Consider the following 56484-nt stretch of genomic DNA (forward strand, 5'->3'; position numbering starts at 1 on the left):
TCGCCGCCCGGTATTCGTCCCAGTCGGGGTGTTCACCGGCGATGTTGCGGTAGTACTCCACCAGCGCCTCGACGGAGTCGGGCGAGTCGATGACCTCGGCGGTGCCGTCGACCTGGACCCAGGGCCCGTTCCAGTCGTCGCTCAGCACGAGCACGCTGACCCGCTCGTCCCGCTTGGCGTTGCGCGTCTTGGCCCGCTCCGGGTAGGTGGACACGACGATCCGGCCCGAGTCGTCGACCCCGCAGGTCAGCGGGGAGGTCTGGGGGCTGCCGTCGGCGCGCCGGGTGATGAGGATCGCGCGGTGCCGGGGACGTACGAAGTCCAGCAGCTCGTCGAGGGAGACGGAGGTGTTGGTCGCGATGTTCGGTGCCATGGGGCCAGCGTAGGCGCGGGGGCGGGCGCCGGAGCCGGCCCTGCCCGTCCCCGCGCGCATGTCCCTGCCCGCGCCCGCGCTCACGCCTGCGGCAGCGACTCCCCCTGCACGGCCTGGATGTCCAGTTCGACCTTGAGCGTCGTGCCGATGGCGGCGATGCCCGCCTGGACGACCTGGTTGTAGGTGATGGCGAAGTCCTCGCGGTGCAGGTCGGCCGTCGCGCGGAAGGCCGCCCGGGTGCCGCCCCAGGGGTCGGCGCCGGTGCCGAGGTAGGCGAGGTCCAGGTCGACGGGACGGACGACGCCGCGCAGGGACAGGTCGCCGTGGACGGTCCAGCGGTCGGGTCCCGCGGTCGTCAGCCCGGTCGAGCGGTAGGTGATCTCCGGGTGGGCGTCGGCGTCCAGGAAGTCCGCCGAGCGCAGGTGGGTGTCGCGCACGCCGTTGCCGGTGTCGATGGAGGCGGCGCGGATCACCGCCGTCACCCGCGACGTGCCGACGTCGTCGGGGGCGATCTCGACGGACGCGGTGAAGTCGGTGAACCGGCCGCGCACGCTGGAGATGCCGAGGTGCTGGGCGACCGCGCCGACCGTGGAGTGCGCCGGGTCGACGGTCCACGGGCCGGGCGGCGGCAGTTCGGTGCCGCCCTGCCGGGCCAGCGTGACCGTGCCGACCTCGGCCCGGCCGCTCGCGGTGACCAGCGCGCTCGCGGCGGCCGGCGCGTATCCGACGGCGGTGACGATCACGGTGTACGCCCCCGGCGCCAGCGCGGTCGTGTCGCGTACGGCACCCTCCGCGTCGGCCTCGGCGCGCAGCACCTGGCTCCCCGTCATGTCGGTCACCGTGACGACCGCGTGCGACACGGCCCATCCGTCCCGGGTGCGGATCCTCGCGGTCAGTCCCATCTCACGCAACTCCTCGAAGAGACCGGCCCGTGGCGGGGCGCTCCCCGCCACGGGCCGGTGCCGTGTCGTGCTACTCGCCGGGGTGGGCGAGCTCGATGTCGTGGCCGTCCACGCCGGTGCCGGCGACGGTCAGTGAGGTGGCCACCGGCGGGTAGCCGGTCGCGATGACCGTGTAGTCCCCGCCGTCCAGGTCGGTGAAGGCGTACGCCCCGTCCACGCCGGTGGTGGCGGTGCCGACCACGTTGCCCGCCGCGTCGACGAGCGTCACGCGCGCGTCGGCCAGCGGACCGTGCGGTGCCCGGACGACGCCCTGGACCTGCGCCCCCGCGTCGAGGACCAGCTCCACGCGGGTCACCCCGGTCGCGCCGACCTCGACGGGCAGGGCGCGCGGCCGGAACCCGGCGGCGTTGACCGCGACGGTCACGGCGCCCGGCACCAGCTCGGCGAAGGAGAACTCGCCCTGCTCACCGGTGGTCCCGGTGGCCAGCAGATCACCCCGCACGTCGGTGACGACGACCATGGCGTGCCCGACGGGCCCGCCCGTCTCGGCGGCCCGCACGACGCCGCCGAGCCCGCTGGTCCCGCTGAGCAGGATGTCGTACGCGACCGGCTCGCCGTCGACGACGATCGTGGACGCCTGCGGCTGGAACCCGTCGGCGGAGGCGATCAGGACGTACGAGCCCGCGCCCGGCGCGTCCAGCCCGTAGGAACCGTCGGCCTGTGCGACCGAACGGCCCAGCTGACGGCCCGCGAGGGAGATCAGCGTGACGGCGGCCTGCGGCACGGGCGCGCTCTCGGCACCGCGGACCAGACCGCGGACCGGGATGCCGCCGGAGGAGACCGCGGGGGCCTCGGCGGTGGCGGCGAGCCGCCGCGTGTCCTCGTGACCGGCCTCGGCGGCGGCACCGGCGAGGGCCTGCCCACCGGCGGGAGTCGGAGCCTGGGCCGCGACGGCGGCCGGGGCCCGGGTCGCCGCGGTGGCGTCCTCGGAGTCCGTCTGCGCCGACGCGCCCATGGTCTTCAGCGGGACCTCCTTGATGAACAGGGTGATGAGGAAGGCCACCAGGGCCAGTGCGGCGGCGATCAGGAAGACGTCCGCGATGCCGTGGCCGTACGCGCTCTCCATGACCGTGCGCAGCGGCAGCGGCAGCTTGTCCATGTCGGGGATGGAGCCCCCGGAGTCCGAAGCGGCGGAGGCGTAGTCGGGGCCGAGGTCCGCGATGCCGTCCCGGGCGTAGTCGCCGATGCGGTGGGCCATGACGGCGCCCAGTGCCGAGACGCCGATCGCACCGCCGAGGGAGCGGAAGAAGGTGACCGTGGAGCTGGCCGCGCCGAGGTCGCCCGGGGCCACCTGGTTCTGCGTGGACAGCACCAGGTTCTGCATCATCATGCCGATGCCGAGGCCGAGCAGGGCCATGAAGACGGCGGTCTTCCAGTACGGGGTGTCGTAGCGGATGGTGCCCAGCAGGCCGAGGCCCGCCGTGACGAGCACACCGCCGCCGACCAGCCAGGCCTTCCACTTGCCGGTGCGGGTGATGAGCTGTCCCGACACGGTGGAGGAGACGAAGAGCCCGCCGATCATCGGGATCGTCAGGACACCGGACATGGTCGGCGACTCGTCGCGGGCCAGCTGGAAGTACTGGGCGAAGAAGACCGTGCCGGAGAACATCGCGACGCCGACGAACAACGAGGCGGCTGAGGACAGCGTGATGGTGCGGTTGCGGAAGAGGCGCAGCGGGATGATCGGTTCGGCGGCCCGTGACTCGACGAGCACGAAGAGCAGCCCGAGCGCGATCGAGCCCGCGACCATCGTGTACGTCTGCCAGGACAGCCAGTCGTACTTGTCACCGGCGAAGGTGACCCAGACCAGCAGCAGCGAGACCGCGGCCGAGATGAAGAACGCGCCGGCCCAGTCGACCTTGACGTCCCGCTTCACGACGGGCAGGTGCAGGGTCTTCTGCAGCACGATCAGCGCGATCACGGCGAAGGGCACGCCGACGTAGAAGCACCAGCGCCAGCCCAGCCAGCTCGTGTCGGTGATGACACCGCCGAGCAGCGGACCGCCGACGGTGGCGACGGCGAAGGTCGCGCCGAGGTAGCCGGAGTAACGTCCGCGCTCCCGCGGGGAGATCATCGCCGCCATGACGATCTGCGCGAGGGCGGAGAGGCCGCCCACGCCGACGCCCTGGACCACACGGCAGGCGATCAGCATGCCGGGGTTCTGCGACAGACCGGCGGCGGCCGATCCGAGGACGTAGACGACGAGCGCTATCTGGACGAGCGCCTTCTTGTCGTACAGGTCGGCGAGCTTGCCCCACAGGGGGGTGGTCGCGGTCATCGCCAGCAGGGTGGCGGTGACGACCCAGGTGTAGGCGGACTGGCCGCCGCCGAGGTCGCCGATGATCTCCGGGAGGGCGTTCGAGACGATCGTGGACGACAGGATCGCCACGAACATGCCGAGGAGCAGTCCGGAGAGGGCCTCCATGATCTGCCGGTGCGTCATCGGAGCGTCGCTGGCGGACCCTCCGCCGTGCTTCGCGTGAGCCCGCACACCGGCTGGTGTGGTCGTTGCCATGGACTTCCTTCTCTTACGTCGCTTGTGCGGGTGTACGGGTGGTCCGGTCACGTGACGGTCCACGTGGGTGTTCGCTCTCGGGAACGGGAGGGGGCCGGTGGGGCCGGTGCGGGGTGGACCGGCAGTCGCCGAAGCTGGCGCGCAGCCGGGTCATCAGCCCGATGAGCTGACCGACCTCGTCGTCGGTCCAGTCGCTCAGCCGCTCCGCCAGCAGATCGGTGCTGCGGCGGGTCAGCTCGGCGAGCATCGCGTGGCCCTCGGGGGTGAGGCGCAGGATCCGCGAGCGCTTGTCCGTCGGGTCAGGGGACCGCTCGATCCAGCCCCGTTCGGCGAGGTGCGCGGCGTGTCGACTGGTCACCGACATGTCGACGGCGAGCAGCTCGGACAGGGCGCTCATGCGCAGGTCACCGTGCCGGTCGAGCAGCGTCAGCACCCCCGCCGAGCCGGGCGAGCAGTCGGCCGGCAGGATCCGTCCGATGTCCCGCTTCACGGCTCCGACGGCGCTGAGCTGACGCGCCAGCTCCTCGAACTGCGCCTGCCCTGCCATCACACCTCCCGTTTTTGTTGCTTAGGGCAACCATAGAAGCGTTTGGTTGCTACAGGCAAACAAATGAGGGGCGGGTGCCGCAAAAAGTTGGCAAAGGCAAGTGTTACGGAAGTAAACGCCCAGGTGGGAGAACCGGCCGCGCCGGCGGGGTGGGCCGAGTCGGCGGGGCGGGCCGAACGGGCCGGGTCGCGGTGCGCCCCCGCTTGGGACACCCCGGCCGCTTTCGCTAGTGTCTCGGAGCATGGCTAACACGCAGGGCCCCCAGGGCAATCACGACCCCGCCGGCAGCACCCAGATGTTCCGGGCGTTCGTCGACGAGGGCACTCCCCAGGCATCCCGCCAGGCCCCGGCCCCGGCCCCGGCCGGCCCCCGCCTCGGCCTGATCCTGGGCGTCGTCGCGGCGGTGGCGATCGTGGCGGCGGTGGCCTGGCTGGCGCTGAAGTAGCGGTGGCCCGGCTGGCGCTGAAGTAACGGACGGGACGGCGCGCCCCGGCGGTGCGGCCCCCTCGGCGGCGCCCGCCCGGGGCGGGCCCGACCACACCGGACGGCTCGCTCGGACCGGACGGCCTGCTCGGACCGGGCGCGCCACGCGTCCGCGGCGGCCCCCGGACCTGGACCTCAGGGGCCTGTCCAGCGAACGCCCGCCCGTTGCCCTCGTGTCCGGCGCCCGACCGACCCCCGTCCTGACCGGCCCGCAAGCGTGCGTCCCGGCTCCACGCCCCGGCGGGCGGCCGCCCTGGGCTTCATACCCGGCCGGCACCCGCGCCCCCCGACCGGCCGGCGCAGTCGCTCTCCCCCCGTACCGACGCGCCCGTGTCTCCACGTGCATGCCCAGGAGGCCCGCCAGGCGTCCGCGCGGACCGTCCAGGTGCCGCGCTCGCGGGTTTTCGGGGTGACCGGCGTCGAGGACTCCTCCGTCGACTCGATCGCCGCCCGGTCGCCGCCCGGGGCGCCGACGAGGTGCGTCTCCGGTGTGACCGAGTCCGAACAGGTCGGCGCACCACCTGAGTTGTGGCAGGCGAGCGTCATCTGCTCGCGCCACCGGGGGTCCGTGGCGGCGCGTTCAGGATCGCCCACGGCCAGGACGGCCGGGCCGCCGTCCGTCCGCCGACAGGACTCCGCACCTGTGACGACGGCCGCCGACGCGCCCGGTACGGCGCCCCGGCGGCCCTGGGTCCACGTCGGCCTGCGTATCGCGCCGGTGCCGTTGGCTGTCCGTCAGAAGTCAAGCCCGCGAACGGAGGTGCGGACCCGGCGACGGGCCCGCACCACGGCTCAGTCGGAGATCAGGCCCTCACGGAGCTGGGACAGGGTGCGCGTGAGGAGACGCGAGACGTGCATCTGGGAGATGCCGACCTCCTCGCCGATCTGCGACTGGGTCATGTTGGCGAAGAAGCGCAGCATGATGATCTGCCGCTCACGCGGCGGCAGCTTGGCCAGCAGGGGCTTCAGCGACTCGCGGTACTCCACGCCCTCCAGCGCCGTGTCCTCGTAGCCGAGGCGGTCGGCGAGGGAGCCCTCGCCGCCGTCGTCCTCGGGAGCCGGCGAGTCGAGTGAGGAGGCGGTGTACGCGTTGCCGACGGCCAGTCCGTCGACCACGTCCTCCTCGGAGACGCCCAGGACCAGGGCCAGTTCGGCCACCGTCGGCGAGCGGTCCAGCTTCTGGGAGAGTTCGTCGCTGGCCTTGGTGAGGGCCAGCCGCAGCTCCTGGAGGCGGCGCGGGACGCGCACCGACCACGAGGTGTCGCGGAAGAAGCGCTTGATCTCGCCCACGACCGTCGGCATCGCGAAGGTCGGGAACTCGACGCCCCGTTCGCAGTCGAAGCGGTCGATCGCCTTGATCAGGCCGATGGTGCCGACCTGGACGATGTCCTCCATCGGCTCGTTGCGCGAGCGGAAGCGTGCTGCCGCGTACCGCACGAGCGGCAGGTTCAGCTCGATGAGCGTGTCCCGGACGTACGCGCGCTCGGGGCTCTCCTCGTCGAGCGCGGCCAGCCGCAGGAACAGGGAGCGGGACAGGGTGCGGGTGTCGATGGCTCCCGTGGCCGGGAGCGCCGGGACGGGAGCGGCCTCGAGGGCCGTGACGTCGTCGAGCACGTCGGGCTCGACGGGCGTGACGGGCTCGGTGGGCGCGGACTCGCTCTTCGTGAGCATGAGCACCTTCGAGCTGCCCTGGTCTGCGGACATGCCACCCCCTTTGGGTCGCGGGACGGTCGTGGCGAACGCTCCGGATCGAGGAACGCCAGCCTTCACCTGAATACCGGAGCCGAAGCCCCGGCAAACGCGCTTCCGGCAGAATGTCACATGTCGGCAACACGCTGTAGTGACATGTCGACATGTGAATCGCGAATAGGCCCTGGAAAGAGGGGGTGTGACGGTTTTTCAGCACGGTTCGGCCGGGAAGCGCCCCACTGTGTGATTCGCCCTTGTCGGTGATGGATCGCTCCCGCGTTCGGTTGCGGATCTTCACCCTGAAGGACCACGCGCCCCCGCCTGCAGGGGCGTTGCCCTCACCCGCCGGGGAACTGCCCCCGCCCGCCGGGGTGCCGTCGCGGTCTGCCGGGGGTGCTGTCGCCGCCTGCGGGGAGCTGTGCCCGCCGGGGAGTCGCTGCCGCCCGTCGAAGGGCTGTCGCCGCCCGTGGAGGGCCCGGCGAGGGCCGTCAGGCGTCGATGCGGTTCGCCGACCGCAACCGCTGGAAGCTGCGCGCCAGGAGGCGCGAGACGTGCATCTGGGAGACCCCGAGTTCCGCGCTGATCTGTGACTGGGTCAGATTGCTGTAGTAGCGCAGCAGCAGGATCCGCTGCTCGCGTTCGGGGAGCTGGACCAGGAGGTGGCGGACCAGGTCGCGGTGCTCCACCCCGTCCAGTGCCGGATCCTCGTAACCGAGCCGGTCCAGCAGGCCGGGCAGCCCGTCGCCCTCCTGTGCGGCCTCCAGGGAGGTCGCGTGGTACGAGCGGCCGGCCTCGATGCAGGACAGCACCTCGTGCTCGGCGATGCGCAGCCGCTCGGCGATCTCGGCGGTGGTCGGCGTCCGGCCGAAGGCGGTGGTCAGGTCCTCGGTGGCGCTGTTGACCTGCACCCACAACTCGTGCAGCCGGCGCGGAACATGGACGGTGCGCACGTTGTCGCGGAAGTACCGTTTGATCTCGCCCACGACCGTCGGCATCGCGAAGGTCGGGAACTGCACGCCCCGGTCGGGGTCGAAGCGGTCGATGGCGTTGATCAGGCCGATGGTGCCGACCTGGACGACGTCCTCCATCGGCTCGTTGCGGGAGCGGAAGCGGCCGGCGGCGTAGCGTACGAGCGGGAGGTTGGCCTCGATGAGCGCCCCGCGCACGCGGTCGTGCTCCGGGGTGCCCGGTCGCAGGTTCTTCAGCTGGGCGAAGAGCACCTGGGTCAGTGCCCGGGTGTCCGCGCCGCGGCGCCGTTCGGGCGTCGGGGCGGGTGCCTCCTCCTGAGGCGGCGCAGTACTGGCCGACACGGTCAACGCCACCTCTTCGTCAGATCAACATCGGTCAACTCATCCATCAAAAGCGGTCATAGCATCACAAGACATGTGCAGTGTGTGCAAGTACCCCATAAGACCGTGTTGAGGGAGAAGTTGGGCGCAGGACGCGCGAAAGCCCCCCGCCGTTCCGGCGGAGGGCTCAGTGCGGCACGGTCCGGTCCGCGCGCCGGAGGCCGAGGGCGGGGGCCGACGGTGGGGGTGCGGAGACGGGCGCGAAGTCGAGACGGACGCGAAGTCAGGTGTCCGGTCGGGCCGCGGCGTCAGAACGCGTAGTCGGCGACCACCCAGGTGGCGAACTCGCGCCAGAGGGCCACGCCCGCCTGGTGCGTCGGGTGCTCGAGGTACCGCTTCAGGGCTTCCGCGTCCTCGACCGCCGAGTTGATCGCGAAGTCGTAGGCGATGGGCCGGTCGCTGGTGTTCCAGCCCAGTTCCCAGAAGCGCAGCTCCTCGATCTGTCCGCCCAGGGCGCGGAAGGCGGCTTCGCCCTCCACCACCCGGGGGTCGTCGCGGGTGACGCCTTCGTTGAGCTTGAAGAGGACCAGATGGCGGATCAAGGGGCACTCCCGGTGAGTACGGCTGCCGGCTGCTACTTCGCTCCGTCGGCGAGCCAGGTGAAGAAGTCGCCGATGGCGCTGGCCGCGTCCGATATGCCCTCGAAGGCTATCTGGACGTAGTCCGCCGCCTTCTCCGGGTCCGTGATGATCACGTAGAGCACGAAGACCACGATCACGTAGACGGCGATCTTCTTGGCGTTCACCGCCACCGCGGCCTCCCTCTGAATGCTGCCCCTGGGGCCCCCTGCTGCCGGCCGCGAGTGTAACCCTCACGTCGTTTCTTCCGACCAACGCCACGACGGGCGGGGCGTTTCGCGGGGACACCGCACCCACCGCACAGCAGAACACCCCCTGACCCGTGTCGCCGCGGTTCAGGGGGTGTCATCAGCGGTAGCGGAGGGATTTGAACCCTCGGTGACTTGCGCCACACTCGCTTTCGAGGCGAGCTCCTTCGGCCGCTCGGACACGCTACCGAGAGAGACCTTACAACAAGGTGAGCCCCGCTTTGAAATCGGATTCACCGGGAGCGGAAGAACTCGGTGAGCAACCGGGCGCAGTCCGCGGCGAGGACGCCCTCGACGACCTCGGGGCGGTGGTTGAGCCGACGGTCACGGACGACGTCCCAGAGGGAGCCGGCCGCGCCCGCCTTGTCGTCGCGGGCGCCGTAGACGACCCGGTCCACGCGGGACTGGACGAGGGCGCCCGCGCACATCGTGCACGGTTCCAGGGTGACGACGAGCGTGCAGCCCGTCAGCCGCCACCGGCCGGTCCGCGCGGCGGCCCGCCGCAGGGCCAGCACCTCCGCGTGGGCCGTGGGGTCGCCGCCCGCCTCGCGTTCGTTGTGGCCGGCCCCGAGGACGGTGGTGCCGTCGGCGGCCAGGACGACGGCACCGACGGGGACGTCGCCGCCGCGGGCGGCCAGCGCGGCCTCGTCCAGGGCGAGCCGCATCGCGGCCCGCCACCGGTCACGTACGGGGTCGGCGGGCCGGCCCTCTTCGGTCGGTGCGGTCAGCGGACGGTCTCCAGGACCTCCGAGGCCCCGAGGGACTCGGCGATCTCGGTGAGCGCGTCCGAGGACAGCGACCTCAGTTCCTTCTCGCCGACGCCGAGGTCGTCGAGGATGCCGGCGTCGCCGACCGGGCCGTGCGGCACCGCCTCGGCCGAACCGGTGCTTCCCGCGCCGTCCGTGTCGTCGTCCTCGGCGTCGCCGTCCTCGGTACCGTCGAGGTCGAGGGCGTCCAGGTCGTCGGCGTCACCCGGATCCCGGCCGAGCAGTTCGTCGGTGAGCAGGATCTCGCCGTACGAACTGCGGGCGGCGGCGCTTGCGTCGGAGACGAAGATGCGCGGGTCCTCCTCGCCGTCGATGCGGACGACCCCGAACCAGGAGTCCTCCTGCTCGATCAGCACGAGGACGGTGTCCTCGTCCGGAGAGGCTTCCCGGGCCAGGTCGGCGAGATCCGACAGGGTTTCCACATCGTCGAGCTCTGTGTCGCTCGCTTCCCACCCGTCTTCGGTGCGCGCGAGCAGTGCGGCGAAGTACACCGTGACTCCCACTGGTCTTAGGCGTGCCGGTTGGGGGTCCCCCCGGCGGAGGTTACGGGCGGAGAGAGCTCAGGCTCCGAGCCCCACCCACTCGGAATCGTGGCAGAAACAAGGCGTCCAGGGGACGTCTTCGGCTCCCTGTGTCCGGACGTTTTGACCGCGGGTCCACGGGGACGCCCGCGAGCAACTCACCAGCGCACTCGTTGCCACCACCGCGGATCGTACGCGGCTTTGCCGTGCGGCCACGCACGCCCACCCCCGTAACGCGCGTGACGTCGGCGGTCTTCCCCACGGGGACCGAGGGGACCGCTACCAGCGGAAGGTGCGCATGCGCATCGCGTGTCGGAGCCGGGCCGTCTTCGCGCGGCGCGGCTGGACGCGGTCGCGCAGCTCGCGGGCCTCGGCCAGCTCACGCAGGAACTGCGCGCGTCGTCTGCGGCGCTGCGCCTCGGTCTCCGACGGCTCCTCCGACGGGTTCTCCTGCGGCTCCTCCGCTTGCGGCGCCGCACGCTCTGGCAGGTCAGGCATTGGTCCACCACCCTGGTCCGTTCCCCCCACCTTCCCTCCGAAGGGCGGTTTGATGCCGACGAACAGTTCAGGCGAGGGGAGAGGCTCACTGTGTGTGGGGACGCCGGGCCGCTCGGGCCCGGTTACTGTTGTGGACATGCGTCTCCACGTCGTCGACCACCCCCTGGTCGCCCACAAGCTCACCACGCTGCGCGACCGCCGCACGGACTCCGCGACCTTCCGTCGCCTCGCCGACGAGCTGGTCACCCTGCTCGCCTACGAGGCCACCCGGGACGTGCGCACCGAGCAGGTCGACATCATGACGCCGGTCGCCGGCACCACCGGCGTCAAGCTCGCCCGCCCGCGTCCGCTGGTGGTGCCGATCCTGCGGGCCGGCCTCGGCATGCTGGACGGCATGGTCCGGCTGCTGCCGACCGCCGAGGTGGGCTTCATGGGAATGATCCGCGACGAGCAGACCCTCCAGGCCTCCACGTACGCCACGCGCATGCCGGAGGACCTGTCCGGCCGTCAGGTGTACGTCCTGGACCCGATGCTGGCCACCGGCGGCACGCTGGTCGCCGCGATCCGCGAGCTGATCAGGCGGGGCGCCGACGACGTGACCGCGGTGGTGCTGCTGGCCGCGCCCGAGGGCGTGGAGATCGTGGAACGCGAGCTGGCGGGCACGCCGGTCACCGTCGTCACGGCGGCCGTCGACGACCACCTCAACGAGCACGGCTACATCGTCCCGGGCCTGGGCGACGCGGGCGACCGCCTGTACGGCGCGGCCGAGTAACCACCGCCGTACCGGTGGGGTACGGCGCTCAGCAGCCCTTCTTCGCGGTCGCCGTCGGCTTCGGTGCGGCCAGGGCCGTCAGTTCCCTGGTCGCTTCCGGTCGGCTGGTCAGCGCCTTGAAGCCGTTGCCGATGATCAGGTCGATCGTGGTGCCCTTGCGGGCGGCGTCGGTGCGGCGCTCGGCGGCGGTGAGCTGGGTGGCCAGCACCGGCAGCGAGGTGTTCAGTGAGGCCGCCGGGCCGAGCAGTACGCCGGTGCCGGTGACCTTCTTGTCGTACTGCGGACCGGCGTTGCCCACCTCGCCGATCCGGAAGCCGCGCTTCTCGAGTTCGTCGGCGGTGGTCTTGGCGAGGCCGCTGCGCGTGGTGGCGTTGAAGACGTTCACGGTGATCTGCGCGGGCCTGGGCAGAACGGCCGGGGCCGCGGTGGCCGCGGGGCTCGCCTTGGTCGAGCAGCCGGCCTTCGCGGCGGCCGCCGAGGCGGTGCCCCCGCCGCCGGTGAAGACGTCGATCAGCTGGAGGGTGCCCCAGCCGGCCACGCCGAGCACGGCTCCGCAGGCGACGGCGACGCCGACCAGCCTGCCGCGTCGCCGGGACGGGCGCATCCGGGGGTATTTGTCCCCCGTGATCCGGTATTGGCCGCCCATGCCGGGAGGAGTCAGCATGCTCATGAGCGCAGCGTAGTGCGCCGGGGCGGCCGTGCCTACTAGATGATCATTCAATAGGGTGCAGAGCACCCGAAAGGGCCAACCGGCCCCGGGCGGGGACGCGTCGGGTCGGGTTGTCCGGGGGTCGGCTCAGTCCAGTTCGAGCACCCGCGCGTGGAGCACCTGGCGTTGCTGGAGGGCGGCTCGGACCGCGCGGTGGAGTCCGTCCTCGAGGTACAGGTCGCCCTGCCACTTCACGACATGCGCGAAGAGGTCGCCGTAGAACGTGGAGTCCTCGGCGAGCAGGGTTTCCAGGTCGAGCTGCTGCTTGGTGGTCACCAGCTGATCGAGGCGGACCGGGCGCGGCGCGACGTCCGCCCACTGCCGGGTGCTTTCCCGGCCGTGGTCGGGGTACGGCCGGCCGTTTCCGATGCGCTTGAAGATCACACGGAAAGCCTACCGGTCCTGACGTTCCGGGCGCAGCCATGGCGGCGGAGTGTGAGGCCGGAAAAGAGGTGGCGAACCGGGGCACAAGGGAAGGGATGGCTGTCGGCGAGGCCGCCGGAACCGCTGTGGCCACGCCTTCACCGGCCCCGTCCTCGGCCCGGCTGCCGGCCGGGCCGAGGACGGGGGCGGCAGCCGGTGCGAGGGGCGGCGAGGTCGTCGGCACCGTCCTCAGGGGGAGCGGTGCTCCCCGAGCCGGTCGCCGCGACCCGGCCGCGCCCCCCCGGTGCCCGCCCGTCCGGTCGGCGGTGGCGTGGCGGCCGGGCCCCGGGCGGTGACGGCGTCCGCGTCCCGCGACGGCTGTGCACAGGCTGTGGGCGGCGCGTGCGAGGGGCGCGCGGGGGGCGTGCCGGGTGTGCTGCCCGTACGGTGCGCGGAGCCCGCTGAACGCATGGCGCCGCGGCGCCGGTGCCGAGGGCCGGGAGGCCGTTCTGCCGTCGAACCGGTCGCGGACGGCGGCGTGTTCACGATGCCGCCGTGGCCCGTGGCCCGTGGTCGGTAGCTCGTGGTCCGTGGTCCGAGCGGAAGGGGATCGGGTGGACGGGGATCGGGCTGGGGGCAGGTTCTCCTCCTTCCGCACCGCACCGCACGGCGGAGGCGGCCCGCCTCCGCCCCGCGCGTCAGTGACCCCGGTCGTCCTCCGGGATCGGCCGCCCCTTCTGCCGGTCGGTGATCTTGATCTGCGGCTTCGGCGTGCTGCGTGCGGCCTCCGCGCGCAGCAGGGCGCGCAGGACCGCGTACGGGTCTGTCGGCATGGTGTGAGTCCTGTGTTTCTCGAAGCGTCGAACTGACGGGTCCTCCTCGGTGCGGAGCGGGGGGTCAGCAGCGCAGGACCACCGTGCGCGGGGTGCCCGGGGCGGCCGGTGGGCACGGCGGCCGGGGCGGCGCGGGCGTGACGCGGCCGCGGGGGAGGGCGGGGGCCGGGGCCGGGCGGGGTGCCGCGGCACGGCGGGCGGCGGCCCCGGTGGCACGCAGGGCGTCCAGGGCGTCGTACTCGACGATCTCCGCGGCGGCCACCGGTGCGGGCGCGCAGACCGCGGTGGGCGCGCCCGGTACCAGGACGGCGAGCAGCAGCACGAGGACCCGCAGCCAGGAACGGTGGTGCGGGAGGTTTCTCGCGGTGCTGCTCATGGCTGGTCATCTGCCCGCGACACGCCCGGCGTTCAGCACACCGCGCGGGAGAACCGCCCGTTCGGAGCAGAGCCCGGCACGGACTCACACGGCGCGGGCTCACACGGCGCGGGGGACCCGTTCGGCCCGGCCCCGGGTGCGCAGTCCGGTGACGATCTCGACGACGCCGACCACCACCAGCCGGATGCCGCCCACGAGGGCGAGGACGGCGACCGATGCGAAGGGGGAGTCGATCAGGACGACACCGGGGACGAAGGTGACGATCCCGAGGAGGACCGTCATGTGCCCGGCTCGGGCCGTGCGGAGGCGGCCCGCCACCCGGGGCGGCCCGCCCGGCTCACCCCTCGGTGGCCTCCACGGCCTGGGCCGGTCCGCCGCGTCCGTCACCCGCCCCAGCGGTCCGCCGCGCCCCTCACCAGCGCCGCCGGTCCGCCGCGTCCGTCACCCGCCCCAGCGGTCCGCCGCGCCCCTCACCAGCGCCGCCGGTCCGCCGCGTCCGTCACCCGCCCCGCGCGTCACCCGGCCTGCCAGTACCCCACCGCGTTCGTCCTTTCCTTCGGGACCGCCAGGTCCTTGCGGACGTACGCCGACAGGGTCCGGGTCGTCCGGGTGTCGCAGGCGATCCAGACGTACGGGTCCGGGGTGGCTGCCAGCAGGGCGGGCAGCTCGGTCTTCACGCGGTCCACCAGTTCCGTACGGGGGGTGCGGCGGAGGTCGTGCCGGGCCAGGTCGGTGCGGAAGGGGAGGCCGTCCCCGTCGCCCTCGAACCAGATCGTGGCCGGTGCCGGGCCGAGGGCGTCGAGGAGGGAGTTGATCGCGGGGAGGGAGGCCGGGTCGCCGATCACGAGGACGCGGGAGGGGGCCGGGGTGGGCCGGGTGAAGTCCGTGCCCTGGACGGTGGCCTCGATGGTGTCGCCGGGCCCGGCGGCCCGCGCCCAGTCGCAGGCGGCGCCCTCGTGCAGGGCGAACTCCAGGGAGAAGGTGCCGGCCGCCGGGTCGGGGTCGACCAGGGTGTAGGCCCGCTGGTGCGGCCTGCCCGCGTTGGTGAACCACAGCCGTACCCACATCGTCGGGTGGACGCCGGTCGTGGCGAGCAGTCCGCCGTCGGTGAGGTGGAGCCTCCGGTAGTGCGGGGTGACGTCCTCGGCCCCCGTGACGGTGAGGGTGAAGTCCTTCGCCCGCATCAACTTCAGGACCGCGCCCTCCCAGCCCCTCCCCTGCGCCATGCCCCTTCACCTCTCGCGTACGATTCCTGCACCGATTGATTAGGTGAGCCTAACCTAAATGTCAGAAGGGTCCCAGGGTGACGAGCGAGACGGACGGAGCCGCCCGGCAGACGGACGGGGAAACCGGGACCGAGACCGGCATCGAGCCCGGGGTCGGCCCCGGAACCGGAACCGGCGTCGAGCCCGGAACCGGAACCGGCGTCGAGCCCGGAACCGGAACCGGGGCGGACCCCGGTACCGCGTCCGGTGAGGTCTACCGGGACACCTGGGGCATTCCGCATCTGCGGGCCGGCGGCGCCCACGCCCTCGCCCGCCTCCAGGGGAGGGTCACCGCCCGCGACCGCGCCTGGCAACTGGAGGTCGAGCGGCACCGCGCGCGGGGCACCTCGGCGTCCTTCCTCGGCCCGGAGGCCCTCCCCTGGGACCGCTTCGTCCGCCGCGCCCGCCTCGACGACACCGCCCGCCGCTGCTTCACGACCCTTCGGGCGAGCGACCCGGAGACCGCCGCCTGGGTGCGGGCGTACGTCGACGGAGTCAACGAAGGCCTGCGCCCGACCCCCGAGTTCACCCGCGTCGGCCTCACCCCCGGCCGCTGGGAGCCCTGGACGCCGCTGGCCGTCTGGCTCTCCACCCACATCCTGTTCGCCGGCTTCCCCGCCAAACTGTGGCGCGAGGAGGCCGCCCGCCACCTCGGCGAGGACGCCGTCGGCCTGTTCGCCACCGACGGGCCCGGCACCGCCGGCAGCAACGGCTGGCTGGTCAGCGGCGACCGCACGGTCACCGGGCAGGCCGTCATCGCCGGCGACCCGCACCGTTTCATCGAGGACCCCGGCGTCTACCAGCAGATCCGGCTGGCCTGCGACGAGTTCGACGTCGTCGGACTCGCCGTCCCCGGCGTCCCCGGCATCGCCCACTTCGGACACACCGGAACGGTCGCCTGGGCCATCACCAACGCCATGGCCGACTACCAGGACCTCTACCGCGAACGCCTGCGCCGCACCGGTGCCGGCGTCGAGGCCCTCGGCCCGGACGGCACCTGGCGCCGGGTCGAGCGGCACACCGAACTCGTCCGGGTGGCGGGGGAGGAGACCGTCGAGGTCGAGGTGCTGGAGACCGAGCGCGGCCCGGTGATCGCGGGCGGCCCCGAGGGCCTCGACGACGGAAGCCCCGGCGGCACCGACGACGGCGCCCCCCTCGCGCTCGCCCTGCGCCACCCGCCCCGCGTCACCGGCGACCTCGGCTTCTCCGCCCTGCTCCCCCTGCTGCGGGCCCGCCGGGTCGCCGACGTCGACCACGCCCTCGACCTCTGGGCCGAGCCGGTCAACGTCGTCCAGGCCGCCGACACCGAGGGCGGCCTGCTGCACCGGGTCGCGGGCCGCGTGCCCGTGCGCGCGCGGGCCAACCGCATCCGCCCGGTGCCGGCCTGGGAGCCCGGCCACGAGTGGACCGGCTGGCACGAGATGCCCCGCGCCGGACTCACCGACGGTGTCGCCGTCATGGCCAACCAGCGCGGACCGGCCGCCGGCCTGGGCGTCGAGTTCGCCCCGCCGCACCGCGCCGACCGCATCCACGCGCTGCTCGGCCGGCGCCGGCAGTGGTCGTCGTCCGACATGCCGGCCATCCACACCGACACCCACCTCGCCTCCGCCGCAGCCCTGCTGGACCACCTGGCTGCCCTCGACGGCCTGAGTCCCGCGGCGGCCGACCTGCGGGCGCGGCTCCTGCGCTGGGACCGCCGGATGGACGCGGACAGCCGGGAAGCGGGGCGGTTCGCGGCCGTGCGCGGCGCGCTCGTGCGCCGCCTCGCCGCCGAGCCCGCCTTCGCCGCGCTCACCGCCCCGCCCGCCTACCCCGAGGTCCTCCTGCCCTGGCTGGCCCTCGTCCCCCGCATCGGCTACGCCCTCGAACACCTCCTGCGCGCCGAGGAGCTGTACGGCATCGACCGGCCGAAGCTGGTGCGGGAAGCCCTTGAAGAGGTCGCCCTCGAAGAGGTCGCCGGGCAGCCGGACGCGCGCTGGGGCGACACCCACCGCCTCGCCCCGTGGCGGGCCCTGCCCGACCCCTCCGGGGAAGCCCCCGCCCTCTCCGGCGACCACGACTGCGTGCTGTGCACCTCCGCCGTGCCCGGCTGGACCGACCTCGCCGCCCGCGGGCCGGCCGCCCGCTACGTCTGGGACCTGGCCCGCCGCGAGGACAGCCGCTGGATCGTGCCCCACGGCGCCTCCGGCCACCCCGACAGCCCCCACCACCACGATCAGCTCCCCCTGTGGCTCACGGGCGAGCTGGCCCCGGTCGTCACCGACTGGGCGCACCTGACGAAGGAGAACGATGACTGACGTGAACGTCCACTACCTCCACGTGGAGGAGGCCGGGGGCTTCGGCACCGTCCGCATCCGGCCCCTCGACGCCGAGGCCGACGCGGCGGTCGTGCACGGCTGGGTCAGTGAGGAACGGGCCGTGTTCTGGGGCATGAACGGCCTGACCGAGGACCAGGTCGCCGACGTCTACGCCCACATGGCCGGCCTCGACACCCACCACGCCTTCCTCGCCGAGCTGGACGGCGAGCCCGTCGCCGTGCTCCAGACGTACGAGCCGTCGCAGGACCGGGTCGGCGAGTGCTACGAGGTCGAGCCCGGGGACATCGGCGTCCACGTGCTGCTCGCGCCCGCCGGGGAGCGGGGCGCGCGGCCGGGCTGGTCGTCGGCGCTGATGGGCGTGTTCGCGGCGTACGTGCTGGTGGGGCTGGACCGGCGGCGGGTGGTGGTCGACCCGGACGTGCGCAACGAGAAGGCCCTCGCCCGTTTCCTCCGCCAGGGCTTCGAGCCCGGACCGGTCGTCACCCTCCCGGAGATCGACCTGCCGGACGTGTACCTGCCGGAGAAGACGGCCCGGCTCGCCTTCCTCAGGCGGGAGGTAGCCTTCCCCGGGTGACCCCCGAGGACCTCGTCGCCCACTACGGTCTGGAGCCGATCCCCCGCGAGGGCGGCCTGTTCCGCCAGACCTGGGCCGGACCCGCGCTGCCGGACGGCACCCCCGCCGGAACCGCGATCGTCGCCCTGCTCACCGCGGACGACTTCTCCGCCCTGCACCGCCTCCCCGGCGACGAGATCTGGCACTTCTACCTCGGCGACCCGCTGGAACTGCTGCTGCTCGCCCCCGACGGCACCTCCCGCACGGCCGTGCTCGGCCCGGACGTCCTCGGCGGCCAGCACCCGCAGCTCACCGTCCCCGCGCGCACCTGGATGGGCGCGCGGGTGACGTCCGGCGGCGCCTGGGCCCTCTTCGGCTGCACCATGGCCCCCGGCTTCACCTACGCGGCCTACGAACACGGGGACGCCGCCGCCCTGACGGCGCGTCACCCGGACCGGGCCGCCCACATCGCGCGACTGTGCCGTCCCTGACCTCACCGGCGGACCGGACGCCCCCGGTCACGGGCGCGGGCGGCGGCCCGGTCACCCACACCGCCTCGGCGGTGGCGGCCCCCGAGGGCCACGCCCACCACGCCGCCTCCAAGGCCGCCGCCGCCCGCCGTCTCCCGCAGGGGGAGCGCCGGCGCCTCGCCGGTGACCGGCAGGTGCCCGGCCCGGCCGACGCCCGGCCCGGCCGACGCCCGGCCCGGCCGACGCCCGGCCCGGCCGACGCCCGGCCCGGCAGGTGCGCGGCCCGAGGGCGTACGGCGCCGACGTGAGGGCGTACGGCGCCGACGCGAGGCGGTCGCGGTCGGCCGGACCGGCAGCCCCGAGGACGTCGGCCACGCCTGCGTCCTCCTCGCCTCCCCGCACACCTCCCGGACCACCGGACACGACCCGGTGGTGGACGGCGGGGTGCCGACCCGCCCCACGGGGTGAGCAGGACAGCCTCATGGGGTGAGCAGGACAGCCTCACGGTCCGTACGTATCTCCAGGCACGGGAGTCCAGTCCGAAGTACGGAGCGGTGACGTGGTCGAGGGGCGCGATGACGTGAACGGGCGCGGTGGTGTGGCCGTCGGGCGCGACGCCGTGTCCGTCGGCCGCGACGGCGGGCGACGGCGTGGTGCACGGGGCGGCCGGGGCAAGGGCGCCCGGCGGTGGCGAGGACTGGTGCTGCTCGGCACCACCCTGGTCCTGCTCCTCCTCGGCAGCGCCGGCCAGGCGTCGGCCCACGCCGCCCTCCGCGACGCCGACCCCGCCGACGGGTCCGTCCTCACGACCGCTCCCCGCAGCATCACCCTGACCTTCACCGAGTCCGTCGGCCTGATCGACGACACCTTCCGCGTCTTCGACCCCCGCAACGGGCGCGTCGAGACGGGCGAGGCGCAACACGCCGACGGCCGGTCCGACACCGCCCGCGTCACCCTCCCGGCCCGGCTCGGCACCGGCACCTTCACGGTGACCTGGCGGGTCGTGTCGGAGGACAGCCACCCCATCGCCGGCGCCTTCACCTTCTCGATCGGCGCGCCCTCCCCGACCCCGGCCGCCGTCCCCGGCGGCCCCGTGGAGGACCCGGCCACCGCGGGCCTGCACAAACTCGGCCGCTGGCTGGCGTACGGCGCCGCCGCCCTGCTCATCGGGACGGCCGCCTTCGTCGCCCTGTGCCGCCCGCCGGACGTCCGGCCGCTGCGCGGGCTCCTCGTGGCCGGCTGGTGGACGTTCACCGCGTCGACGGTCCTGCTGCTCCTGCTGCGCGCCCCCTACGAGACCGGCGCCGGTCCCGCGCAGGCCCTCGACCCCTCCGGCCTCACCCGGACCCTCTCCGGCCGGCCCGGCCTCGCCCTGGCCGCCCGGCTGCTCCTGCTGGCCGCGGCCGCCGTCCTGCTCCGTCGGCGCGGCCGTGAACGGCCCACCCGGGCGACCCTCGCCACCGGCCTGGTCCTGGCCGTGGGCCTCGGCCTGACCTGGGCCGCCGCCGAACACGCGTCGGCCGGCATCCAGGTCCCGGCCGCGATGACCTCCTCGGTGCTGCACCTGCTGGCCATGGCGGTGTGGCTCGGCGGCCTCACCGCCCTGCTCACCCTGCTCCGCCACGGCACCCTCCCGGCCGCCGTGGCCGCCCGCTTCTCCCGGCTGGCCGCCACCTCGGTCACCGTCCTCGCGGTGACCGGCGTCTACCAGGCCTGGCGCGGCCTCGGCACCCTCGACGCCCTGACGGACACGACGTACGGCCGGACCCTCCTGGCCAAGCTGGGGGCGGTGGGCCTGCTGCTCCTGGCGGGCGCCTGGTCGCGGCAGTGGACGGGACGGCTGGTGAGAACGGAGGCGGCACGCGCGCGTGTGAGGGAGGCGGAGACGCCGGATGTGGAGGAGAGCGAGACGAAGGGCGGGACGACGGAGATGGCGAAGGTGAAGGAGACGGTGGCGGCGAAGACGGTGGCGGCGAAGACGGAGGCGAAGGCGGCGACCAAGGTGGCGGCGGCGGTCGGCGCTCCGGCGACGGAGGAGGGGGTGTCCGGGCGGACGCCCGCGCAGGCTCCCGCCCCGCCGGACGGGCCCCCGTCCGGCGACGGCACCCCGATCGCCCCGGCCCGCACCCCGGCCGAGGACGCGCGCCGCCGCGCCCTGCGCCGGTCGGTCCTCGCGGAGGTCGCGGTCTCCGTCGTCGTCCTGGGCCTGACGACCGTGCTGACGGGCACCCTCCCGGGCCGGGCGGAGGCGGAGGCGGCGACGTCCGGACAGTCGATCGGGCTGCCCGTCGCCTCCGTGACCACGGTCCCCTTCGACATGAGCGGTCCGGACGCCCCCGGCGCCCGCGGCAGCGTGCAGATCACCCTCGATCCGGGCCGGGTCGGCGAGAACTCGGTGCAGGCCGTGGTCTACGGCCCCGACGGCGGCTTCGCCACCGTCCCCGAACTCCGCATGTCCTTCAGCCTGCCCGGCCAGGACATCGGCCCGCTCGACGCGAAGCTCACCGACCGGGGCGGCTACTGGGCCGCCGACGCCGTCAACCTGCCCCTCCCCGGCACCTGGGAGATGAGCGTGACCGTACGCGCCTCGGAGATCGACCAGGTGACGGAGACGAAGCCGGTGCGCGTCACCCGCTGAGCGGGCTCCCGAGGCGCAGGGCGGTGCCTCGGGCCGGTGTGCCTCTCGCCTCCGCTGAGGTCCGCGGCCGTCCGCGGCCGTCCGCGGCCGTCCGCGGCCGTCCGCGGCCGTCCGCGGCCGTCCGTGGCCGTCCGCCGCTGTGCGGCAGCGTCGTCACGCGGAGGGAGCGGCCCGGGTGCGCGTCCGGTACACGCACGTGACGGGGACCATGCTCCGCAAGGTCGCGCGGCAGGCCGGCGACGCTCTTCGGGAGCTCCCGAAGGCGAACTGGGACGGAGACTGAGACGGGAACTGAGACGGCCAACGACGAAGGGCCCCGCTGCAAACAGCGGGGCCCTTCGACATCGTGCCCGGTGAGGCACTGGCGGAGGATACGAGATGCGAACTCGTGAGGGGTTGCCCCCAACACGCTTTCCCACTGTTCGTCTGGGGGTTCGGCGGCGATCGAGGGTGTCCTGACCTGTGGCGGAGTGGGGCATTGGGAGAGTGGTGGACGGTGCTGGACAGGGATGAACGAGACCAGAACTGAAACCAGGGCGCCGGGTCATACCTTCTTGACGACGATGGTGTCCGGGAGAAGCTTCTCCAGATCGTCTGCGTCCGAGGTGAAGACGGTGACCTGCCCCTTCGGCTGGCGTGCGATGACAGCGAGCACGGCATCGATCGCGTACTTGTGGCCGTGCAGCTTGGCATCAGCCAGAAGACGCCGGGCCTCGCGGGCCTCGTCTTTTCCGACGTCGGCGACCTTGAGCCGGGAGAGCACCCAGTCCCAGCGCTGCTCGGTGGTTCTGCCGTCGTACGCCTCGACCAGCGTCATCGGAGACGTCACCACCTCGGCCTCACCCCCGGCCGCGAGGTCGAGCCAGGCGATCATCTTCCGGTCGCCGCGCACGGCCAGGGACAGGGCCTCGCAGTCGAGTACGAAGACGCGCAGCGGCCGCTGCCTGTGCCCACCGGCACGCTTCTTCACGCGGCCTCTCCGGCATCGTGTCCTCCGGCGGTGCGGCGGCGCTCGTGCTCGGCGTCGAGATCGTCCAGTTCCGCGAGGGCCGCCGCGCGCTCGTCCCCGGTGACCGGCCCGTGCTCCTCCTGCAGCCAGTCGACCAGCTCCAGTAGCCGATCCCGATCGCGCTTGAATCGCAGTGCTTCGGTTACATATGCCGAAAGTCCCCGCTCAGCCGCGTCGGCGCGGATCTCGTCGAGGAGATCTTCGGGGATCGTCACCGTGACCTTTTTTGTTGCCATACATGAGACCATACTCCCGGTGTGAGCGCCCTTACCGGGGTCGCCGAACCAGTCACGCTCCGGATGCGGATGGTTGATCCCGGAGTGTTCCCACCGCTGAGCGCCGGGCCACATCGCTTCACTCGATCACCCCGTGTCGTTCACCCCCACCAGCGCATGCGGCGGCTGGCGCGGATAGTTGCCCTTCGAGGTGGTGAGTTTCCTGTCGTTGGCGGAACCACAAGAGGAGGGGCCGTGTCCCTACTGCCTTCGACAGACGTCTTCAGGTCGATCGAGCTAAAGGTTTCGCAGTTGCTCAGCGGACAGTTGGTCTGTCCACATGCGCCCGGGGAGAGGTGTTCGGTGGGTGAGCACCTCACGCTCTCGGAGGCGAAGGAGGCGGCGGCGCGAGATGCCACCGACGTTGCTCTTCGGGACGCGCTGTGGCGGTGCGTAGGCCGCGATGCCCGCAGTGACCTGCCGAACTTGGCTCAGCGTAGCCAGTTGCTCGCGCTGTATTTCGTCATCCCCTACCTCCGGAAGTCGGCCGGGAGAGTGTCGAGGAGGCTCTGCGTCGACGTCGCCGAGGTGAGGTCGGCCATGGTGTTCGGTGCGCTGTACGGTCTGGCGCTGGCGACCGAAAGCGACGATGTCCGTGACGAGGTCGTCCGATCCGCCAATGCGGCCGGCTGGTCGGTGGAACGGGCTGATCCGGCCGAGCGCACGACGGATCCGCACAGCCTTGTAGACCGTGTGAGCCGATTTGACGACGGCTACTCACCCATCCGCGACGAGTCGGACATCCAGGTGGTCGACGAGATGGACCCTTTGTCGTGGGGGCGCATCGGCGGCGAACGCGTGGGCGCTACCTTGCACCGCCTCGGGCTCTTGAACGAGTTCCTCGCCTCGGGGTCGGAGCAGATGCCGGAGGGTGAGTCAGACGAACTCGACAGACCGCAGAAGGAAGCCGAGTGAGCCCAAGCGCAAGGCGACTGTCGCAGTGGCTGGCCGAGCCAATGCCCCTGTGTAAGGTGGCAGATCTCCTCGGGGTCGACGCATCGAAGGCGTCTGGACTGGTGAGAGCGGACCGCTTCCCATGCCGTGTCACGAAGGTGAAGGGGAGATACGTGGCCTTTACCGCCGATGTGATGGCGGCCATGGGGATCGATGATCCGATCGTGCGGACCGGCGACCTGCTGGCCGGAGCTGAGTTCGCGAGGCGATGGGACTGAGGACCGATCGCCGGAAGCTGAGTGCGACGTCAGGGGGCCGGGCAAGTGTCCCGGCCCTCTGGGCCGGCGTGCGACATGAACCGGGCTGCGGGGCGGACGTGGATGGTCAGTGCACTGCTGATCAGCCGTACGACTCTGCGTCGGCGGCTTCGGTCGCACGGAAGCAGAACCCTTCGGCGGCACGGCAGGCGGCGCCCCTGTCATACCGTGCAGAATGCCGCAGATGTCGGAAGTGGATGAGGCCGGAACTGAGACCAGGTCGGCCCTGATCAGCCACGGCCGAGAGGTGTGCGACGGCCGCATCTGCGACGGGCTCTCGGGCGGGGTTCAGCCAAGTGGTGCCGTCACCTTGGCGGTGCGGACGCTCATGCCCGCCCCCGAACCTGGTCGCCAGCCGACGAGCCTGCTGCGCGTCTGAGGAGCTACCAGCGCTCTTCAATGCCTCCCCGGTCCTGCTGGTTGAGCGCTGACGCCCACTTGGTGGCCACATGCGTTCCATCGGCAAAGTGGCCGTCAGAGGTCTCCCGCAGAGTGAAAGGTCCTAGCAGTTCGACCACGTCGTCACGGAGGCCCCGCAGCCGACCTCGTCGGGCCTCGCGGACTCGCTCGACGATCGGCCTGGGCACGGACACCTGCAGCGCCTAGGGGCCGAAGGGCGCAGTGAAGTAGTCGGCCCTCGTTACTGACCCCGCGGGCATCCGTATCGGTTGGGAGATCCAGTACGACCACATCAGTCCCAGCAGCGTCCACCGCAGGTCTCGCAACGCCGTGCAGCATGAGATCACGCCCCTGTGGGTGGCGAAGGACCGTGCTGCTTCGTTGATCGACCGGGCGGCGCCGTGGGCCGGTGTGGACGACATGCCGTGGAAGGACATAACCGACGGCAAGGAGATGGTCATCCGCGGTGGATGTCGCTGCCTCCAGGTCTGGAAGCGCGTGCCCAGCAGCGATCGCCACTGCCCTCTGTCCGAGGGAGCAGGCCACTGCGACGGCATTCATGCCGAGTGGTTTCTGCCCGCGCTGCGCCAGCCGGAGAAGAAGCCAGTCCATAGTTGGGTCTGTGCGCAGGATGCGGTCAGTCGATGCGTCGGCACGGACGTCATGCGGCCATGTACTGCGCGATGTGCCGCGCCGAACTCAACGGCCGACAGCCGAGAAATCTTTGCTTCAGAGGCGGAGCGAGCGCCTGTGGGGCGCTGGACCCTGCTCAGTTGCCTGAGCAATCAGCCGGTTTGCTCCTCACCGTTCAGGTGCCACATCGCGTACGGGACCTCGTCCGGGTGCCGAGCCAGCCGTGCCATCACCCAGGCGGTCCGGGCGTCCATCCCCGGTCCGAACTCAGCCACCAGGCGGCGGGCCTGCAGTGTCGTTCGAGGCGCGAGCACCCAGCGCACGAGGGAGAACCGCACGCGGCCGGTGCCAGCCGCCTTTCCTGCTTGCCCGGCCTCATTCTCCGGGGACGGGCCGGCGCCGTCCGGTGCGTGCGATGGTGTGTCGGCCACGCCGCGAGTGTTGCGGCACAGTCGGCCTCCACGGAGTCGATCAATCCTGTAACCACCGGAAAGAGCTGCAGAGACCGCTGCCGTCGACGTCGAGGCGGTCGCGTCGTTCACCGTTACCGGGACCACACCGCCCCGCCTGGCAGCCCAATCCGGCCATGGCCGACTCGCGCCCTTCTTTCGCCGCCTCAGGCTGCTCAGACTGCCGTACACGGACCTGTGGGGGAGGGGCTTCGATCGTGGCTGGGCGTAGACGTGGTGCGGTTGCCCGCAGGAGGCGGGCGGCGCGGCTGAAGGTGCTGGCGGTCGGCGGTGGTGTGGTGCTGGTCCTGCTGGTGGTGTTCTGGTCGGCCGTGTGGCCGTACCTCACAGGTGCATCGGTCCTCGGCGGCGTCGGTGCGGCGGGCTGGTGGCTGTGGCGTACGGACCGGCTCGTGCGCGGGCGGGACCGTCTCTGGCAGCAGGAAGAGGCGGTGAAGGCAGGGCACCGGACTCTCGCAGAGGTGGACGCGATGACCGGCACGGAGTTCGAGGAGCTGGTCGCAAGCCTGTGCCGACGGGATGGCTGCACGCAGGTGCGGCGGGTGGGCGGTGCGAACGACAACGGCGCCGACGTCGTCGGCCGTCTCCCGGACGGGCGGACCATGGTGATCCAGTGCAAGCGCTATGCGCCGAACAGCACGATCGCGAGCCGGGAGTTGCGCGATCTGCTGGGTGCCAAGGTGCACTTCGGGGCAGACCTGGCCGTGTTCGTCACGACTACGCGGTTCAGCCGTCCCTCCGAGAAGTTCGCTCTGCAGCACGGCATCCTCGCCGTGCACCGGGATCACCTCGGGCTGTGGAACAACGGGGCTTCTCTGCCGTCACTAAGTGAGGTGAACGGCCAAGGACAGGGCGACTCTCGCCACCGGACGCGTTGGAAGCAGGCGTACGGCAAGTGACTGGTCCCGACGGGCGAGGCAGGATCATGCCCCCTGGCCACCTTGGCGCGTGCTGCCTCCGCGCTTGCGGGGCAGAGGCGAGTGGCGAACCTGCGGATGGTGGATTCGGACGTGCTCACCAGCCGGGAACATTTCGCCTGACGAGGCGCTGTGGATCACGAAGCCCAACCACGGCTCAGGGGGAGCTGGCCGGCCCGGTGCGCGCTGCACTGCTCGTTGATCCACTGCCCGACATGATCCACGGAATCTTTGACCGGCCGGTCCGTGGTGTCGAGCGGGTGAGAGCGCCATCGGGGATCACCGGCATTCCAGCCGGTCTAGCGATGCCAGGCCATCTCGGGCCAGCTGTTGTCGATGATGACGTCCGGCCGGTGAGACGGGTCGAGGGCGTGCTTGCGGTGCCATGCAGCCCGACCGATGCAGGCGCCGATCGCCTTGGGGTCCCATCGTCCGGGGGCACGCTCGGCAAGGCGAGCGCGTCGGACCGCGGCAGCGACATCGACCAGGCACACGGCGGTGCCATCCAGGAGCGGGGCGGAGGGTGCGGCCGGCAATTCGCCCAACGGGGACTGCCCGCTGAGCAGAAGGTCGATGCCGCGGTCCTGGTAGTCAGGCCACCGACGTCACTCGCAGGGAGTCCACCGCCCGATGATCAGTGCGCCGTCTGCCGTTCTTGTGTACCGCTGGACCGACCACACCATCAACCCGACGGGCGAAGCCCGCTCGGTTCTGCGAGGTGTTCTCAAAGATCTGGGCCTCTCCGACGAGGTCATCAGTGACGGAGTCCTGGCGGTCTCGGAACTCGTGGCAAACGCGCACGAGCACGCCTGCGGCCCCTACGAGGCACACCTTCGCTCTGTCGCCGGGAGGCACATCTGCGGGATCCACGACGGGAGACCTCTGCCTCCTGCGGACCTCTACCTGGCTGCCGTGGCCTCGCCGGAAGCCACCACGTCGGAGGCAGTGAGTGGGCTGCCGACTGGGCGCGGACGGGGCCTGCACATCGTGAACGAGCTGACCCAGGGACAGTGGGGGTTCCAGGTCACGGACTGTGGAACCAAGGCCGCCTGGGTGTTTCTGGCGGAGGCTTCGGCGGCGAGGAAACCAGAGGTGGCCAGACGCCCAGCGGGGGACTCGTCAGAGGCGCCGGCGAATGCACGCCGTCCGCTCAGGTCCACGCCGATCACTACAACCGAGAACAAGCATGTCGAAGGGCCCCGCTGTAAACAGCGGGGCCCTTCGACATCGTGCCCGGTGAGGCACTGGCGGAGGATACGAGATTCGAACTCGTGAGGGGTTGCCCCCAACACGCTTTCCAAGCGTGCGCCCTAGGCCTCTAGGCGAATCCTCCGCGGCAAACAATACAAGACGTTGAGGAGTGCTCGCGAACTCGTTCCCGCCCGCCGCCATCGGGTACTGTGGGCGCAGCCCCTCACGCGGCGCTATCTGACTGAACTCCCCCAGGGCCGGAAGGCAGCAAGGGTAGGTCGGCTCTGGCGGGTGCGTGGGGGGCGTTCGCGTTCCGGGGCGGGGCCGGTTGTCGGTGGGCGCCTATAACCTCGTATGCGTGTCGTCTCTCGCGCTGTACCGCCGCTATCGCCCGGAGTCGTTCGCCGAGGTCATCGGGCAGGAGCATGTCACCGACCCGTTGCAGCAGGCGCTGCGGAACAACCGGGTCAATCACGCGTACCTGTTCAGCGGACCGCGCGGATGCGGCAAGACGACCAGCGCGCGCATCCTGGCCCGCTGCCTGAACTGCGAGAAGGGCCCCACGCCCACGCCGTGCGGCGAGTGCCAGTCCTGTCAGGACCTGGCGCGGACCGGCCCCGGTTCCATCGACGTCATCGAGATCGACGCCGCGTCGCACGGCGGTGTGGACGACGCCCGTGACCTGCGGGAGAAGGCCTTCTTCGGGCCCGCCGGCAGTCGATACAAGATCTACATCATCGACGAGGCCCACATGGTCACGCCGGCCGGTTTCAACGCGCTGCTCAAGGTCGTCGAGGAGCCGCCGGAGCACCTCAAGTTCATCTTCGCCACCACCGAGCCCGAGAAGGTCATCGGCACCATCCGGTCCCGGACGCACCACTACCCCTTCCGCCTCGTGCCGCCCGGCACGCTGCGGGAGTACCTCGGCGAGGTGTGCCAGAAGGAGAACATCCCGGTCGAGGAGGGGGTCCTGCCGCTCGTCGTGCGCTCCGGCGCCGGCTCCGTGCGTGACTCCATGTCCGTCATGGACCAGCTCCTCGCGGGCGCCGGCGAGACCGGTGTGACGTACGCCATGGCCACCTCCCTCCTCGGATACACGGACAGCTCGCTGCTCGACTCCGTCGTCGAGTCGTTCGCCACCGGGGACGGGGCCGCCGCCTTCGAGGTCGTGGACCGGATCATCGAGGGGGGCAACGACCCGCGGCGGTTCGTCGCCGACCTGCTCGAGCGGCTCCGGGACCTCGTCATCCTCGCAGCGGTCCCGGACGCCGCCGAGAAGGGGCTCATCGACGCCCCCTCCGACGTCATCGAGCGGATGCAGGCCCAGGCGGGAGTCTTCGGCGCCGCCGAGCTGAGCCGCGCCGCCGACCTCGTCAACCAGGGCCTCACCGAGATGCGCGGCGCCCACTCGCCCCGCCTCCAGCTCGAGCTGATCTGCGCCCGCGTCCTGCTCCCGGCGGCCTACGGCGACGAGCGGTCGGTGATGGCCCGCCTCGACCGGATCGAGCGCGGCGTGAACTTCTCCGCGGGCGCGGCCCCCGCCGGAATGCCCGCCGCGGGGTACGTCCCCGGGGCGGAGGCCCACGCGGCGGGCGCCCCGGCCGCGTACGGCGCCCCCGTCCCGCCGGCTGCCGCCCCCGTCCCGCCGGGGGGTGGCGCGGCAGCCGCCCGCGCCGCGGTACGCGGCTCGGCGGCTCCGAGCGGTCCCCCGGCTCCGAGTGCCCCGGCGGCTCCGAGCGGTCCCGCGGCCCAGACCCCTCATGCGGCCCAGGTTCCTCAGACACCCCCCTCGCCCCAGCAGGCGCCCGCGGCCCCCGCCCCGGCCGCCGCGGCCCCGGTCGCCCCGGCCCAGGCGAGCCCCGTCGTCGCCCCCGTCCCCGCCCCCGGCGCTTGGCCCACCGCCACCGCCGTCGGCAGCGGTCGCAGGCCCGGCGGCTGGCCCACCGCGACGCCCGCAGGCGGTGGACGCCCCCTGGCGACCCCCGCTCCGGCCGCCGCGTCCGCCCCGGCACCGGCCGGACCCGCAGCCGCTCCGGCCGCCGCCTACGCCCCGCCCGTCGGCGGCCCCGACCCCCGCACGCTCTGGCCCAACATCCTGGAGGCGGTCAAGAACCGCCGCCGCTTCACCTGGATCCTCCTCAGCCAGAACGCCCAGGTCGCGGGCTTCGACGGCACCACGCTCCAGATCGCCTTCGTCAACTCCGGCGCCCGCGACAACTTCGTCAGCAGCGGCAGCGAGGAGGTGCTGCGGCAGGCGCTGGCCGAGCAGTTCAACGTCCAGTGGAAGGTCGACGCGCTCGTCGACCCGTCCGGCGGCTCCGCGACCCCACCGGCCGGCGGCTTCGGCGGCCCCCCGGCCCCGCCCGGCCCCGGCGGCACCCACGTTCCGGGCGGCTACGGCGGTGGCTACGGAGCCCCCGCCCCGGCTCCCGGAGCCGGCGCGGGCGGCGGCACGCCGACCCCCCACACCTCCAACGCCTCTCCTCCCCCCGGCCCCCCGCAGGCCCGGTCGGCCCCGCCTCCGTCCTCCTCCCACGCCGCCCCGAGACCCCGGACCGCCGCCCCCGAGCACGTCGCCATCGAGGACGACATCCCCGAGGACGACGACCCCGACCTCAACGAGTCGGCCCTCTCCGGGCACGACCTGATCGTGCGTGAGCTGGGCGCGACCGTCGTGGACGAGTTCACCAACGAGTAGCGGGCGCCCGCCCGAAGGGCGCCCGCCCCGGCCGAGGCCACCCGTGGTTACGGCCGCCCGCTCCGGCCGAGGCTCCCGGTCACGGCCACCCACCTCACGGCCACCCACCTCACGGGCACCCCGGCCGACACGGCACCCCGGCCCGCGTTCGCCCCAGCCCACGGCCCCGCTTCGGAGGAACCTACGAACACCTCGCCCCCCGTCCCTCGGAAGCCCGCACAAGCACCCGGAGCCGGGCCGGTTAGGCTGACCCCGTGAACGTCCTCGTCATCGGCAGCGGCGCCCGCGAACACGCCCTGTGCCGCTCACTGTCCCTCGATCCCGCGGTCACCGCGCTGCACTGCGCCCCCGGCAACGCCGGCATCGGCGAGGTGGCCGAGCTGCACCCGGTCGACGCCCTGGACGGCAAGGCCGTGTCCGCGCTGGCCACCGAGCTGGGCGCGCAGCTCGTGATCGTGGGCCCGGAGGCGCCCCTGGTCGCCGGGGTCGCCGACGCCGTGCGCGCGGCGGGCATCCCGGTGTTCGGTCCCTCCAAGGAGGCTGCGCAGCTGGAGGGCTCCAAGGCGTTCGCGAAGGACGTGATGGCCGCGGCCGGTGTGCCGACCGCACGTTCCTACGTCTGCACCACGCCCGCCGAGGCCGCCGCGGCCCTCGACGCCTTCGGCGCGCCCTACGTCGTCAAGGACGACGGCCTGGCCGCCGGCAAGGGTGTCGTCGTGACCGCCGACCTGGAGGTCGCGAAGGCGCACGCCGCCGCCTGCGGCCGGGTGGTCGTCGAGGAGTTCCTCGACGGCCCCGAGGTCTCCCTCTTCGCCGTCACCGACGGCGAGACCGTCGTGCCGCTCCGGCCCGCCCAGGACTTCAAGCGCGCCCTGGACGGCGACGAGGGCCCGAACACCGGCGGCATGGGCGCGTACTCCCCGCTGCCCTGGGCCGACCCCGAGCTGGTCGACGAGGTGATGGAGACCGTCCTCCAGCCGACCGTCGACGAGATGCGCCGCCGCGGCACCCCGTTCTCGGGCCTGCTCTACGCCGGACTCGCCATCACCGGCCGCGGCGTGCGGGTCATCGAGTTCAACGCCCGCTTCGGCGACCCCGAGACCCAGGTCGTCCTGGCCCGCCTGAAGACCCCGCTGGCGGGCGTGCTGATGGCCGCCGCCACCGGCGACCTCGCCGACCTGCCGCCCCTGCGCTGGAGCGACGAGGCGGCCGTCACCGTGGTCGTGGCCTCGCACAACTACCCCGGCACCCCGCGCACCGGCGACCCGATCACCGGCCTCGACGAGGTGGCCGCCGAGGACGCCCCGCATGCGTACGTGCTGCACGCCGGCACCCGGCGCGACGGCGACACGGTGGTCAGCGCGGGCGGCCGCGTCCTGTCCGTCACGGCGACCGGCGCGGACCTCGCCCAGGCCCGGGAACGGGCGTACCGGGCGGTCGCGCGCATCGGTCTGGACGGCTCCCGGCACCGCACGGACATCGCGGCGAAGGCGGCGGCCGAGGCGGGCTGATCCACGGCGGGCGCACAGCTCCCGGCAGGCACTTCCAGGCCCCGGGTCCAGGACGGGAACGTCCGTCGGACCCGGGGCCTGTTCCGTGCCCGCAGACGTGCACCTTTCCCCAAAGCCATTCCATCGGGTGAGCGCTGTTCCATCCGGCTGACGGAGGCCGACGTGCCAACTAGGGTGCGGCGCAAGCGTTCCGGCACTTGGCCCACCGGCATTGCGATGTCAGTGACGACTGCCACAGTGGGGGAGTGAGCAAGACCAGGAGAGCCGGGACGGCCTGCACTGAGGGGAGGGGGTGAGGTCCGGCGTGACCGGTATCGGAGTGGAGGCGCGCGCCCAGGGGGCACGGGCGAGGGCGCTGGCGGTGCTGCGGATCCGCAGCCGGGCGCTGGCCGTCGCGCTGCTGCCCGCCGCGGCGGCGGTGATCCTGCTCGCGGGCGGTTCCAGCGGCCGCTTCGTGGGCCACGGCTGGGACGTCGCCCGTTGGGCGACGTCCGTGCTCGCGGTCCTCGTGCTGCTGGCCGCCGGGGTGATCGCCCTGGTCGTCGCCCGGGCCCGGCCCGCCGTCACCCCCACGGTCGCGATCGCCGAGAGCGCGGCCCCCGACCTGTACCGGCTGGTGCGCGACCTCGCCGACCGTCTCGACGTCCCCGCGCCCTCCGCGATAGCGCTCACCCCGGACTGCGACAGCTGGCTGGAGGACCGCACCCACCCGGCCCACGGCCCGCCCGCGCCCCGCGCACGCGACGAGATGGCCGGCCCCGGCCACCACCCCCACGGCCGTACGACGACGGCGCCGGTCCTGGTCATCGGCTCCCCGTTCCTGTGGTGGATGCGGGTGGGCGAGCTGCGCGCCGTCCTCGCGCCGGTCGTCGCCGGTACGGGCCCTTCGGCGCACCCCGACATAGCGGCGGCCCGGCGCTTCGTGCGCGGGCTGGACGCCGCGGTGGCCGCGTCGGCCGACCGCGGCCGGAGCCCCGGCGTGCGGTTGCTCGGCGCGGGCGTCGGCCAGGTCGCCCGCCTGCTGCTGCGGAGCTGCCAGGCGCACGCGGCGGAGATGGAGCGCGGGGTGGCCGCGGCGGCGGCCGAACGGGCCCAGAGCGTGGACTACGGGCTGCGGATCGTCGCCCAGGAGCAGGTCGGGCTGGCGTACGCCGGCTGGGACCGGCTCCTCACCCGCGTGGCGCTGCCCGCCTGGCGGATGGGCCGCTGGCCCTCCCGGCTCGACGTCGGGGTGGTCGCCGCCCTCACCGAGCTGTCCCGGCGCGACCGCCTGGCCGAGGGCTTCGCCTCCCGGCTGGGCGAGCGCCCCGCCTGCGATCTGCTGGAGGAGCCCGGCGCGGTAGACGAGGCCACGTCCCTCCTCGCCGCCCGCCTCTTCCACGGCGGCCCGGCCGAGACCGGCCCCGACTGGTCCCCGGTCGCCTGGCAGGAGTATCCGGACGAGGTCGTCGACCGCAAGTGGCGTACCGACGCGGCCCGTCTGCACCGCGTGCTGGACGCCCTGGGCGTCCGCCGCGCCACCCCGGCCACGGACGGCCCCACCCTGGCGCGCGTGCTGGACCACCTCACCGGCCCCGCCCGGGACGGGGAGCCGGGTCCCGCCCCCGCCTCCCGCACCCCCTTCGGCGACGCGGACGAGGACGACGAGTTCCCCCAGAACCCCCGAAGCGCCGCCCTGTCCGCCCGCCTGGGGGCCGAGGTCGCCCGCGAGGAGGCCGAGGGCACGCCGTCGGGGTCGGGAGGGCGACCGGCCGGCCAGGGGCCCGAGGCCGCGCTCTGGGACGACCGCGCGCTCCCGCTCTTCCCGCTCCAGCCCCCGCGCACCGACCGCGAACTGCTCGCCGACCACGTCACGGCGATGGTGTGCTGCGCCGCGATGGACATCGTGGGCGCCACCCCCGGCCTCGACTGGCTCGACGGTCCGACCCTCCTGGTCGACGGCGAGCGCGTGTCCGACCTGACGTCCCGCGTGCTGAGCCTGGTCGAGGACGGCGACGCGATCCCGCTGCGCACCTGGCTGGTGGAAGTCGGCATACGCCCGGAGAAGCCCGTACGCCTCGGCTGACGAGGGTCGGCCGGAAGGCCGACCGCAGCCCCCGGCGGAGCACTTAGTTCCACTTTCAGCCAATTCACCACGAATAGTGACCGTCTACGGGCGTTGTGTGATGTGCTGGGACCGATCCCGCTCATGGCAAGCGCCGACGACATAGGACAACCGCACAAAAAGCGCGAATCGTCGTACCGCGCCACGTCCCGGGCGGGACACGAGCAATCAGGCACGCCCGTACACCCAGCAACGCGCACGCCCCGGGCGCACCGCCTGCCGACCACAGGCACCCGCCCGGCACCCGCACGGCCGTATCCGCACCGCACGCGAACAGGCCGCACACACGCACCGGCAATACGGGGGTCAGAGGGAGGGAAGCACCATGGGACACAAGCACATCCGCCGATGGGAATCGGGAGCGCTGGCGCACGCCGTGACGGATCCCTTCGGCCAGGGCCCCCTCCCGTGGCTGCGCGGCAGCGAGACCTACTTCGACGACAGCGGCCAGGTCGTCCCCTGGTACGTCGACCCGGCCCCCGCCGCCACCCCGGAGCAGGCCCCCCGAATCCCGTCCCCCCGCTCCGGCGGAGGCCCCCGCTCCGCCGACGACGTCCGCCGTCAGATCAAGGGCTTCGCCTCCACCGGCGCGGTCGCCCCGGGCGAGGCCATCGACTTCCACATCACCGTCGACCCGCCCCAGGAATTCAGCGTCGACATCTACCGCATCGGCCACTACGACGGTGACGGCGCCGCCAAGATCACCACCAGTCCCCGTCTCCCCGGCATCGTCCAGCCCTCGCCCCTGACGGCCGACCGCACGGTCTCCTGCCACCACTGGTGGCTGTCCTGGCGCCTCCAGGTCCCGTCGTACTGGAACGTCGGGGCGTACGTCGCCGTCCTCACCACCGTCGACGGCTACCGCTCCCACATCCCGTTCACCGTCCGCGACAACCGCCCGGCCGACCTCCTCCTGCTGCTCCCCGACATCACCTGGCAGGCCTACAACCTCTACCCGGAGGACGGCCGCACCGGCGCCAGCCTCTACCACGCCTGGGACGAGGACGGCCGCCTCCTCGGCGAGGCCGACGCCGCGACGACCGTCTCCTTCGACCGTCCGTACGCGGGCGCCGGCTTCCCCCTGCACGTCGGCCACGCCTACGACGTCATCCGCTGGGCCGAGCGCTACGGCTACGACCTCGCCTACGCCGACGCCCGCGACCTGCACGCCGGCCACGTCCAGCCGACCCGCTACCGCGGCCTGGTCTTCCCCGGCCACGACGAGTACTGGTCGACGGCCATGCGCCGCACCGTGGAACTCGCCCGCGACAGCGGCACCTCACTCGTGTTCCTCTCCGCCAACACCCTGTACTGGCAGGTGGAGCTGGGCCCCTCCCCGTCCGGCGCCCCCGGCCGCCTGCTGACCTGCCGCAAACGCAAGGGCCCCGGCCGGCCTGTGCTGTGGCGCGAGATCGCCCGCGCCGAACAGCAACTGGTGGGCATCCAGTACGCGGGCCGGGTCCCCGAACCCCACCCCCTGATCGTGCGCAACGCCGGTCACTGGCTGTGGGAGGCGACCGGCGCACACGAGGGCGACGGCATCGACGGCCTGGTCGCGGGCGAGGCCGACCGCTACTTCCCGCGCACCCCGCTGCCGCCCCACGAGGAACGCACTCTCCTCGCGCACTCCCCCTACACCGACAGCAGGGGTGTCCTGCGCCACCAGGAGACCTCCCTCTACCGGGCCCCCTCCGGCGCCCTGGTCTTCGCCTCCGGCACCTTCGCCTGGTCCCCGGCCCTGGACCGTCCCGGCCATGTGGACCCCCGCGTCCAGCGCGCCACGGCGAACCTCCTGGACCGCATCTGCAAGCGCGGCTGAGGCCTCCCGGCCGGCCGGCCGGCCCGCCCGTCCGGCCCCGCCCGGCCGTGCCCCCGACCCCCGCTGTCCGCGGCCGATCCCGATGTACGGGACAATCGAGCCACTCAGACAGAACCACGGGGAGGAACCGTGTCCGGATTCGTAGAAAAGCCCGAACCCCTGGAGGTGCCGGGCCTGGTGCATCTGCACACCGGCAAGGTGCGCGAGCTGTACCGGAACGAGGCCGGCGACCTCGTGATGGTCGCCAGCGACCGCATCTCCGCCTTCGACTGGGTCCTGCCCACCGAGATCCCCGACAAGGGCCGCGTCCTGACGCAGCTCTCCCTGTGGTGGTTCGACCAGCTCGCCGACCTCGTCCCGCACCACGTCCTGAGCACCGAGCTGCCCGCCGGCGCCCCCGCCGACTGGGCCGGCCGCACCCTCGTCTGCAAGTCGCTGAAGATGGTCCCGGTCGAGTGCGTGGCCCGCGGCTACCTCACCGGCTCGGGCCTGGCCGAGTACAAGGAGTCCCGCACGGTCTGCGGCCTCGCCCTCCCCGAAGGCCTGGTCGACGGCTCCGAGCTGCCCGCCCCGATCTTCACCCCGGCCACCAAGGCCGCGGTCGGCGACCACGACGAGAACGTCTCCTACGAGGAGGTCGCCCGCCAGGTCGGCGCCGACACCGCCGCCCGGCTGCGCCAGACGACCCTCGCGGTCTACGGCCGGGCCCGGGACATCGCCCGCGACCGGGGCATCATCCTCGCGGACACCAAGTTCGAGTTCGGCTTCGAGGGCGAGACGCTCGTCATCGCCGACGAGGTCCTCACCCCGGACTCCTCCCGCTTCTGGCCGGCCGACACCTGGCAGCCGGGCCGCGCGCAGCCGTCGTACGACAAGCAGTTCGTGCGGGACTGGCTGACCTCGCAGGCCTCCGGCTGGGACCGTGCAGGCGAGCAGCCGCCGCCGGCGCTGCCGCAGGAGGTCGTGGACGCGACCCGCGCCAAGTACACCGAGGCGTACGAGCGGTTGACGGGTACGAGCTGGTCGTAGCGGAGCCCGGGTCTTTCCTTCGGCCCGGGCACGACAAAGCCCCCTGGTTGAGACCGGGGGGCTTGATCCGGAGCGGACGACGAGGCTCGAACTCGCGACCTCAACCTTGGCAAGGTTGCGCTCTACCAACTGAGCTACGTCCGCAGTGCGCCGTGGCGCGAGAGCAACTATACCCAACCCCGCTCACGCGCGAGACGTACCGCCGCGTGGCGGTTCTCCGCCCCCAGCTTGGACACGGCCGACGACAGGTAGTTGCGCACCGTCCCCGGCGACAGCGCGGCCCGCTCGGCGATCTCCGTGACGGGTGCCCCGTCGGCGGCGAGTTCGAGCACCTCCGCCTCGCGCGAGGTCAGCGGGGAGTCCCCGGCGGCGATCGCGTCGGCGGCCAACTCGGGGTCGACGTAACGGTTTCCGGCCCGCACGGTACGGATGATCTCCGCGAGCCGCTGTGCGCTCACCGTCTTCGGGACGAACCCGCGCACACCCGCCGCGAGCGCCCGCTTCAGATGGCCGGGACGGCCGTGGCTGGTGACGATCAACGCCTGGCAGCCGGGCAGTTCGGCCCGCAGCGATGTGGCGACCTTCACACCGTCGGCGCCCGGCATCTGGAGATCCAGGACGGCCACGTCCGGCCGGTGCGCCCGCGCCATCGCCAGGGCCTCGGGCCCGGTGGCCGCCTCGGCGACGACCACCAGATCGTCCTCCAGCGAGAGCAACGCGGCCAGCGCGCCCCGGATCAGGTGCTCGTCGTCGGCGAGCAGCACCCGCACCACGCCGCTCACGAGGCGGCCCCGCCCACCACGACGTCCTCCACGGTCAGCGGCACCTCGGCCACCACCCGGAACACCCCGGCCCCGGCGATGCCCGCCTCCAGCGTCCCGTCGACCTTCCGCAGCCGCTCCGCCAGCCCGGCCAGCCCCGACCCGCCGCCGGACCCCGCGCCGGCCGCCCCGACGCCCTCCGCCCGGTCCGCCCCGTCGTTCTCCACCGTCAGCACCACCTTCCCGCCGGTCACCCGGACCTCCACCGCACACCGCCCCGCGTTCCCGTGCCGCAGCACGTTCGTGGTCGTCTCCCGCACCACCCAGCCGAGCGCCGACTGCACCTCGGGGGGCAGCCCGCCGGACTCCCCGCGCACCTCGCAGGCGATCCCGGCCGCGGTCAGCACCCCCTGCGCACCGACGAGTTCGATGCCGAGGTCGGCCTCCCGGTACCCGCGTACGACGTCCCGCACCTCCCGCTGGGACTCCCGCGCGATCCGCTGGACCTCGATCATCTGCTCGACGGCCTCGGGGCGCCCCCGGCGGGCCAGCTGCACGGCCAGCTCGCTCTTGAGGGCGATCACCGCCAGGTTCCGGCCCATCACGTCGTGCAGGTCGCGGCCGAACCGCAGCCGTTCCTCGGCGACGGCGAGCCGGGCGCGGGTCTCGCGGGCCTCGTCCAGCTGGTAGACGGTGTCGAGGAGCCAGACCGAGAAGACGGAGGTGGTGGCCATGAGGCCGCCGCCGAGGAGCACCGCCGCCATCGAGACCAGGACGGCCGGGCCGGGCGCGCCGAGCAGCAGCGCCAGGACCCCCGCGCCCGCGGAGTGAGCGGAGACGACCGCGAGAGCGTGCCGCCAGCCGCGGATACCGAGGGCGGTGACGCCCGCCGCGAAGACCAGGGCGACGCCGAAGACCCCGCCCGCGGCGGTGGCCGCCGCCTTGCCGGCCGGACCGTCCGGACCGTGTTCGGCGGTCCACAACGCGGTCGCCGCGACCGCGGCGGTGACGACGGCGAACGCCACCATCAGCCGCACGGGCCGGGGCCGCCGGCCCCGCGTCCAGTCCAGCGCCCGCGACGCCGTCACCGCGGACAGCGCGCAGTGCGCGGCCAGGACCAGCGGCAGCCACAGCGCGGACCCCCGCCACACGCCGCTGCCGAACGGCACGCCCCCGGCCGTGAACTCGGCCAGCGCGAAGAAGTGGAACGACCAGCGCGTGTAGGTCTCGATCTTCGCCGGCGAACTCTTCCGCCGCCACCAGCCACCCGCCCCGAGCACGTCCGTCCCGCGAAAGCCGGTCTCTGCCGTCCCGCGCATCTGCGTCTCTCCCCCGTGTCCCCGGTCCGTCAGCGCCGCGGCTCCCACCGGAACCACCGCCGTACAGCAAACACCGCCAGCACGGTCCAGGCCAGCGCCGTCGCCAGCGCACCCAGGGCCTCGTACGCCGAGAGGTCACCGCTCCACCCGCCGCGGACCAGGGTGATCACCGGGCTCAGCGGCAGCAGTTCGAAGCCGGAGGCGAGCCCGCCGGGCAGCAGCTCCAGCGGGACGGTCACCCCGGAGGCGACCATCGACACCAGCACGAAGGGCAGGGTGGTCACCTGAGCGCTCTCCACGGTCCGTGTCACGCTCGCGGTGACCGCTCCCAGCGCCGAGCACATCAGCAGGCCCAGCAGCACGCCCAGGACGGCGAGATGGGGCGCCTCGGGGGCGGGCACGTCGAGGAAGGCCGTACAGCCCACCGCCAGCACCAGGCACTGCACCAGCCCCATGGTGAACACCGGCAGCGCGGAACCGGCGATCACCTCGGCGTCCCGCAGCTCGCCGGTGCGCAGCCGCTTCAGCACGAGTTCCTCGCGCCGGGCGGTGTAGATGCCGGTGAGCGCCGAGTACACCCCGAACAGCAGCGAGAACCCGATCGCGGCGGGCAGCAGCACCAGCCCGACGCTGAGTCCGGAGTCCTCGACGTTCATGTCGTCCACCACCGGCCGCAGGCTGAACGGCAGCCCGAGCGGCACCAGGACGGCGGCGACGACGGTGGCCCTGCTCCGCCCCAGCAGCGTGAGTTCGGCGCGGGCGAGGGCGGCCATCCGGCTCACGGGAGTGGTCACCGCACCCCTGACCGGGGCGCCCACGGGTCCCCCGGCCGCGTCCCCCACCGAACTCCTGACCGTCCCCCCGCTCATGCCGCGACCTCCTCGTTCTTCTCCGACGCCTCCCGGGCGATGCCCAGGAACGCCTCCTCCAGCGAGGCCGACCGCAGGTCGAGCCCCCGCAGTTCCACCCCGGCCCGCTCGGCCCACACCAGCAGTCCGGTGGCCGCCCGCTGCAACTCCCGGGTCCGCAGCCGCACCAGCCGTCCGTCGATCTCGTGGTCGCACACGCCCAGCGCGTCCAGCGGGGGCAGATCGCCCACGAAGTACCCCTCCGGCAGCCGGAAGGAGATCCGGGACGGCTGCTCGGCGGTCACCTCGGCGGGCGTCCCGGAGGCCGCGATCCGCCCCCGGTGCAGGATGGCCAGCCGGTCGGCGAGGCCCTCCGCCTCCTCCAGGTAGTGCGTCGTCAGCAGGACCGTCGTCCCGGCGTCCCGCAGGGCGCGCACCAGGTCCCAGGTGTCCCGACGGCCCTCGGCGTCCAGCCCGGTGGTCGGCTCGTCGAGGAACAGCACCTCCGGCTCCCCGAGCAGCGCGAGCGCCAGATCGAGCCTGCGCCGCTCGCCCCCGGACAACTGCTTCACCCGTACGCCGGCCTTCCCGGCGAGCCCGACCAGCGCCAGCGCCTCCGCGGCCGGCCGGGCCCCGCTGACACAGCCCGCCCACATCCGCGCGGTCTCGGCGACGCTCAGCTCGGACGGGAAGCCGCCCTCCTGGAGCATCACCCCGGTCCGCGGCCGTACGGCGGCCCGCTCGGTGAAGGGATCGTGACCGAGGACCCGGACCTGTCCCCCGTCGGGCCGGGCGAGCCCTTCGAGCAGTTCGACCGTGGAGGTCTTGCCGGCCCCGTTGGTGCCGAGCAGTGCGAAGACCTCGCCGCGTCCGACGTGGAAGGAGATCCCGCGGACCGCCTCGAACCCGCCCCCGTACACACGCCGGAGGTCGGTGACCTCTATCACGTGTTCTTCCGTGTTCCTGGCTTCCATGACTCCAGCGTCCCGTCGGTGGACCGCCTGCGGCAGTGCGCCTTGTCATCGCTCCGCATGACAAATGTCAGGAGCGACGGCGTGAAGCACGAAGAGGGGAGGGCACGGGAGCGAGAGGGACGAGAGGGAAAGAGGGATACGCCGAAGGCCCCGGTCGGTGACCGGGGCCTTCGGGATGGAGCGGACGACGAGGCTCGAACTCGCGACCTCAACCTTGGCAAGGTTGCGCTCTACCAACTGAGCTACGTCCGCATTGCATCCGACTGGCTTTCACCGGTCGGCGCGGGCACCAGCCTACCTGATCCACAAGGGGGATCGGGGCGGTGGTGCAGAGCGGGTGACAGGAATTGCACACTGCGCCTTCCCCCTGGAAGGGGGATGTTCTACTACTGAACTACACCCGCACGACCTCGGTGACCTGGGCTTTTCGGCCCCGTCCCGCTGGCGTGCTCCAGACATTAGCCGACCATGTGGGGGGTAGCGCAAGTCGGTTGCCTCCGGGGTCCGCCGGCGGACCCCGCAGACCCGTGCTCGGGCCGGCCCCGCCGGCTCACTGCGCTTCGGCGAACGCCTCGTAGACCTTCTTGGGGATGCGGCCGCGCGCGGGCACGTCCAGCTTGTTGGCCTGGGCCCAGGCGCGGACGGCCGCCGGGTCGGGGGCGACCTCCGTCTGCTTGTACGCCTTGCCGGACCTGGACCGCTTGCGGCCGGCCTCCACGTAGGGCGCGAGCGCCTTGCGCAGTTTCTCGGCATTGGTTTCATTCAGGTCGATCTCGTACGACCTGCCGTCGAGTCCGAAGGCGATCGTTTCCGCCGCTTCCGAGCCGTCGATGTCGTCAAAGAGAGTGACCACGACCTTCTGCGCCACGAATAATCGGTCCCTTCGTGCGACAGCTCCGCGATGACGTGCCAAGACGTCACGGAGATGTCGACTGTTCGCCTGTTATGGGGCAAAGTATCGGCTATTGCCATTTCATTTGTACAGTGCCCGGCAATCGAATGTGAAGCTCGACTAAATCTGTCAGCGTGTCCCAGCGCAATAGGCGGCCGGGATGCATCACGGATCTTTCCCGGAATTTTCCGTGAGGGACCCGCTCCACCACCTGATCCGGTACCCGATCGTGATCGTGCTCACGTAGTTTCCTACAACTCTACTCGCGTAGAAATTTTGTGCGGGTAGTCTGAAGACACACGCAGGAACCTGCTCAGCACCACAACACCGGGAGTGCCAGTGGCACGCGTCGTAGTCGACGTCATGCTCAAGCCGGAGATCCTCGACCCCCAGGGCCAGGCGGTGCAGCGCGCACTGCCGCGGCTGGGTTTCGAAGGCATCTCCGACGTACGTCAGGGAAAGCGATTCGAACTGGAAGTTGACGGACCGGTCGACGAGGCCGCGCTCGCCCGCATCCACGATCTTGCGGAATCCTTCCTCGCCAACACCGTGATCGAGGACTTCACCGTCAAGGTGGAGGAAGTCGCGGAGGCCGCGAAGTGACCGCTCGTATTGGCGTCGTCACTTTCCCGGGCAGCCTCGATGACCGGGACACGCAGCGCGCGATCCGGCTCGCGGGCGCCGAACCGGTCGCGCTCTGGCACAAGGACAAGGACCTCCACCAGGTCGACGCCGTGGTGCTGTGCGGCGGTTTCTCCTACGGCGACCATCTGCGCGCCGGTGCCATCGCCCGTTTCTCGCCGGTGATGGAGCCCCTCATCGAGCAGGCGAAGGCCGGACTGCCGGTCCTCGGCATCTGCAACGGCTTCCAGATCCTCACCGAGGCCCACCTCCTCCCGGGCGCGATGCTCGGCAACGACCACCTCCACTTCATCTGCCGCGACCAGAAGCTGCGGGTGGAGAACGCGGACACCGCCTGGACGGCCGACTACACGGCCGGCCAGGAGATCCACATCCCGCTGAAGAACATGGACGGCCGGTACGTCGCCGACGAGTACACCCTCGACAAGCTCGAGGCCGAGGGCCGGGTCGCCTTCCGCTACCTGGACCTGAACCCCAACGGTTCGCTCCGTGACATCGCCGGCATCACCAACGAGGCCGGGAACGTCGTCGGCCTCATGCCGCACCCGGAGCACGCCGTCGAGCCGCTCATCGGCTCCGGCCGCACCGACGGCCTCCCCTTCTTCACCTCGATCCTCAAGAAGCTGGTCAACGCATGAGCCGGACGCCTCTGGACACGGTCGAGCACGCGGCCGCTACCCCCGACGTCGAGCTGCCCTGGGCCGAACTCGGCCTGAAGAAGGACGAGTACGAGCGGGTGGTGGAGATCCTCGGCCGCCGCCCGACCGGCGCCGAACTCGCCATGTACTCGGTCATGTGGTCCGAGCACTGCTCGTACAAGTCCTCCAAGGTCCACCTGCGCCAGTTCGGCGAGAAGGCCCCGCAGTCCGACGCCCTGCTCGTGGGCATCGGCGAGAACGCGGGCGTCGTCGACGTCGGCCAGGGCTACGCGGTGACCTTCAAGGTCGAGTCGCACAACCACCCGTCGTACGTCGAGCCCTACCAGGGTGCCGCGACCGGTGTCGGCGGCATCGTCCGCGACATCATCGCGATGGGCGCGCGGCCGGTGGCCGTGGTCGACCCGCTGCGCTTCGGCGCGGCCGACCACCCCGACACCAAGCGCGTCCTGCCGGGCGTCGTCGCCGGCATCGGCGGCTACGGCAACTGCCTGGGCCTGCCCAACATCGGCGGCGAGGTCGTCTTCGACGCCTGCTACCAGGGCAACCCGCTGGTCAACGCCGGTGCCATCGGTGTGATGCGGCACGAGGACATCCACCTCGCGAAGGCGTCCGGCGCGGGCAACAAGGTCATTCTGTACGGCGCCCGGACCGGCGGCGACGGCATCGGCGGCGCCTCGATCCTGGCCTCGGAGACCTTCGACGACGCCAAGCCGTCGAAGCGCCCGGCGGTGCAGGTCGGCGACCCCTTCCAGGAGAAGCTCCTCATCGAGTGCACCCTGGAGGCCTTCCGGGAGAAGCTCGTCGTCGGCATCCAGGACCTCGGCGCGGCGGGCCTGTCCTGCGCGACGAGCGAACTGGCGTCGAACGGCTCCGGCGGCATGCGCGTGACGCTGGACGACGTACCGCTGCGCGACTCCACGCTCTCGCCCGAGGAGATCCTCATGAGCGAGTCGCAGGAACGCATGTGCGCGGTCGTCGAGCCGGAGAAGGTCGGCCGTTTCCTGGAGATCTGCGACAAGTGGGACGTCATCGCCACCGTCATCGGTGAGGTGACCGACGGCGACCGCCTGGAGATCTACTGGCACGGCGGCAAGATCGTCGACGTCGACCCGCGCACGGTCGCCCACGACGGCCCGGTCTACGAGCGCCCCTACGCCCGCCCGGACTGGCAGGACGCCCTCCAGGCCGACGACGCGAACAAGCTGCCCCGGCCGACCACGGGTGAGGAGCTGAAGGACCAGGTCCTGAAGCTGGTGTCCTCCCCGAACCAGGCCTCCAAGAAGTGGATCACGTCCCAGTACGACCACTTCGTGCAGGGCAACACGGTCCTCGCCCAGCCCGAGGACTCGGGCATGATCCGCATCGACGAGGAGACCGGCCTCGGCGTCGCCATCGCCACCGACGGCAACGGCCGGTACGCGAAGCTGGACCCGTACCACGGCGCCCAGCTCGCGCTCGCGGAGGCGTACCGCAACGTGGCGACGACCGGCGCCAAACCGCTCGCCGTCTCCGACTGCCTGAACTTCGGATCGCCCGAGGACCCGGCCGTCATGTGGCAGTTCGCCGAGGCCGTCCGCGGACTCGCCGACGCCTGCCTGCAGTTGGGCACCCCGGTGACCGGCGGCAACGTCTCGCTCTACAACCAGACGGGCGAGGCGGCCATCCACCCGACGCCGGTCGTGGCCGTCCTCGGTGTCATCGACGACGTCGCGCGCCGCACCCCGGTCGCCTTCCAGGAGGAGGGCCAGCTGCTGTACCTCCTCGGCGACACCCGTGAGGAGTTCGGCGGTTCGGCCTGGTCCCAGGTGATCCACGACCACCTCGGCGGCCTGCCCCCGAAGGTCGACCTGGAGCGCGAGCGCCTGCTGGCCGAGATCCTGATCTCCGCGTCCCGTGACGGCATGATCGACGCCGCGCACGACCTGTCCGACGGCGGCCTGATCCAGGCCGTGGTCGAGTCGGCGCTGCTCGGGGAGAAGGGTGCCCGCCTGGTCGTCCCGGACGGCCTGGACGCGTTCACGTTCCTCTTCTCGGAGTCGGCGGGCCGCGCGGTCGTCGCCGTCCCGCGCTCGGAGGAACTGCGCTTCACCGACATGTGCGGAGCCCGCGGCCTGCCGGCCACCCGCGTCGGTGTCGTCGACGGCGACACGGTCGACGTCCAGGGCGAGTTCGCGCTCTCCCTGGAGGACCTGCGCAGGGCGCACGAGGACACCATCCCGGCGCTGCTCGCGTAGGCGGCGCGCCGCCCGGCCGCACCACCATCCGAAGGCCGCCGCCCAGGCTTCTCCGAACGCCTGGGCGGCGGCCTTCGGCACGCGTGCCGACCGCCCTCCGCGAGCGGCCTCGCGGCCGTCTCCGCGGCGGCCGGAGGCGGGGCGGGCGGCCGGCGCTTTCCCCCCTCGCGGACGCCCACGGCGGCGGCCCGACGCGGCCGGCGGACCTCTGGGCGTGCCGCTCGGGCGGCTGTCGGCCCCCGAAGGACGGCGACCCCGGACCGGTACGCAATAGGCTTCCCGCCATGCCCCCGGCCAAGAAGCGCACCAGGACCTATGACCCCGTCAGGACCCGTGCCGCGGTGCTGGCCCAGCTCGGCCACGTGCGGCAGGCCGTCGCCGCCCTGACCCCGGAGCAGCTCGCGCTGCCGACACGGCTGGGGGAGTGGACCGTACGGGAGCTGGCCGCGCACATCGGGATGGCCGTCACGGCGGTGGGGCGGTCGCTCGACCTGCCGGAGCCGGCGAAGCCGGACGCCACCCTGCTCGACTGGCCGTTCGCGACGTCCGTGAACGCCCCGGCCATCGACGCCTTCACACGCCGGCTGGCCGCGGACCATCCGGACCCGGGCGCCTACCTCACGGCCGTGGAGCGGGATCTCGTCGAGCGGCTCGACGCCCATCCCGGCTCCCGGGTGCTGGAGACGAACGCGGGCGCGCTGCCCCTGGCCGACTACCTGGTCACCCGCACCGTCGAACTCGTCGTCCACACCGACGACCTGAACGCGGCCGTCCCCGGCCTGGACGTCCCCTGCGACCGCCAGGCCCTCGCCGCCGCCACCCGACTGCTGGCCGACGCCCTGGCCGTCCGGGCGCCCGGCGGGGCGACCGAGGTGCGGATCCCGCCGTACGCCGTCGTGCAGTGCGTCGAGGGGCCCCGGCACACCCGTGGCACCCCGCCCAACGTGGTCGAGACCGACCCGCTGACCTGGGTACGGCTGGCCTGCGGCCGGCTGACCTGGAAGGCGGCCGTCGAGGAGGCGAAGGTCGCCGCGAGCGGGGAGCGGGCGGACCTCGCGGAGCTGCTGCCGCTCATGTCCTGACCCGGCGGACGCCCCATGGTGTGCGACACCTCACTCATGCCCGCGGAGCCGGCCACCGGACGGCGGCCGACGCGGCGCGCCCGCCCGGCGGGTCGATCACCGGAAACCGCTTCTGACCTGCATGGATGAGGCGACCGGGGTGGCCCTTGGACGCTCAAGATCGAGTTACCGGCGGGTATCCCCAATTCGGACCAGTGGTCGTCCTCGCCTACACTCGATGACGTGCCACGTGGTGACGGTCGACTCAGTCATGATCTGCTCCCCGGCGAGAAGGGACCCCAGGACGCTTGCGGCGTCTTCGGGGTCTGGGCTCCCGGTGAAGAGGTCGCCAAGCTCACTTACTTCGGGCTCTACGCCCTCCAGCATCGAGGCCAGGAATCCGCGGGAATCGCGGTCAGCAACGGCTCCCAGATCCTCGTCTTCAAGGACATGGGTCTGGTCTCCCAGGTCTTCGACGAAACCTCGCTCGGATCGCTCCAGGGTCACATCGCGGTCGGACACGCCCGCTACTCGACCACCGGCGCCTCCGTGTGGGAGAACGCCCAGCCGACGTTCCGTGCCACCGCGCACGGTTCCATCGCGCTCGGGCACAACGGAAACCTCGTCAACACCGCCCAGCTCGCCGAGATGGTCGCCGACCTGCCCAAGCAGGAGGGCCGCTCCCCGCGCGTCGCGGCGACCAACGACACCGACCTGCTCACCGCGCTCCTCGCGGCCCAGGTCGACGAGGACGGCAAGCCCCTGACCATCGAGGAGGCGGCCCACGCCGTCCTCCCGCAGGTCCGCGGCGCCTTCTCCCTCGTCTTCATGGACGAGGGCACGCTCTACGCCGCCCGCGACCCGCAGGGCATCCGCCCGCTGGTCCTCGGCCGGCTGGAGCGCGGCTGGGTCGTGGCCTCCGAGTCCGCCGCCCTCGACATCTGCGGCGCCGCGTACGTCCGCGAGATCGAGCCGGGCGAGTTCGTCGCCATCGACGAGAACGGCCTGCGTACCTCCCGGTTCGCGGAAGCGAAGCCCAAGGGCTGCGTCTTCGAGTACGTCTACCTGGCCCGCCCGGACACCGACATCGCCGGCCGGAACGTCTACCTCTCCCGTGTGGAGATGGGCCGGAAACTCGCCGCGGAAGCCCCGGCCGACGCCGACCTGGTCATAGCGACCCCGGAGTCCGGCACCCCGGCGGCCATCGGCTATGCGGAAGCCTCCGGAATCCCCTTCGGCGCCGGCCTGGTCAAGAACGCCTACGTGGGCCGGACCTTCATCCAGCCCTCGCAGACCATCCGCCAGCTCGGCATCCGCCTGAAGCTGAACCCGCTCAAGGAAGTCATCAAGGGCAAGCGCCTGGTCGTCGTCGACGACTCGATCGTGCGCGGCAACACCCAGCGGGCCCTGGTCCGCATGCTGCGCGAGGCCGGCGCCGCCGAGGTCCACATCCGGATCTCCTCGCCGCCCGTGAAGTGGCCCTGCTTCTTCGGCATCGACTTCGCCACCCGTGCCGAGCTGATCGCCAACGGCATGTCGATCGACGAGATCGGCACCTCGCTGGGCGCCGACTCCCTGGCCTACATCTCCATCGACGGCATGATCGAGGCGACCACCATCGCCAAGCCGAACCTCTGCCGCGCCTGCTTCGACGGCGAGTACCCGATGGACCTGCCCGACCCCGAGCTGCTCGGCAAGCAGCTCCTGGAGACGGAGCTGGCCGCCGGCCCGGCCGCGACGGCCGCCGCCGACGCGATCCGCCGCCCGTAGACGGCCCCGTCATACCTGCCGTACGACACGAAAGTTCTCATCTCCATGTCTGAGACAACTGGTGCCAGCTACGCAGCGGCGTCCTACAAAACAGCGGGTGTCGACATCGAAGCGGGCGACCGCGCAGTGGAACTCATGAAGGAGTGGGTGAAGAAGACCCAGCGCCCCGAGGTCCTCGGCGGCCTCGGCGGTTTCGCCGGTCTCTTCGACGCCTCCGCCCTCAAGAACTACGAGCGCCCCCTGCTGGCCTCCGCCACCGACGGCGTGGGCACCAAGGTCGACGTCGCCCGCCGGATGGGCGTCTACGACACCATCGGTCACGACCTGGTCGCCATGGTCATGGACGACATCGTGGTGTGCGGCGCCGAGCCGCTGTTCATGACCGACTACATCTGTGTCGGCAAGGTCCACCCCGAGCGGGTCGCCGCCATCGTCAAGGGCATCGCCGAAGGCTGTGTCCTGGCCGGCTGCGCCCTGGTCGGCGGCGAGACGGCCGAGCACCCGGGGTTGCTCGGCCCGGACGACTTCGACGTCGCCGGCGCCGGTACGGGCGTCGTGGAGGCCGACCGGCTGCTGGGCCCCGACCGCATCCGCACGGGCGACGCGGTGATCGCCATGGCGGCCTCCGGTCTTCACTCCAACGGGTACTCGCTGGTCCGCCACGTCCTGCTGGACCAGGCCGGCCTCTCCCTGGACGCGCGCGTCGAGGAACTGGGCCGCACCCTCGGCGAGGAGCTGCTGGAGCCGACCAAGATCTACTCGCTGGACTGCCTGGCCCTCACCCGCACCACGGACGTCCACGCCTTCTCGCACGTGACCGGCGGCGGACTCGCGGCCAACCTGGCCCGGGTCATCCCCGACGGACTGCACGCGATCGTGGACCGCTCCACGTGGACCCCGGGCCCGGTCTTCGACCTCGTCGGCCGGACCGGCCGGGTCGAGCGGCTGGAGCTGGAGAAGACCCTGAACATGGGCGTCGGCATGATCGCCGTCGTCCCGGAGGAGTCGGCGGACGTGGCGCTGACCACGCTGGCCGACCGCGGGGTCGAGGCGTGGGTCGCCGGCGAGATCACCGACCGCGGGGAGCACACGAGCGGTGCGGCCCTGGTCGGGGACTACGCGGGCTGAAGCGCCTACGCGGGCTGGGACCCTGTGCGCAGCACAAGACCCGGTCGGTGACCGAAGTCACCGACCGGGTGAGTGCTCGAAGCAAGGTCAAGCGCCGCGACGGTGTTGGTGCGAGGAGTCCTCGTCCTCGTCGTCGTCGTCGCCCCCGTACAGCTCGGCGTACCGTGCGTACGGGTCGTCGTCCTGCTCATCGTCATCGTCCTCGAACGGCTGACCGTTCGGCGGAATGTTCGATGGCGATGCGCCCAGCTCTTCGGCCAGGCGTGAGAGATCCGTCCCGCCGCTGTTGTACTTCAGCTGGCGGGCGACCTTCGCTTGCTTGGCCTTGGCCCGGCCGCGCCCCATGGCTCGACCCCCTCAACGACGGGGCTCGACGGCCCCAGAGTCTTGACACGCGTTCATGGTCCGGAACGGACTCTCCGCGGAGAGTCCGGTCCGTAGGGCTTCCACGGTACCTGAGCCCGAACCCATACGGTACGTCGCCCGTAGCACGCGCGTGTGCACAGAACCTTCGAGGCGCCCTGTCCTCGCTGGTCAGTGGCGATTTTAACCACTTATCGGCGGGCGACCCGCCGGGAAGAGTGAGAGTTCTCTCGAACTTTCCCCCGGCGGGTACCGGAGCGTGCTCACCAACCGCGCGCCTGAGCCGCCTCGTGCATGCGCTGTTCGGCGATCCGGTCGGCCGCCGCGGCCGGCGGAATCCCGTCCGTATTCGCACGTGCGAAGATGGCGAGCGTGGTGTCGAAGATCTTCGCGGCCTTCGCCCTGCACCGCTCGAAGTCGAACCCGTGCAGCTCGTCGGCGACCTGGATGACCCCGCCGGCGTTCACCACGTAGTCCGGCGCGTAGAGGATCCCGCGGTCGGCGAGGTCCTTCTCCACACCCGGGTGGGCGAGCTGGTTGTTGGCCGCTCCGCACACGATCCGCGCGGTCAGCGCCGGCACGGACTCGTCGTTCAGCGCTCCGCCCAGCGCGCAGGGGGCGTAGATGTCGAGGCCCTCGACCCGGATCAGCGCCTCGGTGTCCGCGACCGCCGTCACGCCCTCGGGGTGCCGGTCGAGGATCCGGCGTACGGCGTCCTCGCGCACGTCCGTGATCACGACCTCGGCGCCCTCGTCCCGCAGGTGCTGCACCAGGTGGTGGCCGACCTTGCCGACGCCCGCGATCCCGACCCTGCGGTCGCGCAACGAGGGGTCGCCCCACAGGTGCTGGGCGCTGGCCCGCATGCCCTGGTAGACGCCGAAGGCGGTCAGCACCGACGAGTCGCCCGCGCCGCCGTTCTCCGGGGAGCGCCCGGTCGTCCAGCGGCACTCGCGCGCCACGACGTCCATGTCGGCGACGTAGGTGCCGACGTCGCAGGCGGTCACGTACCGCCCACCGAGAGAGGCCACGAAACGGCCGTACGCGAGCAGTAGCTGTTCGGACTTGATCGTGTCGGGGTCGCCGATGATCACGGCCTTGCCGCCGCCGTGGTCCAGCCCCGCCATGGCGTTCTTGTACGACATCCCGCGCGCGAGGTTCAGCGCGTCGGCGACGGCCTCCTCCTCGGACGCGTACGGGTAGAAGCGCGTGCCGCCGAGGGCGGGGCCCAGGGCGGTGGAGTGGAGGGCGATGACGGCCTTCAGGCCGCTGGCACGGTCCTGGCAGAGCACGACTTGCTCATGACCACCCTGGTCCGAGTGGAACAGCGTGTGCAGCACGTGATCAGGGGCGCCGGATACGTCGGTCACGGTGGTGACTCCTGGGTAACTAGCGGCGGGCGGGACGGGGGCTCCCGTACGGGTTGCGGGGCCTGTGGGATGAGCGTAGAGCCTGCGCCGCCCGCCGCACGCTCCGTGATGCGGATCACCCTCTCGCGGAGTACGGCCGTGTGACGGTTCGCATCTTCTCCGGCCTCCTCGCCAGGGGCCGCGGAAGGTTTCCCGGCCGGTCCACAGGGGAGGGAGCAGGCGTGCCCCAGGTGTCCTCGGTGATCGTCCCGTACGCCGCCTATCTGCGCGTGTACGAGCCCCTGGCCGCCTTCCCCGAGCCGGAGCGCGGCCACTGGGCGCGCTATGCCCGCCGTCCCGACCTGCCCACCTACCAGGACGAGCTGCGCCGCTCGCTGGTCGACCTGCTGCCCACCCCGCCGGTCGCGGTCCCGGTGCACGAGAGCGGCGAGGCGTTCGTGGCGGACGTGGACGGGGTCGTGTGCGTGTGTCCCTGGCGGACCCGGCTGCGTGGCTGGCAGGCCCTGGGAGAGCTGGGCGACGAACTGCCCGGTCCGGTCCTGGACGCGGTCCTGCCACCCCTGGTCCGCCTCCAGGCCGCCCAGGACTACGAGCGCTGGCTGGTCCGCAACCCCGACGCCCGCCCCTGGATCCGCACGGCGACCTGGCAGATCCCGCTGCACTGGTTCGTGCTCCTCGCCGACGAGGAGCGCGAGTACGACAAGGGGACCGCCGAGCAGGCCCCGGTACTGCGCTACCGCACGCCGATGGTGCAGGCCCGCCGCCGGGTGGCGCGGGGCCTGCGCGCGCTCAAGGAGGCCATGGACGAGGGGCCGCTCATCGAGGGCCTGGTGGACGTGGGCCGCTGGCTGGAGGAGTTCCACCCGCGTTCGCTGGTGGAGCTGGACTACGGCGGGCTCGTCCACGCCCTGCCGGCCGGTGATCTGGAGGGCGACCGCTCGGCGGCCGACGTGGCCGCCGGCATCGAGGCCCTGCGCCGCGGGGACGGCCCCGCGGCGGGTGAGGCGTACGCCCGGCTCGCGGAACGCTGGCGGTCGGTGCGGGACCGGCGCTCGGCGAACTGACGGAGTGGCAGCGGCGACGGATGCGCCGCCGTGACCTGCGTCACGGTCACATGCCCTCGAACAGCGTACGGTCAGCCGCACTTCACGGAACTGACGGGACGTAGGTCCTGATCCGGGCTTTTGCCGCAAGGGTGACGGACCGCACGTACGCGGCCCTTGCGCCGGTTGCCTCTCCTCGTGCCAAAATAGGACAAGGAGTCCGGGGAGGGCTCCGTCCGTCCACTTGTGATCCATCGTGGGGGGAATCTCAGTATTGCGCGCTTTGGGGGGTCTGGTGACTCCTGATCGTCGTGTGACTGATCGTCACACTGGCGTGACTGTCCGCTATGGCACGGTCCATCGGCTTCCGTCGCCGATGAACACCTGGGGGGCAATTCCATCGGTTTGGCCGACGCGGCTGGACGGATGGTGTAGTTGTAGTGCCGAGGACAAGCCGTTCGTCCTATAACCGACTCGACTCGCGTCCGCCATTTCGGGCAACGCGGGTCAAGGTGCAGAATTTAGAGGAAAGAACCGAGAAGGTTCGGTTCTCCCGAGGAGGCCGCTCATGACCGCTCGCACCCCTGATGCTGAGCCGCTGCTGACCCCGGCTGAGGTCGCCACCATGTTCCGTGTGGACCCTAAGACGGTCACGCGGTGGGCGAAGGCCGGCAAGCTCACGTCGATCCGCACGCTCGGCGGACATCGCCGTTACCGCGAGGCTGAGGTTCGCGCACTGCTCGCGGGTATTCCGCAGCAGCGCAGCGAGGCCTGAGCCACTGAAGTACCGGGCAACAACACCGCAGGTCCCCCAATCTGCCGAGTTGTCCGCATCCTTGCTCCAAGCGACGCGGGTCCTGCCCCAACAGGCCCGTAGCCCACACGGTGCGTCGTCGATCGCGCTGGACTCCGCCGAGTCCGGCGCGATCTTTTTTGTGCCCTGGACATGCCTATCAGGGCGTTCTGTGAGCGAGCTTGTCGAAGTCTGGGGCGCCCTGTGGGGGGCCGTCGGATCCGCCGCGGGGGCTCTCGGGGGGATCCGTGGGGGGATCTGCGGAGGTGTCCTGCAGAGTGGTGCAATTGCACATATTAAATTGAAGAGTTGTAGGAAGCGGGTAAGAACCCACCTTCCCGAAACTCATGCAGTGACACCCGTCACATGCCACTGGCCTTGTTGCCGCAGCCTCGGGTGCGCTAGTGCAAGCGTCAAGCGTCAGGCTGTGTACGGCCGTTGGTCCTCGTCGGCCTCCCGCCGCGCTTTGGGGGACTTCTCCGCGGCCGGCGGTGCGCCGTCCATCACCAGCCGCTGGAGACGGCGGCAGACGGGGCAGTGGCGGGTCAGGTGCCGGTAGGACGACGCGGCCGACAGGTGCGCACGGAGCAGCGCCCGCGTCGCGTGCCCGGTCGATGCCGCCATACGCCACCTCCAGTGGAGCCCGCGGGAAGCGCGGCCCTGAACTTCTGGAGTACCGGCCGAATGTGACGCCGTCAAGGCCGCGTGGGGGCGTCCGGCCGGGCCGGCGGGCGGGGTGAGTGGGTGGGGAGCGCGAAGAGGGCTCCCACCCGGGGTGCGGGCCTTCTTCGGCCTGTGCGGTCCTGACGGGATTTGCCGGACCCGTCGGCGGCTCCGCCGCGGGCGCGGCCTCCGTGCCGGCGGGGGGCCGGGTGGGGAGCACGAAGAAGGCCCGCACCTGAGGGTGCGGGCCTTCTTCGATCCATGCGGTCCTGACGGGATTTGAACCCGCGGCCTCCACCTTGACAGGGTGGCGAGCACTCCAAACTGCTCCACAGGACCAGGTTTTGCGGCACTTGGTGTTGCGCTGTGCTGCGAGACGAGACTCTACAGGAGCGGGGCCCGCCTGGTCGAACTCACTCTCCGTGGCCGGTCCGTCACGGCGCGGCCGCGTCGATCGCCTTCACGATCCGCTTGTCGGAGACGGGGTACGCCGTGCCCAGCGCGTGGGCGAAGTAGCTGACCCGCAGCTCCTCGATCATCCAGCGGATGTCCAGCACCGAGGACGGCACGGGGCGGCCCGGGGGCAGCTGCTCCAGCAGCCAGGCGTACTCGTCCTGCATCTCGTGGACCTTCTCCATGCGGGTGGTGTCCCGCTGGGCGTTGGTCGGCATCTGCTGCAGACGCCGGTCCGCGGCCACCAGGTAGCGCATCAGGTCCGGCATCCGGCGCAGGCCCGCCCACGTCACGAAGCCGGGCCGTACGAGCGCGTCCAGCTGCTTTCGTACGTCGGTCAGGTTGGCCAGCAGGGAGGGACTGCGTACGCCCTTCAGGCGGCGCTCACAGGACTGCCAGGCCGCCAGGACCTGCTGTACCTGCCCGACCGTCCGCACGGTCGTGTCGACGATCTCGGCGCGCACCTTCTCGTACAGCTTGCGGTACGACTCCTCGTCCCAGGCCGGCCCGCCGAAGTCGCCGATCAGCTTGTCCGCCGCGGCCGTCGCGCAGTCGTCGAACAGGGCCTGGACGGAGCCGTGCGGATTCGCGGACAGGGCGAGCTTCTGGGCGTTCGTCAGCTTGTCGGAGGCGAACTTCGCCGGATTGACCGGGATGTTGCGCAGGATCAGCCGGCGGATGCCCTTCCACATCGCCTCCGCCTGCTCCTCCTCCGTGTCGAAGAGGCGCACGGAGACGGTGTCGCCGTCGTCGACCAGCGCCGGGTACGCCTTCACCGGCTGGCCGGCCCGACGGGTCTCGAAGACGCGGGTCAGCGCGCCGATGGTCCAGTCGGTCAGGCCGGAGCGCTCCAGGGACTCGCCGCCCTGCCGCTCGGCGGTGGCCGCGGCGGCCTGCGAGATGGCCTGGCGGGCCTTGGGCCGCAGCTGCAGCTTCAGCGCCTCCAGGTCCTTGTCCTCGGCCAGCTTGCGGCGTCGCTCGTCGACGATCCGGAAGGTGATCTTCAAGTGGTCGGGAAGACGGGACCGGTCGAAGTCCTCCGCCTCGAAGGGGACGCCGACCATCCGCTTGAGGTCGCGGGCCATCGCCACGGTCAACGGCTCCTGGAGGGGCACCGCCTGGTCCAGGAACCGCCGCGCGAAGTTCGGCGCCGGCACGTAGTTGCGCCGGATCGGCTTCGGTAGGGAGCGGATCAGCTCGGTGACGACCTCCTCGCGCAGGCCCGGGATCTGCCAGTCGAAGCCCTCGTCCGTGACCTGGTTGAGGACCTGGAGCGGGATGTGGACGGTCACGCCGTCCGCGTCCGCTCCCGGCTCGAACTGGTAGGTGACCCGGAACTTCAGCGGGCCCTGCCGCCAGGAGTCCGGATAGTCGGCCTTGGTGACCGCCTCCGCCGACTCCCGGATGAGCATCTCCCGCTCGAAGTCCAGGAAGTCGGGCTGCTCATGGCGCTTGTGCTTCCACCAGGAGTCGAAGTGGGCACCCGACACCACGTGCTCCGGTACGCGCTGGTCGTAGAAGTCGAACAGCGTGTCGTCGTCGACCACGATGTCCCGGCGGCGGGCCCGGTGCTCCAGCTCCTCGACCTCGCTGAGCAGCTTGCGGTTGTCGGCGAAGAACTTGTGGTGCGTGCGCCAGTCGCCCTCGACGAGCGCGTTGCGGATGAACAGCTCGCGCGAGACCTCCGGGTCGATCCGCCCGTAGTTCACCTTCCGCTGGGCGACGATCGGCACGCCGTACAGCGTGACCTTCTCCAGCGCCATCACCGCGGCCTGGTCCTTCTCCCAGTGCGGCTCGCTGTACGTCCGCTTCAGGAGGTGCCCGGCGAGCGGCTCGACCCACTCGGGCTCGATCTTGGCGTTGACGCGCGCCCAGAGCCTGCTCGTCTCCACCAGTTCCGCCGACATGACGAACCGGGGCTGCTTCTTGAACAGGGCCGAGCCGGGGAAGATCGCGAACTTGGCGCTCCGGGCCCCCAGGTACTCGTTCTTGTTGCCGTCCTTGACGTCCTTCATCCCGACGTGGGACAGCAGGCCGGCGAGGAGCGAGACGTGGATGCTGTCACCGGCGGCGTCCCGCTCGTCGAGGTGGATGCCCATCTGCTTGGCGACGGTCCGCAGCTGCGTGTAGATGTCCTGCCATTCGCGGATGCGCAGGAAGTTCAGGTACTCCTGCTTGCACATCCGGCGGAAGGACGACGAACCCCGCTCCTTCTGCTGCTCGCGGACGTACCGCCACAGGTTGAGGTAGGCGAGGAAGTCGCTGGTCTCGTCCTTGAAGCGGGCGTGCTGCTGGTCGGCCTGGGTCTGCTTGTCGGCCGGGCGCTCGCGCGGGTCCTGGATGGACAGCGCGGCGGCTATCACCATGACCTCGCGGGCGCAGCCGTTCTTGTCGGCCTCCAGGACCATCCGGGCCAGCCGCGGGTCGACGGGCAGCTGGGCCAGCTTGCGGCCGGTCTCGGTGAGCCGCTTGCGCGGGTCCTTCTGCGCCGGGTCGAGCGCGCCCAGTTCCTGCAGGAGCTGCACGCCGTCGCGGATGTTGCGGTGGTCCGGCGGGTCGATGAACGGGAACTTCTCGATCTCGCCCAGCCCGGCCGCGGTCATCTGGAGGATGACGGAGGCGAGGTTCGTGCGCAGGATCTCGGCGTCGGTGAACTCCGGGCGGGCGAGGAAGTCGTCCTCGCTGTACAGCCGGATGCAGATGCCGTCGGAGGTACGGCCGCAGCGACCCTTGCGCTGGTTGGCGCTGGCCTGCGAGATCGCCTCGATGGGCAGCCGCTGCACCTTGGTGCGGTGGCTGTAGCGGCTGATGCGGGCGAAGCCGGGGTCGATGACGTACTTGATGCCCGGGACGGTGAGGGAGGTCTCGGCGACGTTGGTCGCGAGCACGATCCTGCGGCCGGTGTGCCGCTGGAACACCCGGTGCTGCTCGGCGTGGGAGAGCCGGGCGTACAGCGGCAGCACCTCCGTGAACCGATACTTCTTCTTCTCCAGCGCGTCCGCGGTGTCGCGGATCTCCCGCTCGCCGGAGAGGAAGACCAGGATGTCGCCCTGCCCCTCCGCCATCAGCTCCTCGACGGCGTCGCAGATCGCGGTGATCTGGTCGCGGTCGGCGTCCTCGGACTCCTCCTCCAGGAGCGGCCGGTAGCGCACCTCGACCGGATACGTCCGCCCGCTGACCTCGATGATCGGTGCGTCGCCGAAGTGCCGGGAGAACCGCTCGGGGTCGATGGTGGCCGAGGTGATGACGACCTTCAGGTCCGGACGCCGCGGCAGCAGCTGGGCGAGGTAGCCCAGCAGGAAGTCGATGTTGAGGGACCGCTCGTGGGCCTCGTCGATGATGATCGTGTCGTAGGCGCGCAGCTCGCGGTCGGTCTGGATCTCGGCGAGCAGGATGCCGTCCGTCATCAGCTTCACGAAGG

At 72.0% G+C, this 56484-nt stretch carries 53 protein-coding genes, 6 tRNA genes, 1 other RNA gene and 1 pseudogene (1 of these 61 only partly in view); 26 read left to right on the top strand and 35 right to left on the bottom strand.

Features of this window, described 5'->3' with window-relative positions; all coding sequences use genetic code 11:
- The 4 genes from ACGFQC_RS11815 to ACGFQC_RS11830 form a co-directional block, all read right to left on the bottom strand.
- Window positions 1–373, bottom strand: a 373-nt coding sequence (locus ACGFQC_RS11815; protein WP_393288090.1) for a PPOX class F420-dependent oxidoreductase, incomplete at its 3' end; no start/stop codon positions are given.
- A gap of 80 nt (window positions 374–453) precedes the next feature.
- Window positions 454–1275, bottom strand: coding sequence for a YceI family protein (locus tag ACGFQC_RS11820; protein WP_363090868.1), 822 nt, complete (start codon window positions 1273–1275; stop codon window positions 454–456).
- A 70-nt stretch (window positions 1276–1345) separates the two neighbouring features.
- Window positions 1346–3850, bottom strand: coding sequence for an MFS transporter (locus ACGFQC_RS11825; RefSeq protein ID WP_363090867.1), 2505 nt, complete (start codon window positions 3848–3850; stop codon window positions 1346–1348).
- Between the two features lie 13 nt (window positions 3851–3863).
- Window positions 3864–4397, bottom strand: coding sequence for a MarR family transcriptional regulator (locus tag ACGFQC_RS11830; RefSeq protein ID WP_363090866.1), 534 nt, complete (start codon window positions 4395–4397; stop codon window positions 3864–3866).
- Window positions 4398–4638: 241 nt separating this feature from the next.
- On the opposite strand from ACGFQC_RS11830, the gene ACGFQC_RS11835 reads away from it, so the two are divergent.
- Window positions 4639–4842 carry a hypothetical protein gene (locus tag ACGFQC_RS11835; RefSeq protein WP_363090865.1) on the top strand — a complete coding sequence of 68 codons (204 nt, stop codon included), beginning with the start codon at window positions 4639–4641 and terminating at the stop codon, window positions 4840–4842.
- An 830-nt stretch (window positions 4843–5672) separates the two neighbouring features.
- On the opposite strand, the gene ACGFQC_RS11840 is transcribed toward ACGFQC_RS11835, so the two are convergent.
- From ACGFQC_RS11840 to ACGFQC_RS11875, 8 genes are all read right to left on the bottom strand, one after another.
- Window positions 5673–6584 carry an RNA polymerase sigma factor SigF gene (locus tag ACGFQC_RS11840; RefSeq protein ID WP_363090864.1) on the bottom strand — a complete coding sequence of 304 codons (912 nt, stop codon included), beginning with the start codon at window positions 6582–6584 and terminating at the stop codon, window positions 5673–5675.
- A 473-nt stretch (window positions 6585–7057) separates the two neighbouring features.
- Window positions 7058–7885 carry an RNA polymerase sigma factor SigF gene (locus tag ACGFQC_RS11845; RefSeq protein WP_363090905.1) on the bottom strand — a complete coding sequence of 276 codons (828 nt, stop codon included), beginning with the start codon at window positions 7883–7885 and terminating at the stop codon, window positions 7058–7060.
- 281 nt (window positions 7886–8166) lie between these two features.
- Window positions 8167–8460, bottom strand: a complete 294-nt coding sequence (locus ACGFQC_RS11850) for a Dabb family protein (RefSeq protein WP_363090863.1) — start codon at window positions 8458–8460, stop codon at window positions 8167–8169.
- Between the two features lie 32 nt (window positions 8461–8492).
- Window positions 8493–8669: a hypothetical protein gene (locus ACGFQC_RS11855; RefSeq protein WP_363090862.1), complete on the bottom strand. Its 177-nt coding sequence runs from the start codon at window positions 8667–8669 to the stop codon at window positions 8493–8495.
- A gap of 179 nt (window positions 8670–8848) precedes the next feature.
- Window positions 8849–8933, bottom strand: a tRNA-Ser gene (locus ACGFQC_RS11860).
- 44 nt (window positions 8934–8977) lie between these two features.
- Window positions 8978–9409: a tRNA adenosine(34) deaminase TadA gene (gene tadA, locus ACGFQC_RS11865; protein ID WP_363090861.1), complete on the bottom strand. Its 432-nt coding sequence runs from the start codon at window positions 9407–9409 to the stop codon at window positions 8978–8980.
- A 59-nt stretch (window positions 9410–9468) separates the two neighbouring features.
- A complete protein-coding gene (locus tag ACGFQC_RS11870) occupies window positions 9469–10002 on the bottom strand; it encodes a hypothetical protein (protein ID WP_363090860.1) in 534 nt (177 codons plus the stop codon).
- A gap of 309 nt (window positions 10003–10311) precedes the next feature.
- Window positions 10312–10530: a hypothetical protein gene (locus ACGFQC_RS11875; RefSeq protein ID WP_363090859.1), complete on the bottom strand. Its 219-nt coding sequence runs from the start codon at window positions 10528–10530 to the stop codon at window positions 10312–10314.
- 136 nt (window positions 10531–10666) lie between these two features.
- Here ACGFQC_RS11875 and upp point away from each other — a divergent pair, with 136 nt between their 5' ends.
- Window positions 10667–11302: a uracil phosphoribosyltransferase gene (upp, locus tag ACGFQC_RS11880; protein ID WP_363090858.1), complete on the top strand. Its 636-nt coding sequence runs from the start codon at window positions 10667–10669 to the stop codon at window positions 11300–11302.
- Between the two features lie 28 nt (window positions 11303–11330).
- On the opposite strand, the gene ACGFQC_RS11885 is transcribed toward upp, so the two are convergent.
- From ACGFQC_RS11885 to ACGFQC_RS11910, 6 genes are all read right to left on the bottom strand, one after another.
- Window positions 11331–11948: a LytR C-terminal domain-containing protein gene (locus ACGFQC_RS11885; RefSeq protein ID WP_363090904.1), complete on the bottom strand. Its 618-nt coding sequence runs from the start codon at window positions 11946–11948 to the stop codon at window positions 11331–11333.
- Window positions 11949–12098: 150 nt separating this feature from the next.
- Window positions 12099–12395, bottom strand: a complete 297-nt coding sequence (locus ACGFQC_RS11890) for a type II toxin-antitoxin system VapB family antitoxin (protein WP_004943146.1) — start codon at window positions 12393–12395, stop codon at window positions 12099–12101.
- Between the two features lie 677 nt (window positions 12396–13072).
- Complete coding sequence (locus tag ACGFQC_RS11895) at window positions 13073–13207, bottom strand: hypothetical protein (protein ID WP_363090857.1); 135 nt, start codon at window positions 13205–13207, stop codon at window positions 13073–13075.
- A gap of 64 nt (window positions 13208–13271) precedes the next feature.
- Window positions 13272–13583: a hypothetical protein gene (locus ACGFQC_RS11900; protein WP_363090856.1), complete on the bottom strand. Its 312-nt coding sequence runs from the start codon at window positions 13581–13583 to the stop codon at window positions 13272–13274.
- Between the two features lie 99 nt (window positions 13584–13682).
- Window positions 13683–13865 (bottom strand): DUF308 domain-containing protein, encoded by a 183-nt coding sequence (locus tag ACGFQC_RS11905; RefSeq protein ID WP_393288093.1) that lies wholly within the window; start codon window positions 13863–13865, stop codon window positions 13683–13685.
- Between the two features lie 233 nt (window positions 13866–14098).
- The gene (locus ACGFQC_RS11910) at window positions 14099–14809 is read right to left on the bottom strand and encodes a siderophore-interacting protein (RefSeq protein ID WP_363090854.1); all 711 of its coding nucleotides are present in this window, start codon (window positions 14807–14809) and stop codon (window positions 14099–14101) included.
- A gap of 272 nt (window positions 14810–15081) precedes the next feature.
- Between ACGFQC_RS11910 and ACGFQC_RS11915 the strand changes: the two genes are divergently transcribed.
- The 6 genes and pseudogenes from ACGFQC_RS11915 (at window position 15082) to ACGFQC_RS11940 (ending at window position 20827) form a co-directional block, all read left to right on the top strand.
- On the top strand, window positions 15082–17145 hold the full coding sequence (locus tag ACGFQC_RS11915) for a penicillin acylase family protein (RefSeq protein ID WP_363090903.1): 2064 nt from the start codon (window positions 15082–15084) through the stop codon (window positions 17143–17145).
- The gene (locus ACGFQC_RS11920) at window positions 17138–17740 is read left to right on the top strand and encodes a GNAT family N-acetyltransferase (RefSeq protein WP_363090853.1); all 603 of its coding nucleotides are present in this window, start codon (window positions 17138–17140) and stop codon (window positions 17738–17740) included. Before ACGFQC_RS11915 ends, ACGFQC_RS11920 begins: the two co-directional genes overlap by 8 nt.
- Window positions 17737–18210 carry a cupin domain-containing protein gene (locus tag ACGFQC_RS11925; RefSeq protein WP_363090852.1) on the top strand — a complete coding sequence of 158 codons (474 nt, stop codon included), beginning with the start codon at window positions 17737–17739 and terminating at the stop codon, window positions 18208–18210. The genes ACGFQC_RS11920 and ACGFQC_RS11925 overlap by 4 nt, the downstream gene beginning before the upstream one ends.
- Complete coding sequence (locus ACGFQC_RS11930; protein WP_363090911.1) at window positions 18198–18497, top strand: hypothetical protein; 300 nt, start codon at window positions 18198–18200, stop codon at window positions 18495–18497. Before ACGFQC_RS11925 ends, ACGFQC_RS11930 begins: the two co-directional genes overlap by 13 nt.
- A 40-nt stretch (window positions 18498–18537) precedes the next feature.
- A pseudogene (locus ACGFQC_RS11935) lies at window positions 18538–18657 on the top strand (SDR family oxidoreductase); the annotation flags it as partial.
- 232 nt (window positions 18658–18889) lie between these two features.
- Window positions 18890–20827, top strand: a complete 1938-nt coding sequence (locus ACGFQC_RS11940) for a copper resistance protein CopC (protein ID WP_363090902.1) — start codon at window positions 18890–18892, stop codon at window positions 20825–20827.
- 544 nt (window positions 20828–21371) lie between these two features.
- On the opposite strand, the gene ACGFQC_RS11945 is transcribed toward ACGFQC_RS11940, so the two are convergent.
- Entirely contained in the window at window positions 21372–21797 is a 426-nt protein-coding gene (locus tag ACGFQC_RS11945) for a PIN domain-containing protein (RefSeq protein WP_363090851.1), read from the bottom strand.
- A complete protein-coding gene (locus ACGFQC_RS11950; RefSeq protein ID WP_363090850.1) occupies window positions 21794–22072 on the bottom strand; it encodes a CopG family transcriptional regulator in 279 nt (92 codons plus the stop codon). Before ACGFQC_RS11950 ends, ACGFQC_RS11945 begins: the two co-directional genes overlap by 4 nt.
- A gap of 342 nt (window positions 22073–22414) precedes the next feature.
- On the opposite strand from ACGFQC_RS11950, the gene ACGFQC_RS11955 reads away from it, so the two are divergent.
- Together ACGFQC_RS11955 and ACGFQC_RS11960 are read left to right on the top strand one after the other, a co-directional pair.
- Window positions 22415–23026 (top strand): hypothetical protein, encoded by a 612-nt coding sequence (locus tag ACGFQC_RS11955; RefSeq protein WP_363090849.1) that lies wholly within the window; start codon window positions 22415–22417, stop codon window positions 23024–23026.
- Between the two features lie 480 nt (window positions 23027–23506).
- Window positions 23507–23701 carry a hypothetical protein gene (locus ACGFQC_RS11960; protein WP_363090848.1) on the top strand — a complete coding sequence of 65 codons (195 nt, stop codon included), beginning with the start codon at window positions 23507–23509 and terminating at the stop codon, window positions 23699–23701.
- Between the two features lie 805 nt (window positions 23702–24506).
- On the opposite strand, the gene ACGFQC_RS11965 is transcribed toward ACGFQC_RS11960, so the two are convergent.
- Window positions 24507–24785, bottom strand: coding sequence for a hypothetical protein (locus tag ACGFQC_RS11965; RefSeq protein WP_363090847.1), 279 nt, complete (start codon window positions 24783–24785; stop codon window positions 24507–24509).
- A 236-nt stretch (window positions 24786–25021) separates the two neighbouring features.
- Between ACGFQC_RS11965 and ACGFQC_RS11970 the strand changes: the two genes are divergently transcribed.
- Both ACGFQC_RS11970 and ACGFQC_RS11975 read left to right on the top strand, forming a co-directional pair.
- The gene (locus tag ACGFQC_RS11970; RefSeq protein ID WP_393288096.1) at window positions 25022–25723 is read left to right on the top strand and encodes a restriction endonuclease; all 702 of its coding nucleotides are present in this window, start codon (window positions 25022–25024) and stop codon (window positions 25721–25723) included.
- 648 nt (window positions 25724–26371) lie between these two features.
- Window positions 26372–27016, top strand: coding sequence for an ATP-binding protein (locus ACGFQC_RS11975; protein ID WP_363090845.1), 645 nt, complete (start codon window positions 26372–26374; stop codon window positions 27014–27016).
- On the opposite strand, the gene ACGFQC_RS11980 is transcribed toward ACGFQC_RS11975, so the two are convergent.
- Window positions 26987–27074: transfer RNA gene (locus tag ACGFQC_RS11980), tRNA-Ser, on the bottom strand. The genes ACGFQC_RS11975 and ACGFQC_RS11980 overlap by 30 nt on opposite strands.
- Before the next feature lie 72 nt (window positions 27075–27146).
- On the opposite strand from ACGFQC_RS11980, the gene ffs reads away from it, so the two are divergent.
- The 6 genes from ffs to ACGFQC_RS12010 all read left to right on the top strand — a co-directional run bounded on the left by ffs (window position 27147) and on the right by ACGFQC_RS12010 (window position 36093).
- Window positions 27147–27245: signal recognition particle sRNA small type (ffs, locus tag ACGFQC_RS11985), an RNA gene on the top strand.
- Between the two features lie 45 nt (window positions 27246–27290).
- Window positions 27291–29630, top strand: coding sequence for a DNA polymerase III subunit gamma and tau (locus ACGFQC_RS11990; RefSeq protein WP_363090844.1), 2340 nt, complete (start codon window positions 27291–27293; stop codon window positions 29628–29630).
- A gap of 254 nt (window positions 29631–29884) precedes the next feature.
- Window positions 29885–31141, top strand: a complete 1257-nt coding sequence (gene purD / locus ACGFQC_RS11995; protein ID WP_363090843.1) for a phosphoribosylamine--glycine ligase — start codon at window positions 29885–29887, stop codon at window positions 31139–31141.
- 304 nt (window positions 31142–31445) lie between these two features.
- Complete coding sequence (locus ACGFQC_RS12000) at window positions 31446–33206, top strand: hypothetical protein (RefSeq protein ID WP_363090842.1); 1761 nt, start codon at window positions 31446–31448, stop codon at window positions 33204–33206.
- A 364-nt stretch (window positions 33207–33570) separates the two neighbouring features.
- Entirely contained in the window at window positions 33571–35064 is a 1494-nt protein-coding gene (locus ACGFQC_RS12005) for a N,N-dimethylformamidase beta subunit family domain-containing protein (protein WP_363090841.1), read from the top strand.
- Window positions 35065–35193: 129 nt separating this feature from the next.
- Window positions 35194–36093, top strand: a complete 900-nt coding sequence (locus ACGFQC_RS12010) for a phosphoribosylaminoimidazolesuccinocarboxamide synthase (protein WP_363090840.1) — start codon at window positions 35194–35196, stop codon at window positions 36091–36093.
- A gap of 71 nt (window positions 36094–36164) precedes the next feature.
- Here ACGFQC_RS12010 and ACGFQC_RS12015 read toward each other — a convergent pair.
- From ACGFQC_RS12015 to ACGFQC_RS12050, 8 genes are all read right to left on the bottom strand, one after another.
- Window positions 36165–36237, bottom strand: a tRNA-Gly gene (locus tag ACGFQC_RS12015).
- A 23-nt stretch (window positions 36238–36260) separates the two neighbouring features.
- Complete coding sequence (locus ACGFQC_RS12020; RefSeq protein WP_363090839.1) at window positions 36261–36875, bottom strand: response regulator transcription factor; 615 nt, start codon at window positions 36873–36875, stop codon at window positions 36261–36263.
- Window positions 36872–38173, bottom strand: coding sequence for a histidine kinase (locus ACGFQC_RS12025; protein ID WP_363090838.1), 1302 nt, complete (start codon window positions 38171–38173; stop codon window positions 36872–36874). Before ACGFQC_RS12025 ends, ACGFQC_RS12020 begins: the two co-directional genes overlap by 4 nt.
- Before the next feature lie 29 nt (window positions 38174–38202).
- Entirely contained in the window at window positions 38203–39042 is an 840-nt protein-coding gene (locus ACGFQC_RS12030) for an ABC transporter permease (RefSeq protein WP_393288100.1), read from the bottom strand.
- Window positions 39039–39995, bottom strand: a complete 957-nt coding sequence (locus ACGFQC_RS12035; protein ID WP_363090837.1) for an ABC transporter ATP-binding protein — start codon at window positions 39993–39995, stop codon at window positions 39039–39041. Before ACGFQC_RS12035 ends, ACGFQC_RS12030 begins: the two co-directional genes overlap by 4 nt.
- Window positions 39996–40171: 176 nt before the next feature.
- Window positions 40172–40247, bottom strand: a tRNA-Gly gene (locus ACGFQC_RS12040).
- A gap of 80 nt (window positions 40248–40327) precedes the next feature.
- A tRNA-Gly gene (locus tag ACGFQC_RS12045) sits at window positions 40328–40399 on the bottom strand.
- Window positions 40400–40545: 146 nt separating this feature from the next.
- Entirely contained in the window at window positions 40546–40863 is a 318-nt protein-coding gene (locus ACGFQC_RS12050) for an Lsr2 family protein (protein WP_363090836.1), read from the bottom strand.
- A 363-nt stretch (window positions 40864–41226) separates the two neighbouring features.
- Here ACGFQC_RS12050 and purS point away from each other — a divergent pair, with 363 nt between their 5' ends.
- The 6 genes from purS (at window position 41227) to purM (ending at window position 48381) form a co-directional block, all read left to right on the top strand.
- Window positions 41227–41490, top strand: coding sequence for a phosphoribosylformylglycinamidine synthase subunit PurS (gene purS / locus ACGFQC_RS12055; RefSeq protein WP_015659417.1), 264 nt, complete (start codon window positions 41227–41229; stop codon window positions 41488–41490).
- Window positions 41487–42167 (top strand): phosphoribosylformylglycinamidine synthase subunit PurQ, encoded by a 681-nt coding sequence (gene purQ / locus ACGFQC_RS12060; RefSeq protein WP_363090835.1) that lies wholly within the window; start codon window positions 41487–41489, stop codon window positions 42165–42167. Before purS ends, purQ begins: the two co-directional genes overlap by 4 nt.
- Window positions 42164–44422 carry a phosphoribosylformylglycinamidine synthase subunit PurL gene (purL, locus tag ACGFQC_RS12065; protein ID WP_363090834.1) on the top strand — a complete coding sequence of 753 codons (2259 nt, stop codon included), beginning with the start codon at window positions 42164–42166 and terminating at the stop codon, window positions 44420–44422. Before purQ ends, purL begins: the two co-directional genes overlap by 4 nt.
- A 284-nt stretch (window positions 44423–44706) precedes the next feature.
- Window positions 44707–45504, top strand: coding sequence for a sterol carrier family protein (locus ACGFQC_RS12070; RefSeq protein WP_363090833.1), 798 nt, complete (start codon window positions 44707–44709; stop codon window positions 45502–45504).
- Between the two features lie 222 nt (window positions 45505–45726).
- Window positions 45727–47253, top strand: a complete 1527-nt coding sequence (gene purF / locus ACGFQC_RS12075; protein ID WP_363090832.1) for an amidophosphoribosyltransferase — start codon at window positions 45727–45729, stop codon at window positions 47251–47253.
- A gap of 45 nt (window positions 47254–47298) precedes the next feature.
- Window positions 47299–48381, top strand: coding sequence for a phosphoribosylformylglycinamidine cyclo-ligase (gene purM / locus ACGFQC_RS12080; protein ID WP_363090831.1), 1083 nt, complete (start codon window positions 47299–47301; stop codon window positions 48379–48381).
- Window positions 48382–48468: 87 nt separating this feature from the next.
- Here purM and ACGFQC_RS12085 read toward each other — a convergent pair whose 3' ends face one another.
- Window positions 48469–48726 carry a DUF3073 domain-containing protein gene (locus tag ACGFQC_RS12085; RefSeq protein ID WP_363090830.1) on the bottom strand — a complete coding sequence of 86 codons (258 nt, stop codon included), beginning with the start codon at window positions 48724–48726 and terminating at the stop codon, window positions 48469–48471.
- A 281-nt stretch (window positions 48727–49007) separates the two neighbouring features.
- The gene (locus ACGFQC_RS12090; RefSeq protein WP_363090829.1) at window positions 49008–50111 is read right to left on the bottom strand and encodes a Glu/Leu/Phe/Val dehydrogenase dimerization domain-containing protein; all 1104 of its coding nucleotides are present in this window, start codon (window positions 50109–50111) and stop codon (window positions 49008–49010) included.
- A gap of 221 nt (window positions 50112–50332) precedes the next feature.
- Between ACGFQC_RS12090 and ACGFQC_RS12095 the strand changes: the two genes are divergently transcribed.
- Both ACGFQC_RS12095 and bldC read left to right on the top strand, forming a co-directional pair.
- Window positions 50333–51175 (top strand): hypothetical protein, encoded by an 843-nt coding sequence (locus ACGFQC_RS12095; protein WP_363090828.1) that lies wholly within the window; start codon window positions 50333–50335, stop codon window positions 51173–51175.
- A gap of 547 nt (window positions 51176–51722) precedes the next feature.
- On the top strand, window positions 51723–51929 hold the full coding sequence (gene bldC, locus ACGFQC_RS12100) for a developmental transcriptional regulator BldC (RefSeq protein ID WP_003949541.1): 207 nt from the start codon (window positions 51723–51725) through the stop codon (window positions 51927–51929).
- Window positions 51930–52367: 438 nt separating this feature from the next.
- On the opposite strand, the gene ACGFQC_RS12105 is transcribed toward bldC, so the two are convergent.
- The 3 genes from ACGFQC_RS12105 to hrpA form a co-directional block, all read right to left on the bottom strand.
- Window positions 52368–52571: a DUF6274 family protein gene (locus ACGFQC_RS12105; RefSeq protein WP_363090827.1), complete on the bottom strand. Its 204-nt coding sequence runs from the start codon at window positions 52569–52571 to the stop codon at window positions 52368–52370.
- A gap of 303 nt (window positions 52572–52874) precedes the next feature.
- A tRNA-Asp gene (locus ACGFQC_RS12110) sits at window positions 52875–52949 on the bottom strand.
- Window positions 52950–53044: 95 nt separating this feature from the next.
- Window positions 53045–56484, bottom strand: partial view of an ATP-dependent RNA helicase HrpA gene (gene hrpA / locus ACGFQC_RS12115; protein ID WP_363090826.1) — the 3' portion only. 505 nt of this gene lie beyond the right edge of the window; 3440 of the gene's 3945 nt are visible here — the last part of the coding sequence; its start codon lies off the right edge, out of view; the stop codon is at window positions 53045–53047.

This window comes from Streptomyces sp. NPDC048734 (assembly GCF_043198675.1).
GTDB lineage: Bacteria > Actinomycetota > Actinomycetes > Streptomycetales > Streptomycetaceae > Streptomyces.

Coding starts and splice junctions, on each gene's coding strand:
- ACGFQC_RS12085 (WP_363090830.1), bottom strand. CDS start 48,726: ATGGGGCGCGGCCGGGCCAAGGCCAAGCAAGCGAAGGTCGCCCGCCAG.
- ACGFQC_RS12005 (WP_363090841.1), top strand. CDS start 33,571: ATGGGACACAAGCACATCCGCCGATGGGAATCGGGAGCGCTGGCGCAC.
- ACGFQC_RS11830 (WP_363090866.1), bottom strand. CDS start 4,397: ATGGCAGGGCAGGCGCAGTTCGAGGAGCTGGCGCGTCAGCTCAGCGCC.
- tadA (WP_363090861.1), bottom strand. CDS start 9,409: ATGCGGCTCGCCCTGGACGAGGCCGCGCTGGCCGCCCGCGGCGGCGAC.
- ACGFQC_RS11900 (WP_363090856.1), bottom strand. CDS start 13,583: ATGAGCAGCACCGCGAGAAACCTCCCGCACCACCGTTCCTGGCTGCGG.
- ACGFQC_RS12070 (WP_363090833.1), top strand. CDS start 44,707: ATGCCCCCGGCCAAGAAGCGCACCAGGACCTATGACCCCGTCAGGACC.
- upp (WP_363090858.1), top strand. CDS start 10,667: ATGCGTCTCCACGTCGTCGACCACCCCCTGGTCGCCCACAAGCTCACC.
- ACGFQC_RS12105 (WP_363090827.1), bottom strand. CDS start 52,571: ATGGCGGCATCGACCGGGCACGCGACGCGGGCGCTGCTCCGTGCGCAC.
- ACGFQC_RS11875 (WP_363090859.1), bottom strand. CDS start 10,530: ATGCCTGACCTGCCAGAGCGTGCGGCGCCGCAAGCGGAGGAGCCGCAG.
- ACGFQC_RS11825 (WP_363090867.1), bottom strand. CDS start 3,850: ATGGCAACGACCACACCAGCCGGTGTGCGGGCTCACGCGAAGCACGGC.
- ACGFQC_RS11920 (WP_363090853.1), top strand. CDS start 17,138: ATGACTGACGTGAACGTCCACTACCTCCACGTGGAGGAGGCCGGGGGC.
- ACGFQC_RS11960 (WP_363090848.1), top strand. CDS start 23,507: ATGTCGGAAGTGGATGAGGCCGGAACTGAGACCAGGTCGGCCCTGATC.
- ACGFQC_RS11820 (WP_363090868.1), bottom strand. CDS start 1,275: ATGGGACTGACCGCGAGGATCCGCACCCGGGACGGATGGGCCGTGTCG.
- ACGFQC_RS12035 (WP_363090837.1), bottom strand. CDS start 39,995: ATGGAAGCCAGGAACACGGAAGAACACGTGATAGAGGTCACCGACCTC.
- ACGFQC_RS11950 (WP_363090850.1), bottom strand. CDS start 22,072: ATGGCAACAAAAAAGGTCACGGTGACGATCCCCGAAGATCTCCTCGAC.
- ACGFQC_RS11885 (WP_363090904.1), bottom strand. CDS start 11,948: ATGGGCGGCCAATACCGGATCACGGGGGACAAATACCCCCGGATGCGC.
- ACGFQC_RS12025 (WP_363090838.1), bottom strand. CDS start 38,173: ATGCGCGGGACGGCAGAGACCGGCTTTCGCGGGACGGACGTGCTCGGG.
- ACGFQC_RS11975 (WP_363090845.1), top strand. CDS start 26,372: ATGATCAGTGCGCCGTCTGCCGTTCTTGTGTACCGCTGGACCGACCAC.
- purM (WP_363090831.1), top strand. CDS start 47,299: ATGTCTGAGACAACTGGTGCCAGCTACGCAGCGGCGTCCTACAAAACA.
- ACGFQC_RS11905 (WP_393288093.1), bottom strand. CDS start 13,865: ATGACGGTCCTCCTCGGGATCGTCACCTTCGTCCCCGGTGTCGTCCTG.
- ACGFQC_RS11835 (WP_363090865.1), top strand. CDS start 4,639: ATGGCTAACACGCAGGGCCCCCAGGGCAATCACGACCCCGCCGGCAGC.
- ACGFQC_RS11910 (WP_363090854.1), bottom strand. CDS start 14,809: ATGGCGCAGGGGAGGGGCTGGGAGGGCGCGGTCCTGAAGTTGATGCGG.
- ACGFQC_RS11840 (WP_363090864.1), bottom strand. CDS start 6,584: ATGTCCGCAGACCAGGGCAGCTCGAAGGTGCTCATGCTCACGAAGAGC.
- purL (WP_363090834.1), top strand. CDS start 42,164: ATGAGCCGGACGCCTCTGGACACGGTCGAGCACGCGGCCGCTACCCCC.
- bldC (WP_003949541.1), top strand. CDS start 51,723: ATGACCGCTCGCACCCCTGATGCTGAGCCGCTGCTGACCCCGGCTGAG.
- ACGFQC_RS11895 (WP_363090857.1), bottom strand. CDS start 13,207: ATGCCGACAGACCCGTACGCGGTCCTGCGCGCCCTGCTGCGCGCGGAG.
- ACGFQC_RS12030 (WP_393288100.1), bottom strand. CDS start 39,042: ATGAGCGGGGGGACGGTCAGGAGTTCGGTGGGGGACGCGGCCGGGGGA.